Here is a 48,164-nt window from a genome sequence, read left to right as displayed (position 1 = left end):
GGCGGAGGTTCGTGGTCACCGCGCCAGTTGCGGTCGCCGGCTCGGCGGCCCCCTCGAGGCAGTGACCATTCTGGCTGCGCGGGCGGTGAGCAGCGGTCAAGACGGGGTGAACGTCACCGGTACGGCCTTTGGGCCGCGCAGGCCGGCGACGTGCCACCGACAATCCGCGGCGGTGCCGCCGGACTCGCGCCTGTGAGGGTCCCCCTCACCACGCCAGGCCCAGGTGAGGGTGCCCCCCACACCAACTGAGGGCTCGCCGACACGGCGGAGATTAGCCCCGGTCGCGGGCTCGGCTCCCCCTCTCTCGGCGGTGACCGATCTGGCCGCTCGGGCGGTGGGCAGCGGTCAAGACAGGGTGAACGTCACCGGTACGGCCTTTGGGCCGCGCAGGCCGGCGACGTGCCACCGACAATCCGCGGCGGTGCCGCCTGACCCGCGCCTGTGAGGGTCCCCCTCACCACGCCAGGCCCAGGTGAGGGTGCCCCCCACACGAACTGAGGGCTCGCCGGACACGGCGGAGATTCGTGGTCACCGCGCTGGCTCCGGGCGCCGGCTCGGCTGCCCCTCCCTCGGCGGTGAGCGCGCTGGCCGCTCGGGGCGGTGGGTGCCGGTCAGGACGGGGTGAACGTCACCGGTACGGCCTTTGGGCCGCGCAGGCTGGCGACGTGCCAGCGGAGTTCGTCGAACGGGACCGCCAGGGTCAGGTCGGGCAGGCGCCGCAGGATCGTGCCGATGGCGATCTCGCCCTCCAGGCGGGCGAGCGGTGCGCCGAGGCAGTAGTGGGCGCCGTGTCCGAACGCCAGGTGCGTGTTCTCCGTGCGGGTGACGTCGAGCCGGTCCGGGTCGGTGAAGTGCTCCGGGTCGCGGTCGGCGATGGCCGTGGCGATCAGAACCGTGTCGCCCCTCGGGATCCGTACGCCGCCGATCTCGACGTCCTCCGTCGGGAATCGGATCACCCCCGGATTGACGGGCCCGTCGTAGCGCAGGAGCTCCTCCACCGCCCCGGGCAGCAGCCCCGGGTCGTCGCGCACGAGCTTGAGCTGCTGCGGATGGGCCAGCAGTGTCGCCGTGCCGCCGGCGATGAGGTTGACCGTGGTGATGTATCCGGCGACCAGCAAGAGGAAGGCCATGGCGACCAGTTCGTCCTCCTCCAGGCGCCCCTCGTCGTCGCGTGCGGTGATCAGCGCGCTCAGCAGGTCGTCGCCGGGGTGACCGCGCTTGTCCGCGATCAGCCCTTCGAGGTACGCCCACATCTTCCGCCACGCGTCGTCCACCGCGTCCCGGTCGAAGCGTTCCTGCGTGAGGATGGCGTCGGTCCACTCCTGGAAGCCCTCGCGGTCGGTGACCGGCACGCCGAGCAGTTCGCAGATGACGGTGACCGGCAGGGGCAGGGCCACGTCGGCGACCAGGTCGGCGCGGCCCGCGGGCAGGACGGCGTCGATCAGGCCGTCGGTGATCTCCTGGACGCGCGGCCGCAATGCGGCGACGCGGCGGGCGGTGAACGCCTTGGAGACGAGCCGGCGCAGCCGGGTGTGGTCGGGCGGCCCGACTCTGATCATGCTCCGCAGGAACGACTCGCGCTCGGCCGAGGGCAGCAGGTCCAGCATGCGGCCGTCGGTCGCGTCCCGCAGGTCGCTGCTGAAGCGCGGGTCCGACAGCGCGGCCGTCCCGTCGTCGTACCGGGTGACCAGCCACGCCTCGATGCCGCGTACGGTCGCCACGCGGCGTACGGGCCCCTCTCGGCGCAGCCGCTTGTAGAAGGGGAACGGATCCGCGACGAACGCCTGGTCGTCGTACGGGAAGACCTCCGGCTCACGCACCGGGCACCTCCTCCTCCCGCCCCATCGCCACTACCGACTGTGCCCGCCCGGACACGCGCCCAAGCACGCGAAAGGGCGGCCCCGGCACATGCCGGGACCGCCCTCGTGGCCGGAGGAAGCCCTCGCCCGTCGCGGGCGATCAGAGGCCGGCGGCCTCGCGCAGCGCGTCGGCGCGGTGCGTGGTCTCCCACGCGAAGTCCGGCTCCTCGCGGCCGAAGTGGCCGTACGCCGCCGTCTGGGAGTAGATCGGGCGGAGCAGGTCGAGGTCGCGGATGATCGCGGCCGGGCGCAGGTCGAAGACCGCGAGCACGGCCTCCTGGATCTTCTCGACCGGGAGCTTCTCGGTGCCGAAGGTCTCGACGAACAGGCCGACCGGGTGCGCCTTGCCGATGGCGTACGCGACCTGGGCCTCGCAGCGGTCCGCCAGACCCGAGGCGACGACGTTCTTGGCCACCCAGCGCATGGCGTACGCGGCGGAGCGGTCCACCTTGGAGGGGTCCTTGCCGGAGAAGGCGCCGCCGCCGTGGCGGGCCATGCCGCCGTAGGTGTCGATGATGATCTTGCGGCCGGTGAGGCCGGCGTCGCCCATCGGGCCGCCGATCTCGAAGCGGCCGGTCGGGTTGACCAGCAGGCGGTAGCCCTCGGTGTCCAGGTCGAGGTCGGCGACGACCGGGTCGACCACGTGCTCCTTGACGTCCGGCGTCAGCAGGTCGCTCAGGCTGATGTCCGGGGCGTGCTGGGAGGAGACGACGACGGTGTCGAGGCGGACCGGGCGGTCGCCGTCGTACTCGATGGTGACCTGAGTCTTACCGTCGGGACGCAGATATGGCACCACGCCGTTGTTACGCACCGCGGACAGCCGCGCGGCGAGCCGGTGGGCGAGGGTGATCGGCAGCGGCATCAGCTCGGGGGTCTCCCGGCAGGCGTAGCCGAACATCAGGCCCTGGTCGCCGGCGCCCTGGCGGTCGAGGTCGTCCGTGCCCTCGCCCTCGCGGGTCTCGTACGCGTCGTCGACGCCCTGGGCGATGTCGGGCGACTGGGCGCCGATCGACACGGACACGCCGCACGAACGCCCGTCAAAGCCCTTGCTGGAGGAGTCGTACCCGATGTCCAGGATCTTCTCCCGGATGACACCGGGGATGTCCACGTACGTCTCGGTGGTGACCTCACCCGCGACGTGAACCTGGCCGGTAGTGATCATGGTCTCGACGGCGACGCGGCTCTTGGCATCGTCCTTCAGCATCGCGTCGAGAATCGCATCGCTGATCTGGTCCGCGATCTTGTCCGGGTGACCCTCGGTCACGGATTCTGAGGTGAACAGGCGACGGGACACGTGCGTGTACTCCTTGCAGCGGCTGCTGACTGACGTAAGCAGAAATGGACTTGCGTTTGTCGGTGGCGAAGTCTACCGAGACCGGCTTGAGTCTCGGTGGGGCGTCTCGGCCTCCTCAGATCATGCGTGCGGCGACCAGGTCCCAAACCACGTCGGCCAATGTCTCCTTCGATCCGCGCGGCACGTCGACGGCCTCACCGTCGGCGGAGAGGATGACCGCGGCGTTGTCCGGACGGCCGAACGCCAGGTGCTCTCCCACCTGGTTGACCACCAGCAGGTCACAGCCCTTGCGGGCGAGCTTGCGGCGTCCGTTCTCCAGGACGTCGTGGGTCTCGGCGGCGAACCCGACGATCACCTGGTCGCCGTCGCGCGCCTCGCGTACGAGCTCGGCCAGGATGTCGGGGTTCTCCACGAGACGGATCGGCGCCGGCTCGGCACCCGGCGTCTTCTTGATCTTCACGTCCTCGTAGTCGGCCGGACGGAAGTCGGCCACCGCCGCCGCCATGACCACCGCGTCGGCGTCGGCCGCGGCCTTCAGGACCGCGTCGCGCATCTCCCGCGTGGACCCGGTGCGGACGACCTCGGCGCCGGCCGGGTCGGGCAGGGCGACGTTGGCGGCGACGAGGGTGACCCGCGCGCCGCGCGCCAGGGCCGTACGGGCCAGGGCGTACCCCTGCATGCCCGACGAGCGGTTGCCGATGAACCGCACCGGGTCGATGGGCTCGCGGGTGCCGCCCGCGGAGACGACGACGTGGCGGCCGGCGAGGTCGCGTGCGGTGTCCAGGCCGCCGCGGGCCAGCACCCGGCGCGCGGCGTCGAAGAGCGCGTCGGGGTCGGGCAGGCGGCCCTTGCCCGAGTCGGCGCCGGTGAGCCGGCCGGCCGCGGGCTCGATCACGATGTTGCCCCGGTGGCGCAGCGTCGCGACGTTGGCCCGGGTGGCCGGGTGCTCCCACATCTCGGTGTGCATCGCCGGAGCGAACACGACCGGGCAACGCGCCGTGAGGAGCGTGTTGGTCAGCAGGTCGTCGGCGATGCCGTGCGCCGCCTTGGCCAGCAGGTCGGCCGTTGCCGGCGCGACGAACACGAGGTCGGCGCCCTGCCCGAGGCGTACGTGCGGAACCTCTTCGACGCCGGACCAGACCTCGGTGGTGACCGGTTCGCCGGACAGCGCCGCCCACGTCGGCTCGCCGACGAAGCGCAGCGCGTCACGCGTCGGGATCACCCGGACCCGGTGCCCCGACTCGGTCAGCCTCCGCAGAAGTTCGCAGACCTTGTACGCGGCGATGCCGCCGCCGACGCCGAGCAGAACGCGCGGCCCCTCAACCGCGGACGTCATCGCCATGTCCCGCGGTGCGGCCGGTCACGATCACTTACGGGCCTTCGATGGCCTCGGAGTTGAGCAGGCCCTCGCGGACCTCGCGCAGCGCGATGGACAGCGGCTTTTCCTGGACCTGGGTCTCCACGAGGGGACCGACGTACTCGAGCAGGCCCTCGCCGAGCTGCGCGTAGTAGGCGTTGATCTGGCGGGCACGCTTGGCGCCCATGATCACAAGGCTGTATTTGCTGTCAACGATCTTCAGCAGATCGTCGATGGGCGGATTGGTGATGCCGTCGGCACCGCCGGGGGCGTTAGAAGCCACTCCCGCGCCTCTCAGTCGTCAGATGGGTGGACAGCCAGCAAGGATATCAGCTCAGCGCAGACGTCCTTGACCGAAGTGTTCACCAGGGTGACGTCGAACTCGGGCTCGGCGGCGAGCTCCTCGCGGGCGGCGGCCAGCCGGCGCTCGATCACCTCGGGCGCCTCGGTGCCACGGCCGACGAGGCGGCGCACGAGCTCCTCCCAGGACGGGGGCGCCAGGAAGACGAGCCGCGCCTCCCGCATGGACGCGCGCACCTGGCGGGCGCCCTGCAGGTCGATCTCGAGCAGTGCCGGCACGCCGGCGGCGAGGTGCTCCAGCACCGCACGCCGCGGCGTACCGTAACGATTCCCCGCGAACTCGGCCCACTCGAGCAGTTCTCCTTCGTCGACGAGCCGATCGAACTCGGCGTCGTCGGCGAAGAAGTAATGCACGCCGTGGATTTCACCGGGCCGCGGCGCACGGGTGGTCACCGAGACCGACAGCCACACCTCGGGGTGGGCACGCCGGATCTCGGCGACGACCGTGCTCTTGCCGACGCCGGACGGCCCGGAAAGGACCGTCAGGCGCCTGGACGGGATGGAGCCGCCCGCCGCGGGCGCAGCGGAATCGGCCGCGGCGGCCGAGCCGCCGCGCCCGTCCGGCGCAAGTCGATCAGCGATTTCCACCGCCGCCGAACTCACGCTCCAGAGCGGCGCGCTGGTTGGCGCCAAGACCCCGCACGCGGCGGGACTCGGCGATACCGAGCCGCTCCATGATCTGCTTAGCGCGGACCTTTCCGACGCCAGGCAGGGATTCCAGTAGTGCCGACACCTTCATCTTTCCGATTACGTCGTCGGCCTGACCATCTTTCAGAACCTCAGCGAGGGAGGTTCCGCCGTGCTTCAGGCGGTCTTTGACCTCGGCACGCTCTTTGCGGGCCTTGGCAGCCTTCTCCAGGGCTGCGGCGCGCTGTTCAGGGGTTAGGGGCGGAAGCGCCACGCCGGGTCACCTCGTGTTTCCACTCGATTGAGTCGGACGGCTTGGGAACCTAGCGAGTTCAGGGCCCATAAAGCAACGTGAAAGCCCGTTTAGCCCGTCATTAAATTGCAGATGTCACTCTATGAGCTGTCCTGAACACGCAGAGTACCCAATCGGGGGGGTTGCTTCACCCCGAACCGTACGACGGCCTGGCGTTTCTTGCGAGGGGCAAACGGCTCAGTCAAGACGAAACGGCGGCGGATGACACTCTGCGGGACACGTTTCGCCGCCGAACACCTCCTTCGGGACGGTCACCCTCCGCCATCTAACCCCCGAACCCCCGCAAGCCGCCCTCCGGGGTCCCCTGACGGCCCTCGCGTGGCGGCTCACACCGCTCCGCGACACGCCGCGACATGCCGCCGGTGCGGCGGCCCGCCACCGGGCTCGCGGCGGCCGATCGCGCCACGCCCGCCGCCCTCGCTGTCATAACGGGTTGACGCCTTCTGTCACCCGACGACAACTCTCGGTGGGCACCGCCGAGCCGCGGCGCGTTCGCACGGCCGAACCCGTCGAGCGGACCGCCGAGCCCTCGCCGCCCGACGCCGTACCGAGGCAAGGACGATTCCGGGGTTTTCCCGGCGAATTGGCACGTTCCAGCAGGCCGTTCCCCGTTTTGGCAGGTCCCTCAAGCCCGGCGAGGGCCGCGTTTTCGCGCCTGAGAGCCCCCCAGCCTCGCGAACCCCCGTCGCCCCACAGAGTTCCTCAGGTGCCGCCGTCTCCGGCGGTCAGACGGCCTGTACGCGTTCCGGCACGACGCGCGGCAGGCCACCGACGCCCTTAACGACACGGTCCTCGCCCGGCGACGGTGTGGTCCCCGCCCGCGACCGACGTGGTCCCCGCCCGCGACCGACGTGGTCCCCGCCCGCGACCGACGTGGTCCCCGCCCGCGACCGACGTGGTCCCCGCCCGCGACCGACGTGGTCCCCGCCCGCCCAGGGGGCGCCAGCCCACTTCCATTGTCCAGCGGCGGAACACGCTGCGGAAGCGGTCGTGCAGGTCTGTGGATGACTCGGGCACCCGAGGCCGTACTCGCCCGGCCGGGCGGGGGATCGACGAGACGGGTGACGGCGCCGGGCGCGGCGGCGTTCGCGTGCCGTCGCGGGTGTGAAAGGGGCTCTCAGACGCTGCCGCTCGTACGGCGGAGGGCGGCGGCGATGCCCGCGGCGGCGGCCCCCGGGTCCGGGGCCGCGGTGATGGGGCGGCCGATCACGAGCAGGTCCGCGCCCGAGGCGAGGGCCTCTTCCGGCGTCGCCACGCGGGCCTGGTCCTGGGTCGCGGCTCCGCGCGGACGGACGCCCGGCGTGATCAACGTCACCTCCGGGCCCACCTCCGCGCGTACCGCGGCCGCCTCCATCGGGGAGCACACGAGCGCCTGCGCGCCCGCCTCGACCGCGAGCGCCGACAGGCGGCGGACGGCGTCCAGCGCCGGTCCGGCGAGACCGATGCTCGTCAGATCGTCCTCCGCCAGGGATGTGAGAACGGTCACAGCGGCGATCTTGGTGTTCGGCGCGGCCTCGGCGGCCGCACGGATCATCGAGGCGCCGCCGACCGCGTGGACGGTGAGGTACGCCGGCTTGAGACGTGACACCGCGCGCGCCGCCCCGGCCACCGTGGCGGGGATGTCGTGCAGCTTCAGGTCGAGGAAGACCTGGACGCCGGTGGCGCCGCGGACGCTGGCCACCACGTCCGGCCCGTACCGCAGGTACAGCTCCAGCCCGACCTTGACCGTGCTGACGTGAGGTGTCACCAGCGTCGCCCAGCGGGCGGCCGTCTCGAGGTCCGGCGCGTCCAGGGCGACGGCGATGGGGGCGAGGTTCACTGCAGACTCTCCTGTTCCGTCGGCTCACCGACGCCGACGTTGGGGTCGATGCGCCGGATCAGCGTGCCCGCCGGCTTGTGGGCCAGCCCCACCGCGTCGGTCAGTTCGGTGATGCCGCGTTCCCGCAGCGCGGTGTCCAGTTCGCGAAGGATCCGTACGCATGCGGACGGATCATGAAGGTTCGCCGTGCCGACCGCGACCGCCGACGCTCCCGCCAGGATGAGCTCCAGCACGTCGGTTCCGGTACGCACGCCGCCGATGCCGATGATCGGGACCTCGGGCAGCGCCGCGTGCACCTGGTAGACGCAGCGGACCGCGACGGGCCGGATGGCCGGGCCGGACAGCCCGCCGGTGATCCCGGCCAGGCGCGGGCGGAAGGACCACGTGTCCACGGCCATGCCGTGCAGCGTGTTGATCATCGACAGGCCGTCGGCGCCGGCGTCCGCGCAGGCCATCGCGACGCCGACCATGTCGGTGACGTCCGCCGACAGCTTGGCGAAGACGGGCACGCCCCGGCGTGTGTTGGCGCGCACGGCGCGCACGACCTCGGCGGCGGCCGTCGGGTGGGCGGCGAACATCAGGCCGCGGTCCTCGACGTTCGGGCACGAGGTGTTGATCTCGACCGCGGTCACGCCCGGCGCGGTGGTGAGACGCCCGGCGACCTCGGCGTACTCCTCGACGCTGTTGCCGGCGATCGAGACGATCGTGCGGGCGCCCTGCTCGTCGAGCCACGGCAGATCGCGTGCCAGGAAGGCGTCGATCCCCGGCCCCTGCAACCCGGTGGAGTTCAGCACGCCGCTCGGCGTCTCGGCGAGCCGGGGCGCGGGGCGCCCGGCGCGCGGCTCGGGCGTGATCGACGGTGTGACGATCGCGCCGAGCTTGGCGACGTCGAAGAAGCGGCCCAGCTCACGCCCGGTGCCGCCGCAGCCGGACGCGGTCATGATCGGGTTCGGCAGCGAGACCGGACCGAGCCCGGTCCGCAGATCAACGCTCAAGAGCCCTCCTTCGCCGGAGGAGAGACCAGACGCACCGTGTTGGCGATGCGCGCACTCCGTACGCTCAAGGGCCCTCCTTCGCCGGCGGAGACACCCGACGCGCCGATGCGCTCACTCTGTTCGCTCATGACCACTCCCCCGGCTTGCGGCTCATGGGCGTTCTCCCAGCCGTAGGGCGCGCGGGGCGCCCAGTGCGTCGAACGGGATGGTGCCGACGTCGTCCCAGCGCACCCGTTCGCCGCGGAACACCGGGCCCTCGACGCAGGTACGGACCATGTGGGTGGCGCCGTCGTCGCCGATCACCGGCAGCACGCAGGCCATGCAGACCCCGGTGCCGCACGCCATCGGCTCCTCGACCGCGACCTGGGCCGGGATGCCGTATCCCGCGCAGGTGCGGCTGACCGACCGCAGCGTGTCCAGCGGCGCGCAGGCGTACACGACCTCCGCCTGGGCGCCCTCGATGGCGCTGGCCAGCAGGTCCTCGACCGTGCCCACCGAGCCGAGCGAACCGTCGCCCGTGGCCACCGCGACGGAGTCGCCGGCGCGGCGGGCGCCGCGCGCGCCGTGCACGTCGTCCGCGGTGCCTCCGCCGAGGAGGAAGTGCAGCGGGCAGTCGCGCTGGCGCAGCACGGCGGCGAGCGGGAACAGCGCCGCGCTGGCGTGCGCGACGCCCAGGAGCACGCAGGTCACCGGGTCGCGCGGCAGCGGGAACGGCCGGCCGAGCGGCCCGGCGACATCCACGATGTCGCGCGGGCGCAGCCCGGCGAGCCACTGCGTGCCCTTGCCGCGGACCGAGAAGACGATCTCGACGGTGCCGCCGAAGTCCGGTTTGACCTCGCGGACGGCGAAGCAGCGCCGCAGCAGCATGCTGGACTGTTCACCGCCGACCGCGAGGGCGACGAACTGGCCGGGCCGGAAGCGCTCGGCGACGCCCGGGGCGACGAGGGTCATCGTCTGGTACGCCCCGATCCGCCGCGTGGTGAGCACGGTTCCCGGCACCTGCACCGGCGACGAGTCCGTCACTCGCCTCCTCCGCTCAACGGCTCCCCCTGAGATGCTCCGCGTGCTCCTGCAGCGACCGCACGCCGACGCTGCCGGCCGTGATCGCCTCGATGCCCTGGACCGCCGCGCCGAGCGCCTGCACCGTGGTGAGGCACGGGACGCGGCGAAGCACCGCCGCGGTGCGGATCTCGTATCCGTCGAGCCGCGGACCGGACTGCCCCGGGCTGCCGAACGGGGTGTTGACGATGAGGTCGACCTCGCCGTCGAGGACGCGCCGTACGATCGTCGGCTCGCCGTCGGGCCCGGGTCCGGCACTGTGCTTGCGAACGATCTTGGCATGGACGCCGTTGCGCCGCAGGACTTCGGCGGTGCCCTCGGTTGCGAGAATCTCAAAACCTAGGTCAGCGAGGCGTTTGACCGGGAAGATCATGGCTCGTTTGTCCCGGTTGGCCACGGAGACGAAGGCGCGTCCCTTGGTCGGCAGCGAGCCGTACGCCGCCGCCTGCGACTTGGCGAACGCCGCGCCGAAGTCGGCGTCGATCCCCATGACCTCTCCCGTCGAACGCATCTCCGGGCCGAGGATCGTATCGACGCCGCGCCCCTCAGGGGTGCGGAACCGGTCGAAGGGCAGCACCGCCTCCTTGACCGCGATGGGCGCGTCGAGGGGCAGGTCTCCCCCGTCGCCGGTCGCGGGCAGCAGCCCCTCGGCGCGCAGCCGGGCGATCGGCGTGCCCAGCATGACGCGCGCGGCGGCCTTGGCGAGCGGCACCGCGGTCGCCTTGGAGACGAACGGCACCGTACGGGAGGCGCGGGGGTTGGCCTCCAGGACGTAGAGGACGCCGGCGGCGAGGGCGTACTGCACGTTCATCAGGCCGCGGACGCCGATCTCCCGGGCGAGGGCCTCGGTGGAGGACCGGATGCGGGAGATGTCCTCGTGGCCGAGCGTGATCGGCGGCAGCGCGCAGGCGGAGTCGCCGGAGTGGATGCCGGCCTCCTCGATGTGCTCCATGACGCCGCCGAGGTACAGCTCGGTGCCGTCGTAGAGCGCGTCGACGTCGATCTCGATCGCGTCGTCGAGGAACCGGTCCACCAGCACGGGGTGCTCGGGGCTCCACTGCCCGCCGCCGCCCGTGGCCCGGTCGATGTAGGACCGCAGCGTGTCCTCGTCATAGACGATCTCCATGCCGCGTCCGCCGAGGACGTAGGAGGGCCGTACGAGGACCGGGTAGCCGATCTCGCCGGCGATCTCCACGGCCTCCTCGTACGTCGTGGCGGTGCCGTGCTTGGGCGCGGGCAGCCCGGCGCGTTCGAGGACCCGGCCGAACGCGCCGCGCTCCTCGGCGAGGTGGATGCTCTCGGGCGAGGTGCCGACGACGGGCACGCCGGCGTCCTTGAGGCTCTGCGCGAGGCCGAGCGGCGTCTGCCCGCCGAGCTGCACGATCACCCCGGCGACCTCGCCGGTCTCCTGCTCGGCGTGCACGACCTCCAGGACGTCCTCCAGGGTGAGCGGCTCGAAGTAGAGCCGGTCGGAGGTGTCGTAGTCGGTCGAGACGGTCTCGGGGTTGCAGTTGACCATGACGGTCTCGTAGCCCGCCTCGGCGAGCGTGAACGACGCGTGCACGCAGCTGTAGTCGAACTCGATGCCCTGGCCGATGCGGTTCGGCCCGCTGCCGAGGATGATCACCTTGGGCTTCTCGCCCGGCGGGACCTCGGTCTCCTCGTCGTAGGTGGAGTACAGGTACGGCGTCTCGGCGGCGAACTCCGCGGCGCACGTGTCGACGGTCAGGTAGACCGGCCGGACGCCGAGGGCGTGCCGCAGCCCGCGGATCAGCTCGGCGGACACGCCGCGGATCTCGGCGATCTGCGCGTCGGAGAACCCGTGCCGCTTCGCCTCGCGGAGCGCCTCGGGGTCGAGCTGCTCGCCGGTGAGCGCGGCGGCGATCTCCTCCAGCGCGGCGATCTGGTCGAGGAACCACGGGTCGATCGCGGTCGCCTCGTGCACCTCCTCGATGGTGGCGCCGGCCCGCATCGCCTGCTGCGCGGCGCGCAGGCGGCCGTCGTGGGGCCGGGAGGCGCGGTCGAGCAGGTCGGCCTTGAGCGCGGCGCGCTCGTCCGCCGGCAGCGTCTCCGGCCCCGGGGCCCAGGAGAACGACGCACCGGAGCGTTCGAGGGACCGCAGGGCCTTCTGCAGCGCCTCGGGGAAGGACCGGCCGATCGCCATGGCCTCCCCGACCGACTTCATGTGGGTCGTCAGGGTCTCGTCCGCGCCGGGGAACTTCTCGAACGCGAACCGCGGCGCCTTCACCACGACGTAGTCGAGGCTGGGCTCGAAGCTCGCCGGGGTCTCGCGGGTGATGTCGTTGCGGATCTCGTCCAGGGTGTACCCCACCGCGAGCCGGGCGGCGATCTTGGCGATCGGGAAGCCCGTGGCCTTGGAGGCGAGCGCGCTGGACCGCGAGACGCGCGGGTTCATCTCGATGACGATCATGCGGCCGGTGCGCGGGTCGATCGCGAACTGGATGTTGCAGCCGCCGGTGTCGACGCCGACGGCGCGGATCACGGCGATGCCGACGTCACGCATGTGCTGGTACTCGCGGTCGGTGAGCGTCATGGCCGGCGCGACGGTGATCGAGTCGCCGGTGTGCACGCCCATCGGGTCGACGTTCTCGATGGAGCACACGACCACGACGTTGTCGTGCTTGTCGCGCATCAGCTCCAGTTCGTACTCCTTCCAGCCGAGGATGGACTCCTCCAGGAGCACCTCGGTGGTCGGGCTGGCGGCCAGGCCCGCGCCGGCGATGCGGCGCAGGTCCTCTTCGTCGTAGGCCATGCCGGACCCGGCGCCGCCCATGGTGAACGAGGGCCGCACCACCATCGGGTAGCCGAGCGTCTCGGCGGCGCCGAGGCAGTCGTCCATGCTGTGGCAGATCACGCTGCGCGCGGACTCGGCGCCGATGTCGGCGACGATCTGCTTGAACCGCTCGCGGTTCTCCCCCGCCTGGATGGCGTCGACGTTCGCGCCGATCAGCTCGACGCCGTACTTGTCCAGGGCGCCGGACTCGTGCAGGGCGATCGCGGTGTTGAGCGCGGTCTGGCCGCCCAGCGTGGGCAGCAGCGCGTCGGGGCGCTCCTTGGCGATGACCTGCTCGACCGTCGCGGGCGTGATCGGCTCGACGTACGTCGCGTCGGCGATCTCCGGGTCGGTCATGATCGTCGCGGGGTTGCTGTTGACCAGGGCGACGCGGAGCCCCTCGGCCTTCAGGACCCGGCACGCCTGGGTGCCGGAGTAGTCGAACTCGGCGGCCTGGCCGATCACGATCGGGCCGGAGCCGATGACGAGAACGGACTTGATGTCGGTACGGCGCGGCATCAGACCCCCTGCGCGGACGCGATCGCGGCGGCGGCCAGAACGGCCACGGTCAGCAGTGCCGCGACGGCGGCGGCGAGGAGTGCGCGCGGGCTGGGCGCCTTAGCGCGCAGCACCGCGTCGTTGGGATCGACCGGGATGTGGCCGTGCGACCCGGCGTCGGCCGCGTGGTCGGCCTCGTGGCTGGAAACGTCGCTCATTTCTTCATCAGCTCGCAGAAGGTCTCAAAAAGGCCGGTGGCGTCGTGCGGGCCGGGGGCGGCCTCGGGGTGGTACTGGACGCTGAACGCGGGACGGTCGAGCAGCCGCAGCCCCTCGACCACGCCGTCGTTCAGGTCGACGTGGGTGACCTCGGCGCGGCCGAACGCGGTCTCGAACGGCCCGTCGAGGGGCGCCTCGACGGCGAACCCGTGGTTGTGGCTGGTGATGTGGACGCGGCCGGTGGCGCGATTCTGCACGGGCTGGTTGACCCCGCGGTGGCCGAACCGCAGCTTGTAGGTGTCCAGGCCGAGGGCGCGTCCGAGCATCTGGTTGCCCAGGCAGATGCCGAACACCGGCCGGCCCTCCTCCAGCACGCCCTTCATCGAGTCGACCGCGTAGCCGCACGCGGCCGGGTCGCCGGGCCCGTTGCTGTAGAAGACGCCGTCCGGCTCCAGCGCGAGGATCTCGTCGGCGGTCGCCGTGGCGGGCAGCACGTGCACCTCGCAGCCGCGTTCGGCCATGCGGCGCGGGGTCATCGTCTTGATCCCCAGGTCCACGGCGGCGACCCGGTGGCGTACCTCGCCGTCGGGCCGTACGACGTAGGGCTCGGGGGTGGAGACGACGCGGGCCAGGTCGGCGCCGATCATGTCGGGGCTGGCCAGGACCCGCTCCAGGAGCGCGTCGGGGTCGGTCTCCGCGGTACTGATGCCGGCCCGCATGGCGCCGCGTTCCCGCAGGTGACGCGTTAGCGCCCGGGTGCCCTGCACCGCGATGCCGACCACGCCGTACGCGCGCAGCTCGTCCTCCAGGGACCGCTGCGCCCGCCAGCTCGAGGTGATGCGCGAGGGCTCGCGCACGACGTACCCGGCGACCTGGATCCGGCCCGACTCGGGGTCCTCGTCGTTGACGCCGGTGTTGCCGATGTGCGGGGCGGTCATGGCGACGATCTGCTGGGCGTAGGAGGGGTCGGTGAGGGTCTCCTGGTAGCCGGTCATGCCGGTGTTGAAGACCACCTCGCCGAACGCCTCGCCCTCGGCGCCGTACGCGGTGCCGCGGAACGTGCGTCCGTCCTCAAGGACGAGCAGCGCTTGGTTCATGCGCCCTCCTTCGTCGGGGAAGTGACCAGAGCCACGCGCTTTCCGATTCGCTGGCTACGCTCGCTCATACAACTTTCCCCTCGAGAACGGTCGGGCGCCCGCGCAGGAACGTCGCGTGGACGCGGCCGGGCAGCTCGAGCCCGGCGAACGGCGTGTTGCGGCTCTTGGACACCGAGGCCGCCGGGTCGACCACCCGGCGTACGTCCGGGTCGTACAGCGTGAGGTTGGCCGGCGCTCCCGGAACGGGCAGGTGTCCCTGCCCGGCGAGGCGGCCGATGCGCGCCGGGCGTACGGACATGCGGTCGGCCAGGCCGGCCCAGTCGAGCAGGCCCGTGTCGACCATGGCCGCCTGCGCGACGGACAGGGCCGTCTCGAGCCCGATCATGCCCATCGCGGCCGGCGCCCACTCGGTCTCCTTGGCCTCGACCGGGTGCGGAGCGTGGTCGGTCGCGACGCAGTCGATCGTGCCGTCGGCCAGCGCCTCGCGCAGCGCCTCGACGTCGGCCTTCGTACGGAGCGGCGGGTTGACCTTGTAGATCGGGTCGTAGGTCTCGGCGAGCTCGTCGGTGAGCAGCAGGTGGTGCGGCGTCACCTCGGCGGTGACCTGCCAGCCCTTGCTCTTCGCCCACCGGATGATCTCCACCGAACCGGCCGTGGAGACGTGGCAGACGTGCAGGCGGGAGCCGACGTGGGCGGCGAGCAGGCAGTCGCGGGAGATGATCGCCTCTTCGGCCACGGCCGGCCAGCCGGCCAGGCCGAGGCGCCCGGAGACCTCCCCCTCGTTCATCTGCGCGTGCTCGGTCAGGCGCGGCTCCTGCGCGTGCTGGGCGACGACGCCGTCGAACGCCTTGACGTACTCCAGCGCGCGGCGCATCAGGACCGCGTCGTCCACGCAGTGGCCGTCGTCGGAGAAGACCCGTACGTGCGCGGCGGAGTCGGCCATGGCGCCGAGCTCGGCGAGCTGACGGCCCTCGATGCCGCGGGTGACCGCGCCGACCGGGTGGACGTCACAGTGACCGGCCTCGCGGCCGAGGCGCCAGACCTGTTCGACCACGCCGGCCGTGTCGGCGACGGGCTCGGTGTTGGCCATGGCGTGCACGGCGGTGAACCCGCCCGCCGCCGCGGCCCGCGTGCCCGACTCGACGGTCTCGGCGTCCTCACGGCCGGGCTCGCGCAGATGGGTGTGCAGGTCGACGAGGCCGGGCAGGGCGATGAGGCCGTCCGCGTCGATCGTCTCGGCGTTCTCGGGGTCCAGCCCCGTGCCGATCTCGGCGATGACGCCGTCTTCCACGCGGATGTCCCGCGCCTCGCCGCCGAGAATGCGGGCGCCCTTGATCAGGTACGTCATTCGCCTTCCGTTCTGGTGTTGCCGATCGCGGGCTCGGAGCCGCCGAGGAGGAGGTAGAGGACGGCCATGCGCACGGTCACGCCGTTGGCGACCTGCTCGACGATGGTCGAGCGCGTGGAGTCGGCCACCTCCGCGGCGATCTCGACCCCGCGGTTCATCGGGCCGGGGTGCATGACGAGCGCGTGCTCCGGCAGCGCGGCCATGCGCCGGGCGTCCAGCCCGTACCTTCTGCTGTACTCCCGCACGGTCGGGAAGTAGGCGGCGTTCATCCGCTCCTGCTGGACCCGGAGCATCATGACGACGTCGCTCTTGGGCAGGACCGCGTCGAAGTCGTAGGCGATCTCACACGGCCAGGTGCCGACCGCGACCGGGAACAGCGTGGGCGGTGCGACCAGGGTGACCTCGGCGCCGAGGGTGTTCAGCAGGAGGACGTTGGAGCGCGCCACGCGGCTGTGGAGGATGTCGCCGACGATCGTGATCCGCCGGCCGTCGAGGTCGCCGAGCCTGCGCCTCATCGTGTACGCGTCGAGCAGGGCCTGGGTGGGGTGCTCGTGCGTGCCGTCGCCGGCGTTGACGACGCTGCCGCGGACCCAGGTGGCGAGGCGGTGCGGCGCTCCGGAGGCGCCGTGCCGGATCACGACGCCGTCGGCGCCCATCGCCTCGAGCGTCAGCGCGGTGTCCTTCAGGCTCTCGCCCTTGGACACGCTCGACCCCTTCGCGGAGAAGTTGATCACATCCGCGGACAGGCGCTTGGCCGCCGCCTCGAAGGAGATCCGGGTCCTCGTGGAGTCCTCGAAGAAGAGGTTGACGACCGTACGGCCGCGCAGCGTGGGGAGTTTCTTGATGGGCCGGTCGGCGACGCTCGCGAGCTCCTCGGCGGTGTCGAGGATCAGCAGGGCGTCGTCCTTCGTCAGGTCGGCCGCGGAGATCAGGTGTTGTTTCACTTGCCGGCCTCCAACAGGACGGCGTCGCGGCCGTCCACCTCCTCGACCAGCACCCGCACGGTCTCCTTCGCGCTCGTCGGCAGGTTCTTGCCGACGTAGTCGGCGCGGATGGGGAGCTCACGGTGGCCACGGTCGACCAGCGTGGCGAGCTGGACCGCGCGCGGGCGGCCGAGGTCGTTCAGGGCGTCGAGGGCCGCACGCACGGTGCGGCCGGAGTACAGAACGTCGTCGATGAGCACCACGACGCGGTCGTCCACGCCTTCGGGCGGCAGCTCGGTGCGTCCGAGGGCGCGGGCCGGCCGAAGGCGGAGATCGTCGCGGTACATGGTCACGTCGAGGGAGCCCTGCGGGACCGGGCGTCCCTCGACCTCCTCGATGCGCCGGGCGAGACGCTCGGCGAGGGTCACGCCTCGTGTCGGAATTCCGAGGAGAACGATGTCCTCGCCGCCTTTGGTGCGTTCGAGGATCTCGTGGGCGATTCGGGTGAGAGCGCGGCGGATGTCCGGCGCTTCCAGTACAGATTTGTGACTCATGTCACCATTGGGAGAGGGCCTGTGCGGGGGCACAGAGGCAGCACTCACCGTCTAACCTCCTTTCCCGCCTCACTGGACGGGCCTTAAAGGATCGGCCTTTTCACGGTAGCAGCCCGTTGCCGACGCACCGCCACCCGGTGGCATGGCGTTTGCCCAGGCAGAGACGGTACGGTGGCGACCCCGACAGTCACGGAAAGCCTTGACCGGCAAGGGTTTTCGCCGCTTCGCCGGCCGAGGTTCGCGCACCGCGCGCGATGACGGATTCGACCGCTTTTTTCCAATCGGCTTGACCTGGAGGCGTACCCGTTTTACCGTCACTGTCCGTAACCATCCCAGGAGATGGACCCCTCGGGCAGCCGGCCCCGGCCGGCTGACAGTGCGCCCCATGACGCACGCGTTCTCGTGGAGGCAGGGGCATACGCCCCTTGGTCCCCTCCCGGGTCACGTCGACGACGAGAAAGTGAGCCTGGGGGCCGCAACGATGCCGTCTGAATACGCAAAGGCTCTCGGCGCGAGGCTTCGCGCCATCCGCACCCAGCAGGGCCTGTCCCTGCACGGTGTGGAGGAGAAATCACGTGGCCGCTGGAAGGCCGTCGTCGTGGGTTCGTACGAGCGGGGCGACCGCGCCGTCACCGTTCAGAAGCTGTCCGAGCTCGCCGAGTTCTACGGCGTGCCCGTCTCTGAGTTGCTCCCCGGCGGAGCCGCGCCGAGTCCGCTCGGCCCGACCCCGAAACTTGTGATCGACCTTGAGCGACTCCAGCAGCTTCCGAAGGACAAGGCCGGTCCACTCGCCCGCTACGCCGCGACGATCCAAAGCCAGCGAGGCGACTACAACGGAAAGGTCCTGTCCATCCGGCAGGAGGATCTGCGATCTCTGGCGGTGATTTACGACAAGTCACCGACCGAACTGACTGAGGAACTCATCGGCTGGGGCGTCCTCGACCCTGAGGCACGCCGCGCCGTGGAAGCTTTCTGAGCCGTATCCCCCCGAAGTGGTGCGGTGATCCCACCCGATCACCGCACCGCGTCGGAGGGCCGTATCACGCTGCCCCCACGCCCCTGCCCGGTCCGCCTGCCCACGCCCGCCAGAACGACGTCCCCAGGGCCACGCCGCCACGACCGCGCCCCCAGAACCAGGTCCCACGACCACGTCGTCTCACGGCACGACCCATCGGCGACTCGGACCGCGCCCTACGGCCACGGCCACAGAGCACCTCATCGACAGCCCTGGCCCCACCTGCCGATGCCACGCGTAGCTCATAACGCTCCCGCTCCCACTGGCACCTCGGCCCACATTCTTGCCGCCCCATCTCCGCGCCCCTGACCATCGGTCACGCTGACGGCGCCTGCGTGGAGCCGACCGGCGGGCTTGCGCGCTCCTGACCGCGAATCCGCCGTACGCCGCCCTCCGCTGCGCACCGTGACGTCGCGCCCCACGCGCTCACAAGGTCCGAGGCATCGCCTGCCTCGCCGGGCCGATCAGGTAGTAGTGGCCGACGGGTCCCGCCGATTCGGGGGGAGGAACTCGGCGGGACCCGCGGCCGGCCGGCTGCTCCGGTGAGGGCCGGCCCGACCGGGACGCACCGGACATCCCGCAATGTCGCCACGTGCGCCCCGGCGGCCACCGTCATCCCGGCCGGCGCGCCCGGCAGGACGACGATGCTTCATCGATCACTCAATGCGGATAGCCGGAAAACGGGTCAAGGAGGCGAAGTCCGGATGGGCCCGACCGCGACGAACCGGCCGAAGGATGCGAGCGCCCGCGGCCTGACTCCCATCTTCCGGACGCCGGGCACCGCACGGCCCTGCTGCAAGCTCCGCGGTCCCGAGCTCCGGACCACTTCCGGGCTCCGCGCTGCTGGGCCCTGGGCCGCTTCCCGACGCCAGGCACCGCGCTTCCGGGCTCCGGTCTCTGGACCGCTCCCGACGCCGGGCACCGCGCGGCCGACCTCCGGACACCGCACGACCCTGCTGCAAGCTCCGCGGTCCCGAGCTCCGGGCCACGTCCGGGCTCCGGGCGCCCAGCAGCCGACCCCCGAGCTCCGCGCTGCTGGGCCCTGGGCCGCTTCCCGACGCCAGGCACCGCGCGACCGGCCTCCGGGCACCGCACGGCCCTGCTCCAGGGTTTCCGGTTCCGGGCACCGGGCCACGTCCGGGCTCCGGACACCTCGCAGCCGGGCTCCAAGTTTCCCGGGCGTCGAGCTTCCGAGCTGTGCGTGGCCGGGGCCCGACCTCCGGGCACCGACCGCTGAGCAGGCTCGCCGGTGAGCGACGGTCGGCAGGTCGCGCGGGTCGTCTCTCACCGTCGCTCCCCTCTCGGTCGGCCCGGCCGGGGTCGTCAGGGTCAGCCGGCCACCGGGAGCATCGGCTGGCTGTCGATGCCCAACGTCGTCTCGACCAGGGCGACGAAGACCTCCGCGTCGTGGAGCAGGTCGTTCGCCTCGTGGACGGTCACGGCGCGCGGGAGGCCCGCCTCGGCCGCGGCTCGTTTGCCCGCGCCCGCCGCGAAGAAGGCGGCCCACTCGCGCAGGGCCGGTTCGGCCTCCGGGAGCAGCACCCAGACGCTCTGGGGCCGGCCACGACGCTTCTGCGCCGGGTCGCCCCGCGCCGCGAGGACCGCGGCCGCGGCGCGCAGTGCGGCCAGGTGGGCCGCGACGTAACGTGAGGCGGGGACGGCGGCCTCGGCCGCCTCGGCCAGGCCGTGCCGGGCCGTCTGCAACAGTGTGATCGCCGGCGGTGCCGGCCTGCGCCGCGGAACGGGGCGCAGAGGGACGGCCGTGGACCTTGCGGACATGGCGTGCCTCCTTCCGCTCGATGGGTTCGGGGACGGCGCGGGCGAAACGCTTCCCCTCGTCCCGCCCGGCCGCCACGTCTCGCACGGCATGCGCTGCCCGGCGAGCCGAACCCCTCCGGCGCGGACCCGCGAGAATCCGCACCGAATACTCGAACACAAGTTCGAGATGACTCCAGTAAACCCGCGCCGTCGCCATTCGTCAACATGTTCGAATGACGCCGTGTCGTCGCAGGTCAGACCGGTCGAACATGATCCCTGTCAGTGCGCCCGACACCCGTCCGGCGGCGACGCCAACGACGATACGGAGCCAGACCGACAAAACGAGCCTCTAGAGTGCTGCGCATGCATCCCAACACCGCGAACGTCGCCGCTCGCCTGCGCGAACTCGGCGCCACCGGCGAGGTGCGCGAGCTCCCGGAGGCCGCGCCGACCGCCGTGGCCGCCGCCGCGCAACTCGGCTGCGAGGTCGGCGCGATCGCGAACAGCCTGATCTTCGCCGCCGACGGCGAACCCCTGCTCGTCCTCACCAGCGGCGCCCACCGCGTCGACACGGCCAAGGTGGCCGCGCTGATCGGCGCCACGAAGGTCAAGCGCGCCGACCCCGAGTTCGTACGCGCGGCCACCGGCCATCCGATCGGCGGGGTCGCCCCGGTCGGGCACCCCCGCCCGGTCCGCACGCTCGTGGACAAGTGGCTGGCCGAGCACGAGGTCGTCTGGGCGGCGGCCGGGCACCCGCACACCATCTTCCCGACCTCCTACGACGAGCTCGTGCGCATCACCGGCGGCACCCCGGCAGAGGTCGAGTAGGCCCCGGGGGACGCGTCAGCCGCGGTACGGCCGGAACGCCTCGCGGACGTGCCGCACGAAGTGCTCCGGGGACTCCAGGGCCAGGAAGTGGCCGCCCTCGTCCACCGTGGTCAGGCGTGTCATCCGCGGGTACGCGCGCCGCAGCCAGGACTCCGGCGGTACGGGGATCTCCGGCTCACGCGTCAGCAGCACCGACGACGGCACCGAGACCGTGTCGGCCGGCGGGGCCGAGTCGACCGCGTACAGGCGTGACGAGGCGCCGATCGAGCCCGTCACCCAGTAGGTCATCACGTTGGTGAGCAGGTCGTCGTCGGTGAGCCGGCCGCGCGTCGCCGGGTCGCTCCACGTCAGCCACTTCTCCAGCACCCAGGCGGCCAGGCCCGAGGGCGAGTCGTTCAGCCCGTACGCCAGGATCTGCGGCCGGGTCGCCTGGACGTGCGCGTACGCGCCGCGGGTGCGCTCCCAGCGGTCCTCTCCCGCGACATACGCCTCCTCCTCGGGCGTACGCGGGGCCGGGTCCACCGGCCGGGTCCAGTTGGTGGTCTGGATGGCCCGTACGGTGCCGGCGTGGTACATGCCCAGGCGGTTCACCACGCCGCCGCCGATGTCGTCGCCGTGCGCGACGTAGCTCGCGTACCCCAGGCCCTCGACCATGAGCCGGTCGAACAGCCCGGCGATCGTGACCCGGTCGAGCGGCCCCGGATAGGGGGCCGAGAAGCCGTACCCCGGCAGCGCGGGCACCACGACCGAGAAGGCGTCGGCGGGATCGCCACCGTACGCCGCGGGATCGGCCAGCCGGTCGAGCACCCCGAGGTACTCCACGAAGGAGCTGGGCCAGCCGTTGCAGAGCAGCAGCGGCAGCGGGTCCGGACCCGAGCCCGGCACGTGTACGAAGTGGATGCGCGCGTCGCCGACCGCGGCGCGGAAGTGCGGCACCGCGTTCAGCCGGGCCTCCTGCGCCCGCCAGTCGTACCCCGAACGCCAGTACGCGATGAGGTCCTCGATGCGCTCGACGGTCTCGGGGCTCTCTCCCCCTTCGAGGACCGGCGGTGAGGGCAGGCGCGCGCGTTCGAGACGGGCGGCCAGGTCCTGCAGAACCTCTTCCGCGACGGCGATGTGGAACGGCTCGATCACAGTGACCTCCCGATCGTGGTGACGAGCAACGACATTACGTACGTAACGCGTTATGTGTCAAAGGCATACGGCTGTAACATCGGGGCATGGCATCACGACCGTCGGCTCCCGGCCCGCTCGCGCCGGTGGAGGCGTTCCTGCGGACGCGCAACGAGGTCGACGCCGCCGGTCTGGAGCGCTGGCGCGCCGCGCACGGGCTGCCGGGGGAGGTGACCGCGGAGACGTACGCGCGGGCCGTGCGGCTGCGCGAGGCGCTCCGCTCGCTGATGCTCGCCAACAACGCCGGCCCCGCCGCCCCAGCGGCCTTCGACCTGGTCAACGAGGAGATCGTCCGCTGCGACCTGCGCCCGCTGGTCACCGCCGGCGGCGTACGGTGGCCGGTCGGCGAGCGCGAGGCGCACCCGGGCGACCTGATGCTCGGCGCCGTCCTGGCGGGCGTCCTCACGGCGATGAGCGACGGCACCTGGCCGCGGATGAAGGCGTGCGCCGCGGACGACTGTCAGTACGCGTTCTACGACCACACGCGCAACCGCTCGGGCCGCTGGTGCGACGTCGCGGGCTGTGGCGCCAACGCCCGCATGCGCGCCTACCGCCGCCGCCGCGCCTGACCGCCGTCACGTCCGGAGGGCCATTAGCGGCAGACCCCTTCTGACATGCGGAAGGACCGTAACCAACCGCCCGTCACGGACCGCAGACAGGGGAGAACCACAGTGGTACAACGGTCTTCTGAGGCTCGAGCGCACTCTCCGGAGCGGCCCCATGGCTGGACACGAAGATCTGCGCGCCGCCGCCGCGCGTGACAAGGACTTCGTCGGCGTGGACGTCGACGCGATGGCGCGGCTCATCCACCAGATGAACGGCGCCTCGCAGGCCATCGCCACCTGGTTGCGCACCAACGCCACCCTGCCGCCCAGCGTCCCCCGCACCGGGCTGCGCCAGGCGCAGGCGGTCCACACCTGGACCGGGAGCCAGCAGGGCATGCTCACCCGGCGCCGCAACTACGCCATCACCCACCTGAGCCAGGGCGGGCCCACGATGCCGAAGGTCAGCGCGGGCCGGCTCGGCGGCGGCGCGCGCCGCCGTACGACATCCGCCGGGGCCGGGCACGACCTCGGCGGCTTCCCCGACGTACGCGCCGCGACGAGGGCCGGGTCCGCCGACGCCGCGGCCGTCCGCACGGCGCACGAGGCGCACCGCCCGGTGCCGGAGGAGGTCTGGAGGCGCCTGCGCGCGAGCGCCGACGACCCCGACTACGCCCACGGCCTGTACGGCCGGCTCGGCCCGGCCGGCACCGCCTGGCTGATCGAGGCGGCGGGCCGCGACCACCTCGACGACGTCCGCGCCTCGCTCGGCGTGGCCAGCCACCACCTGACGATGGACGAGAAGTGGCTGCGCGCGATGCTCGACGAGGCGCTCCGCCGGGGCGTACGCGACGACGCGGTCGCGCTGCTGTCCCAGGCCGCGCTCGCCCACCGCACCCGCGTCGCGTTCGGCCACCTGGGCCTGATGGAGATGGTGGAAACCGGAGGGGCAGAGACCGGGGGCTCGGAAACCGGAGGCTCAGAGACCGGGCAACCGGCCCCGCCGCACGAGGCGAGGCTGACGCTCACGGCCGACGATCCGCAGGGTGAGGGTCCGTGACCACCTATCCGCCCTCCCCCGCCACGCTGCACTCGCCCTCCGACCCGCCCCCACCGGGCGGCACTCAGCGACCCAACCCGGCGTACGCTGAGCTCTACAACGCCTACCAGCGGGCCTTCGACAGCGCCGCGACCCTGGAGACCGCCCTCGACCCGCCCGTACGCACCGTCGGCGACGCGTGGGTCGGGCCCGCCGCCCGCTCGTGGCAGAGTGAGCTGGAGGCCCGGCGCGGGCAGTTGAAGAAGGCGGCGGCGCAGATTCTGTGGGACATTTACGGCGCACTCTCGAAGGTTCCGCCGTACATCCCCGAGTGAGGCACGTGAGACCAGCATTCAGGGCCCGCCGCGAGGCATCCCCGCAGATCCGTGAGATCGACCGCCGTGGTTTCCTGCGGCGCCTCGACGCGCTGCTCGCCACGTACGAGGCGGCGATGCTGCCGCCACCTGGGCAGATGCCCGGTCGGCACATGATCATGGAGCGGCACACCGGTTATCCGGCGTTCCGCGCCTTCGTCGCCGAACGCTCACGAAGCGTGATCGGTTTCAGCTACGGGTTCCACGGCGAGTCCGGGCAGTGGTGGCACGACGTCGTACGCGCCGAGCTCGTCAAGATCGGTGGCGAGGAGCACGCCCGGCACTGGCTGGACGACACGTGGGAGGTCGCCGAGCTGCACGTGCATCCGGCGGCGCAGGGGCTGGGCCTGGGCCGCGGGCTGATCACCTCGCTGTGCGCGGGCCGGCCCGAGCGCACCATGGTGCTGTCCACGCTGGACGCGCAGACGCCGGCCCGCAACCTGTACCGCTCGCTCGGCCTGGTCGACCTGCTGACCGGCTTCCGGTTTCCCGGAGGCGGCCCGGTCTACGCGGTGATGGGTGCGGACTTCCCGCTGAGCTCCAGGCGGGAGTAGACCTCGCGCGTCGCGGTGGACTTGTTGAACGTGATGAAGTGGATGCCGGGCACCCCTTCGGCGAGCAGCCGCCGGCACAGGTCGGCCGCCTGGTCGATGCCGAGCCGCCGCACCGCCTCCAGGTCGTCGCCGACCGCCGCGAACTGGGCGGCCAGCTCCGGCGGGAACGGCGCCCCGGACAGCTGCTCGGAGCGCTCGATCGTGCTGAGCTGGGTGACCGGCATGATGCCCGGGATGATCGGCACGTCGCACCCGGCCGCCGCCACGCGGTCGCGCAGCCGCAGGTAGTCATCGGCCCGGAAGAACATCTGCGTGATCGCGTAGTCCGCTCCGGCCTGACATTTACGGACAAAGTGATGAGTATCACTCTCGATGTCGGGCGACCGCGGATGCTTGTACGGGAACGCGGCCACGCCGACGCTGAAGTCGCCCGATGACTTGATCAGCCGGACGACGTCCTCGGCGTACTCCACGCCGTCGGGGTGGCGCACCCACTCCCCCATCGGGTCGCCGGGCGGGTCGCCGCGCAGGGCCAGCAGGTCGGTGACGCCCACCGCCGCGAACCTGCCGATGAGCTGCCGCAACTCCGCGACGGAATGGTCGACCGCGGTGAAGTGCGCCACCGGGGTGAGCGTCGTGTCGGTGGCGATCCGCTCGACGATCTCCACCGTACGGTCGCGGGTGCCACCGCCGGCGCCGTACGTCACGGAGACGAAGGTCGGCTGGAGCACCTCGAGCCGGCGGATCGCCTGCCAGAGGTTTCGCGCCCCCTGCTCGGTCTTTGGGGGAAAGAACTCGAACGAGAACGTCGTCTCTCCGGCGGCGAGGACTTCCCGGATGGTGCGGCGGCGCGCGGTCGTCATGCCCACAGGGTAACGGGACCATCCTTGAGGGCCACTAGTCTCGATCACGTGGACGCTCGTGAAATTCGCAAAAGGGTCGACGAGGCGCTGTACGGGTTCGTGGACCACCAGCGTCCCCTCCTCGGCGCCGTCTCCGCCGAGCTGATGCCCCTCATGGCCGCTCTCGACGCGCTGCTGTCCGGCGGCAAGCGGTTGCGCCCGGCGTTCTGCTACTGGGGCTGGCAGGGCTCGGGCGGCGGTGACCTCCCGGAGTTCTTCACCGCGGCGGCCTCGCTCGAGCTGCTGCAGGCCGGTGCGCTGATCCACGACGACGTGATGGACGGCAGCGACACCCGGCGCGGGATGCCCGCCGTGCACCGGCGGTTCGAGGCGCTGCACGCCGAGTCGGGCTGGCGCGGCTCGGCGCAGGGGTTCGGCGCCGGCGCGGCGATCTTGTTGGGCAACGTGTGCCTGACCTGGTGCGACGAGATGTACCAGGGCAGCGGCCTACCCGACGAGGCGCTGACGCGCGGGCGTCCGCTGTTCAACCGGATGCGCACCGAGGTGATGTGCGGGCAGTACCTCGACCTGCTCGGTCAGGCCCGCGGCCCGCTGCCGGACGGCCACGCGATGGTCGAGGCGGCACTGCGGGTCATCCGGTTCAAGAGCGCCAAGTACACCGTCGAGCGCCCGCTCCAGCTCGGTGCCGCGCTGGCCGATTCGCCGTCGGTGGAGGCCCTCTCGGCGTACGGCATGCCGGTGGGCATCGCCTTCCAGCTGCGCGACGACGTCCTCGGGGTGTACGGCGACCCGGCGGAGACCGGCAAGCCGGCCGGTGACGACCTGCGCGAGGGCAAGCGCACGGTGCTGGTCGCGCTGGCCCTGGAGCGCGCCTCGGCCGCGCAGGCCGCGACCGTGGAACGTCTCCTGGGCGACCCGGAGCTGGACACCGCGGGCGTCGAGACGCTCCGCGAGATCATCGTGTCGACCGGTGCGCTGGACGCCTGCGAGAAGATGATCGACCGGTACGCCGCAGAGGCGTCCGCGGCGCTGGTCGCCGCCCCGCTGACCTCCGATGCGCGTGACGCGCTGTCGGAACTCACCGTGGCCGCGACCGCACGTACCGTCTGAGCGCCCGCCCGGACGGGCCCCGACGGCCTCCGCCGGAAACGTTCGGAAAGCCCGTGATCGAGCGTTCGCCGGACAAGGCGATCATGCCCGGTGAAGAATTGGGGCATGACCGACCGAGCGTCCGCATGAGCCGGATGTCAGCACCATGAAACTGGACACCGCAGAGCACAGCCGCGTCGCGGCGCGTACGCCCGCACGGGTGCGTCCCCGCCCGGCGTCACGGCCTCCGCGGCGCCGCAACCGTCAGCTCGTCGCCGTGCTGGCCCTCGTCATCGTCGCCGGGTTCCTCTTGGGCCTGGGCCTGCCGATTCACCCGTAGCGTCCCTACCAGTGCGGAGGACGCTCCTCCAGGAGACGGGCGTCCTCATCCGGCGCGCGCCACTCGCCCCAGCCGGTGTCGGTGTCGTCACTCGTCTGATCGGGCAGCACGTCCAGTTCGTCGTCGTCGGAGAACTCGACGGGGCGTTCGTCGTCAGGAATGCCGATCATGGCTCCCATTGTCGCTCAGGCCGAGGTGTGCGCTGGGTGAACCACGGGTGAAATTCACTCATGGCGCAGCCGCCGTGCCAGGGCCGCCGCCGCGGCCCGCGGGTCGTCGGCCTCGGTGATCGCCCGTACGACGACGACGCGGGTCGCCCCGGCGGCCAGCACCTGGTCGAGGTTGCCGGCGTCGATGCCGCCGATCGCGAACCAGGGGCGCGCGAACCGGCGTTCCGCCGTGTAGGACAGCAGACCGAGACCCGGGGCCGGCCGGCCCGGTTTGGTCGGCGTCGGCCACGTCGGGCCCGTGCAGAAGTAGTCGACGCCCGGCTCGGTCGCCGCGGCGGCCGCCTGCTCCTCCGAGTGCGTGGACCGCCCGATGAGCATGTCCTCACCGACGATCGCGCGCGCCCGGGGCACCGGCAGGTCGTCCTGGCCGAGGTGCAGCACGTCGGCGCGGACGGCGTGCGCGATGTCGGCGCGGTCGTTGACCGCCAGCAGGGCGCCGTGCCGGTCGCAGGCCGCGCGGAACACCGCGAGGTGCTCCAGCTCCTGGCGAGCCTCCAGCCCCTTCTGGCGGAGCTGGACGATGTCGACCCCGCCGGCCAGCGCCGCGTCGAGGAACTCGGGCAGGTCGCCCTGGGCCTCGCGCGCGTCGGTGCACAGGTAGAGGCGCGCGCGGCCCAGGCGGGACCGCAGGCTCACCGCCCGGTCAGTGGGAAGACGTGCGGGCAAACCGCCACCCTCCGTCTCGCCGGGCGGTATCGCCCGGACTCAAAGCGCGAGCGCCTGCGCGCGCCGGTTGATCTCTTTGACCCGGTGCTCGGTCAGCGCCTGAACGGGCGTGCCCGGTAGCGAGTCGTCGGCGGTGAACAGCCATCGCAGGGCCTCGACGCGATCGAACCCGGCGTCCGCGAGCACGGTGAGCGTGCCGTGGAGGCCCTTGAGCGGCTGGCCGTTCTGGATGAACGCGGCGGGCACGCTCAGCCCGCCCTCGCGCTGCACCCCCAGCAGCTTGTGGTCGCGGAGGAGTTGCTTGACCCGTTTGAGATCGAGGCCGAGGCGCTCGGCCGTCTCGGGAAGGGTGAGCCACTCACCCACCAGTGCGTCGGTCTGTCGATCGATCTCGATTTCGGCAACGGTGTGCGTCACGCATGCCTGCTTACCATCTTCCGCACCATCTGAAACCTCGATTCCGGTCGCGAAATCACAGGGTGAGGTATCAGCCGCGTACGGTGGCCCTGACGGGAACCTCGGGGTCGGCGAGCCGCCCGGTGTCGACCGCGGCGCCCGAGGCGATCAGCCGCCGTCCCTGCACCAGATCGCGCGGCCGGTCGACGGTCAGGATGGCGACGAGCCGTTCGCCCGCCAGCCAGCACAGCGACCAGCGGTCGGCGTCCGGATCTCCGCGCCAGACCGTCGTGTCGGCGGCCGGGTGATGGCCGGCGTACTGCACCATCCGGCCGAACTGCTCGGACCAGAAGTACGGGACGGCGTCGTAGACCCGCTCGCCGCCGAGGAGGTTCGCGGCGACGGCGTCGGGGGCGTTCAGCGCCACGTCCCAGTGCTCGACGCGCAGCCGGCGGCCGAACCGGGCCGACCACCACGCGGCGCAGTCGCCGACCGCGAACACACCCGGCCGGCTCGCGCGCAGCCCCTCGTCGACGACGACGCCGTTCTCCAGTGCCAGCCCGGAACCCTCCAGCCAGCCCGTCTCGGGCCGTACGCCGATGCCCGTGACGACGAGGTCGGCCTCGATCGAGCCGCCTCCGGCCAGTTCGAGGCCGCCGGGCTCCACCGAGGCGGCCTTGACCCCGTGGCGCAGCTCGACGCCGGCCTCGGCGTACCAGCGCGCGGTCCGCGACCCGGCCTCGGCGCCGATGGCGCCCGCGAGCGGCGCGTCCGCCGCCTCCGCGACCGTGACCCGGCAGCCGGCCGCTGCCGCCGCCGTCGCGACCTCGGCGCCGATCCAGCCCGCGCCGACGATGACCAGCCGGGCGCCGGGACGCAGCGCGGCGCGGAGCGCACGGGCGTCGTCGATGGTGCGCAGCACGTGCTGCGGGCCGTCGCCGGGCAGCCGGATCGGCGTCGCGCCGGTCGCGATCACGAGCGCGTCGAACGCGAGCGGCCCCTCGGTCGTCTCCAGGTCCTCGCCCAGGCCCGTCGCACGCCGCCCCAGGAGCGTCGTACAGCCGAGCCCGTCGAGGTCGGGGGCGACGGTCGTGTCGTCGGTCTCGCCCCGCAGCACGGCCTTCGACAGCGGCGGGCGGTCGTACGGGGCGTGCGGCTCGGCCCCCACGAGCGTGAGATCGCCCCTGTACCCCTGGGCCCGCAGCGTCTCGGCCGTCCGCAGCCCCGCCAGTCCGCCACCCACCACGATCACGCGCTCCATACGACGTAGGCTAGGGGGTGCTTCACGAGCCCCGTGTGCCCGACCAGCGGCAGCGGGGCCGTGGGACGCCCCGAGAAAGATCCCCAGCGCGGGAGCCCGGCGGACCGGGCTGAGAGGGCGGCAGATGGCCGCCGACCGCTGAACCTGATCCGGGTCATGCCGGCGAAGGGAGCGCCAGAGTGGACGACGTGGTCATCATCGGCGGCGGTGTGATCGGCCTGGCGACGGCGTGGCGTTCGCTCGGGCGCGGGCTGCGCGTCACGGTCGCCGACCCCGAACCGGCCGCCAAGGCCTCCTACGTCGCGGCCGGAATGCTCACCCCCGTCAGCGAGCTCACCTACGGCGAGGAGGCGCTCCTGCACCTCGGCCTCGCCTCGCGCGACCGCTATCCGGCGTTCGTGGCGGAGCTGGAGGAGGTGTCCGGGCGTGACACGGGCTTCCGTGGCGACGGCACACTCCAGGTCGCCCTCGACTCCGACGACCTCGCCGTCCTGGGCGAGCTGCGGCGCTACCAGGAGTCGCTCGGGATCCCGGCCGAGACGCTCACCGGCCGCGAGTGCCGGCGGATGGAACCCATGCTCGCGCCCTCCGTACGCGGCGGCCTGCTCGCCCCCGCGGACGGCTCCATCGACCCGCGGCGCCTGACCGCCGCGCTGCTGACCGCCGTCGAGCGGCTCGGCGGCACGGTCGTACGCGAGCGGGTCGCGGAGGTGCTGACCGAGGACGGCCGGGCCGCGGGCGTCCGTCTCGACGGTGGCGACGTGGTCCGCGCGCACCAGGTCGTGCTCGCCGCCGGGCCGTGGAGCCAGGACGTCAAGGGAGTGCCGGACGGCGTGCTGCCGCCGGTGCGCCCGGTCAAGGGCCAGGTGGTACGCCTGCGGAGCGCGACGCCGTTCCTGGGCCGGTGCGTGCGCGGCCTCGTACGCGGCTCGTCGGTCTACCTCGTGCCGCGGGCCGACGGGGAGATCGTGGTCGGCGCCACCCAGGAGGAGATGGGCTTCGACACGACGGTCACCGCGGGCGGCGTCTGGGAGCTGCTGCGCGACGCCCGCGAGCTGCTGCCCGGCGTCACCGAGCTGGAGTTCGCCGAGGTACGCGCCGGTCTGCGGCCCGGCTCGCCGGACAACGCCCCGGTGCTCGGCGCGAGCGCGCTGCCGGGCCTGCTGCTGGCCACCGGCCACTTCCGCGGCGGCGTGCTGCTCGCGCCGGTCACCGGTGACGTCATGGCCGAGCTGCTGGCGACCGGTTCGATGCCCGAGGTCGCCCGGCCGTTCTCACCCGCCCGGTTTTCGGAGTGAGCCCGCAGGAGCGAGCGGAGGCGGCGGCCGAGGGACGAGGTCGCCGGTGGAGCGAGCGAGAAGGGCGAACGACCGGTGAACACGAGTGAGCCCGCAGGAGCGAGCGGAGGCGGCGGCCGAGGGACGAGGTCGCCGGTGGAGCGAGCGAGAAGGGCGAACGACCAGCGAACACGAGGGAACATGAGGATCGCATGAGGATCACTGTGAACGGCGCGGAGCGCGAGACAGAGGAGGGCGCGTCCGTGGCGGGCGTCGTCGCCTCCGTGACGCGGGCGTCGGCCGGCGTGGCCGTCGCCCTCAACGACCAGGTCGTCCCGCGCGGCGACTGGCCGACCACGATCGTTCGCGAGGCGGACCGCATCGAGGTGCTGACCGCCGTACAGGGAGGTTGACGATGGACGACCCGCTCGTCATCGCGGGAGAGACGTTCGGATCCCGGCTCATCATGGGCACCGGCGGCGCGCCGAGCATGAGCGTCCTGGAGGAGGCGCTGACCGCGTCCGGCACCGAGCTGACCACGGTCGCGATGCGACGCGTCGATCCCGGTTCCCGCGGCTCGGTGCTCGACGTGCTCGGCCGCTGCGGCATCCGCGTGCTGCCGAACACCGCCGGCTGCTTCACCGCGGGCGAGGCCGTGCTCACCGCCAAGCTGGCCCGTGACGCACTGGCGACCAACTGGGTGAAGCTGGAGGTCATCGCCGACGAGCGCACGCTGCTGCCGGACCCGATCGAGCTGCTGGACGCGGCCGAGCAGCTCGTCGACGACGGGTTCGTCGTGCTGCCGTACACCAATGACGACCCGGTGCTCGCCCACCGGCTCGAGCAGGCCGGCTGCGCGGCCGTGATGCCGCTCGGCTCGCCCATCGGCTCGGGCCTGGGCATCCGCAACCCGCACAACATCGAGCTCATCGTCGAGCAGGCGCAGGTGCCGGTCGTGCTGGACGCGGGGCTGGGCACGGCCAGCGACGCGGCGCTCGCCATGGAGCTGGGCTGTGACGCGGTGCTGCTCGCGACCGCGGTCACCCGGGCGCAGTCACCCGCCCTGATGGCGTCGGCGATGCGGCACGCCGTGACCGCGGGCCGGACGGCCCGGCTCGCCGGCCGGATCCCCAAGCGGCGGTACGCCCAGGCGTCGTCGCCGTGGCAGGGGCTGAGCTCGAGCGGTTGATCTCGATCCGGTCAAGGATCGATGCCTTCCTTCGCACCTGCGGCGAGTATCAGGTTTAAACACGAATACACTCCCCCTGATGGATACGTCGGTTGCGGACCCGCTCGTCGGGCAGGTGCTCGATGGGCGCTACCGCGTCCAGTCGCGGGTCGCCCAGGGCGGCATGGCCACGGTGTACGTCGGCCATGACACGAAGCTCGATCGCACGGTGGCCCTCAAGGTCATGCACGCGAACCTCGTCGGCGACGAGGAGTTCGTGCGGCGCTTCATCGCCGAGGCCAAGCACGCCGCGGCGCTGTCGCACCCGAGCGTGGTCGCCGTGTACGACCAGGGCACCAGCAAGGGCCACGTCTTCCTGGCGATGGAGTACGTCCCGGGGCGCACGCTCCGCGCGCTGCTGACCGAACGCGGCCGGCTCGGACCGCGCGAGGCGCTGGAGATCATGCAGCCGGTGCTCGCGGCGCTGGGCGCCGCGCACCGCGCCGGCGTGATCCACCGTGACGTCAAGCCGGAGAACGTCCTGCTCAACGCCGACGGACGCATCAAGGTGGCCGACTTCGGCCTCGCCCGCGCGGAGTCGGCGAGCAAGCAGACCAAGACCGGCATGCTCATCGGCACCGTCGGCTACCTCGCCCCCGAGCAGGTCATCTCCGGCGACGCCGACACCCGCACCGACGTCTACGCCGCCGGCATCATGCTGTTCGAGCTGCTGACCGGCCGTCAGCCGCACCAGGGCGGCACGCCGCTGTCCGTGGCGTACAAGCACGTCAACGAGGCGGTGCCGCTGCCGTCGAGCGTCGTCCCGGGCCTGCCGCCGCAGATCGACGCCCTCGTGGCCAGCGCGACCAACCGCGATCCGGCGCGGCGGCCCTCCGACGCGGTCCACTTCCACTCCGCGGCCGGCGAGGTCTACCGCACCCTGCCCCGCGACATCGACGAGACCCTCGCGGGCGTGAGCCCGGTCACCGCGCCCATGCCCGACCCGTCGGCGGTCTCCTCCTCCCCGGAGGGTTCGACGCAGGCGCTCCCGGCGCCGGCCGGTGCCGGGACGCAGATGCTCGGCGCCGGCACCCAGATGCTGGGGCCGCACACGATGGCGATCCCCCGCGACGAGCACACGCAGCCGGACCCCGGACCGCCGCCGCCCGCGGGGCTGCGGGGCCGCCTCCTGCGCCCGCCCGGCCTGTACGGGGTCATCGCCGCCGTCGTCGTGGTGGTGGTGCTCCTCGGCGGCGTGGTGTGGAGCGTGACGCTCGGCAACACCGAACGGGTGCCCAAGCTCGTCGGCCTCTCCGAGGAGCAGGCGCGCGTCGAGGCCGCCAAGCTCGGCCTGAAGGTCAAGCGCGGCGACTCCCGCTACGACCAGAAGATCCCCAAGGACAGGGTCGTCGACGTCCAGCCGAAGGTCGGCACCGAGGTCAAGAAGGGCACCCTGCTCACGCTGGTGTTCTCCAAGGGCAAGAAGCCCGTGGACATCCCGGACGTGCACAACATGCCGCTCGACCAGGCCAAACAGCGGCTGCAGAGCGTCGGCCTGCAGCCCGGTGACCAGGTGCAGCAGGACAGCACCACGATCCCGCGCGGCTATGTCATCAAGACCAGGCCGGCCGCGGGCACGTCACAGAACCCGGACGACCCGGTCACGCTGGTGGTCAGCAGCGGCATCAAGATGCCCAACCTCGTCAACATGCGCCGCGACCAGGCCAACGCCGCCCTGAGCAAGCTGGGCCTGAACGTCCAGTGGCAGGAGCAGGACCCGGCCCCGAACCAGCCGGAGAACATCGTCGTCGGCCAGAACCCTCCGCCGGGCCAGCAGGTCAACCGCGGCGACTCGGTGCAGGTGACGGTGACCAAGGGCCAGTGCCAGTGGTGGAACCCGTTCTGCAAGGACAACGACGGCGGCCAGGGCACGGTGCCCCCGGTGACGGGCCAGACGATCGCGGTAGCGCGGCAGCTCCTGCGCCAGAACGGCTTCCAGGTGAAGGTCAGCAAGGGCAACGGCCGTGACATCGTCACCGGCCAGAACCCTCCGGCCGGCACCCCGCAGCCCCACGGCGCCACCATCACCATCTGGCACTGAGGGCCCGTCCCGAGCGATTCCGGCGCGGCCCGCCGTGAGCGGGCCCGCCGCACCCACTAGGCTGGCGCGGCTATGACTGCCCAGCTGACCAGCCCCATCGGGGCACACGTGCCGGTGGCCGGCGGCCTGGCCACCGGCGGGCTGCGTTACGCAGCGCAGATCGGCGCCGAGACCATCCAGGTCTTCGTCAGCAACCCGCGCGGATGGGCGCTGGCGGCCGGCAAGGAGGCCGAGGACCGCAAACTCCGGGAGCACGGCGAGCGGACCGGCATGCCGGTGTTCGTGCACTCCCCGTACCTGATCAACGTCGGGTCGCCGAACCCGCAGACGGTCGCCAGTTCGGTGGCCTCGATCCGGCACTCGCTCGTGCGGGGTGCCGCGATCGGCGCCCGCGGCGTCGTCGTGCACACCGGGTCGGCGGTCTCCCAGCCGCGTGAGGCCGCCGTGCGCCAGCTGCGCGAGCACCTGCTGCCGCTCCTCGACGAGATCCCGCCGGACGGCCCCGACCTGCTGTTCGAGCCGATGGCCGGGCAGGGCGCGATGCTGTGCGCGACCGTCCAGGACCTTGGTCCGTACCTGGACACCGTGGACCGCCACCCGCGTGCCGGGGTGTGCCTGGACACCTGCCACGCGTTCGCGGCGGGCCACGACCTGGCCGCCCCGGGCGGCGTCGCCGCGACGCTGGACGCGCTCGCCATGACGGTCGGCGCCGACCGGCTCAAGCTCATCCACGCGAACGACTCCAAGGACGGCTGCGGCTCGGCCAAGGACCGACACGAGAACATCGGCAAGGGCCGCATCGGGGCCGAGCCGTTCGCCGAGCTGTTCCGCCACCCGGTGAGCCGGGGCGTGCCGCTGGTGATCGAGACGCCGGGCCGCAGCCCCGAACCCCACCGCGCGGACGTGGAGACCCTGAAGGCCCTGCGCGACCGCTGAACTCTCCCGCAACGAAAAAGGCCTGGGTGCCGCTGAACAACCCCCCGACCGTTCAGCAGCACCCAGGCGCCGCCGCCTGGCCTCCACCCCCCCGAGTCGGAGCCTGGCGGCCGTCCCGAGAACGTTGCTGTGCCGAAACACTAGGGTCCGCGGGTGCCGCGGCGAAACCCATAAAGCCCTTGCCTCGGTAAACGGTCCGTAGTCATCGGTATGCGTTCCGTAACGACGGTCCGAGCGGTCGCTCACGCGCGACGAACGGCGGGGTTTCACCGGTGGTCCTCCGGGACGTGCATGCGGACCATCGCCCGGTCCGTGTGGACCGGAACGGTCGCGCGCGTCAGCAGGGAGACGCCGATCATGGCGGCGAAGCCGAGCGGCACCGTGACGAGCGCCGGCTGCTCGATGAGCATGCCGAGCCAGCCGGCGCGCTGGCCGCCGAGGATCCGCGTGAGGCCGGCCGCGGTGGCCGGTCCGCCGCCCGCGACCACGCCCGCGACCGCGCCCGCCGGGGTGAGCCGCGACCACCAGACGCCCAGGACCAGCAGCGGGCACAGCGACGACGCCGCGACGGCGAAGGCGAGGGTGATCAGCGCCATCGACTGCGGCACGCACGTCAGCGTCACGAGGAGGAGCGGGACCGCCATGGTGATCAACGCGGACCGCCGGAAGCCGCTCGCGCCGCCGCCGAGGTTGCCGGCGATGCTGCCGGAGACCGCGACGACGACCCCGCAGGAGGTGGAGGCGAACGCCGCGAACGCCCCGGTGGCGACGAGGATGGTCAGCAGGTCTCCCGAAAGGCCCGGCAGCATCCGGTGGGGCAGCATCAGGAGCGTCGCGTCGGTCTCGCCGGTCATCAGCAACTCGGGCGTGTAGAGCCGGCCGAGGGTGCCGAACAGCGCCGGGAACAGGTAGAAGGCGGCCAGCATCAGCACCACGAGCTTCGCCGTACGGCGCGCGGACCGCCCGCCGGCGTTGGAGTAGAACCGCACGACCAGGTGCGGCAGGCCCATGGTGCCGAGCAGGACGCTGAGCAGCACGGAGTACGTCGCGGCCAGCGGGTGGTTGCGCCCGCCCGAGAACGGTGTCGCCCACCGGTCACCGCGCAGGAGCGCCAGCCGGTCGGTGCGCGGCACCGCGGCGCCGGCCGGGAAGCGCAGCCGCGCTCCGGCCCGTACACGGTGCGGCCCGGTGTCCAGCCGGACGGGCTCACCGTCGTAGCGCCGCCCGTCGAGGACGCCGCGGACGGTGACGACGGCGGGCGCGGTGATCCGCATCCCCGCGCTCGTCCCGGCCGTGACCGTCGTCGGCCGGTGGAAGTACGGCGCGCGCGCCGCGTCGGCGTCGTTCTGCAGCCGCCAGACGGCCAGGAAGATCAGGCCCGGCACGACCACCGCGATGAGCTTGAGCCAGAACTGGACGGCCTGCATGCCGGTGATGCTGCGCATGCCGCCGGGCAGGACCACCGCTCCCACCGCGAGGACGACGGCCATCCAGCCGGTCCACACGGGCAGCCCGCTTATTACCGACAGTGTTACGCCGGCCCCCTGAAACTGCGGAAGGAGGTAGAACCAGCCGATGACGACGACGCAGGTGCTGACGGCGTGCCGGACCGTACGCGATCCGAGCCGCCAGGCCGCGAAGTCCGACAGGGTGTACGCGCCCGAGCGGCGGAGGGGGGCCGTGACGAGTGTGAGCAGCACCACGTGGCCGGCGGCGGCGCCGATCGGCAGCCACAGCATGTCCGCGCCGTACGCGAGCACGAGACCGGCCATGCCCAGGAAGGCCGCGGCGGAGATGTACTCCCCGCTGATCGCCGAGGCGTTCCACCAGGGCGAGACCTCGCGCGAGGCGGAGTACAGGTCGGAGGCGTGGGCGGGCCGCGTACGCGCGGAGACGCCCAGGAGAGAGGCGATGAGCAGCGCGAGCGCCACCACCGTGATCATGAATGCTCCTCACCCGCTTCCGGCACCGAGGTGGTGGTCACTCGGGCCGTGCCGGTTCGGTGAAGGCGCGCTCGGCGCGCTCGGCGAGACGTACGTGGCGATGCGCGGCGACCACCCAGACGGGCTGGACGCCACCGCAGAGGATCAGCCAGGGCAGCCGGACGCCCAGCAGCCGAACGTGGGACAGGCCCGGGGCGCAGGCGAACAACATCGGCAGGCCGGCGAGGAGAAGAAAGATGATCGTGAGGGTTGCGAGGGCGAGCCGGGCCTGCGCGCGGATCAGGGATCTGACCCGTGCCGCGCCCGGCTCCGCGTGTTCGTCGGGGGGTCTTCGGCGGGGGCCACGTCTGCGGGCCCCGGGAACGGTGACGGTGACGCGTTCGGTCATCTCGGGCCGCGCGCCTCCTGCCGGAATCTGCGAACGAGCAGGTCACGGACCTCGCGGGTGTGTCGCCGGCTGACGAGCAGCGGGCGCTCGCCGACCTGCAGGACCGCGCGGCCGTCGTCGAATCGCAGCTCGCTGATGTGTGCCGTGGAGACGAGCGTCTTGCGGTGGATGCGGATGAATCCGACCGGCCTCCATCGCTCGGCGAGCGCGGCGAGCGGAACGCGGATGAGGTAGCTGCCGTCGAAGGTGTGCAGCCGTACGTAGTCGCCGTGCGCCTCGGCGTGGGTGACGGCGGCGAGCGGGATCATCCGCGTGCGGCCGGCGAGCTCGACCGGGATCATCTCGTCGGCCTCGGGCTCCTCGACGGCGGCGTCGCGGCGAACGGTCTGTTCGACGCGGCGAACGGCCTCGCTGAGGCGGCCGGGATCGACCGGCTTGAGGAGATAGTCGACCGCGCCGAGCTCGAACGCGGTCACCGCGAACTCCTCGTGGGCGGTGACGAAGACGACGGCGGGCGGATCGGCGAAGCCGGTGACGAGCCGGGTGAAGTCGAGCCCGTCGAGGCCCGGCATGCGGATGTCGAGGAACACCGCGTCGAGCCGGTCGCCCTCGGACACCATGCGGCCGAGGTCGCGCAGCGCCTCCGCGGCGTCGGCCGCCGGCTGGACGGCCTGGACGCGCGGATGCCGGCGGAGGAGGTAGGTGAGCTCCTCGAGGGCCGGAGCCTCGTCGTCTGCGGCGAGCACGCGCAACATGGCAGGAGACTGCCCCCTTTACTCTCCGTGTGCAATAGATTTCATGGAGTAAGACGCGACTCTTACCGTGCGGACAGATCTGTGTGACATTTGGGCACGCGGAGGCTGACCTTCATGCCCGCACCGATCGCGGTCTCGATGACCAGGCCGTACTCCTCGCCGTAGACCTGGCGCAGCCGGTCGTCCACGTTGAGCAGGCCGATGCCGCGCGCCGTGCCACCGTCGTCGCCCGACTCGAGCAGGGCCCGCAGCTTGTCGGGGTCCATGCCGACCCCGTCGTCCTCGATGCTGATCGCGGCCTCGGCCCCGGCGTCGCGGGCCACGATGCGCACGTGGAACCGCTGCATGCCGCACTCCATGCCGTGGCGGATGGCGTTCTCGACCAGCGGCTGCAGCGACAGGAACGGCACGGCGACGGGCAGCACCTCGGGCGCGATCTCGACGCTGAACCGCAGGCGCTCCTCGCCGAACCGCGCGCGCTCGAGCAGCAGGTAACGGTCGATCGAGCGGAGCTCCTCGGCCAGGGTGGTGAAGTCACGCGGGTTGCGGAACGAGTAGCGGGCGAAGTCGGCGAAGTCGAGCACCAGCTCGCGGGCGCGCTCGGGGTCGGTGCGCACGAACGAGGCGATCGTGGTCAGCGAGTTGTAGACGAAGTGCGGGGAGATCTGCGCGCGCAGCGCGCGCATCTCGGCCTCCATCAGCCGCGCCTTGGAGGAGTCGAGCTCGGCGAGCTCGAGCTGCCCGGACATCCAGCGGGCCACCTCACCGAGGATGCGCAGCCGGTGGAACCGCGCGCGCTCGGCGTACGCCGCGAGGGCGCCCGCGACCCGGCCGTCGATGGTCAGCGGCGCGATCATGGCGACCCGGACCTGGCAGTGCGGGTCGCCGCAGGGGTCGAGCTCCCGGACGATCACCCGTGACCGGCCGGAGGTCAGGACGGGCTCGGCGAGGCGGAGCGTGGAGTCGGAGTGGGCGATGCCGCCCTCCCAGACGAGGAGCCGTTCGGTGTCGGTCACCGCGACGACCGGGACGCCGAGCAGGTCCCGCAGATGGCGTACGGCCTTGCGGGCGGAGTCCTCGGTCAGCCCGGCCCGCAGCGACGTGGAGGCGACCGAGACGGTGTGCAGCGCGGCGAAGGTCGCCTCGTCGGCCAAGGCGCCCCTGCCCGTGCGCTGCCGCATCGCGCACAGCGACCAGCCGGCGGCGCCCACGGTGAGGGCGGCCGCCACGGCGATCAGCGCGTCGGCGGAACTCAGCAGCATGACAGCAGACGGTAATACGGCGGTCACGAAACGCGTGGGGCTTTGCCCGTAAGCGGTCTGACTCCGCCCGCTCGGCCGCCCGCGCGGAGGGCGGGGGTTCCGGGTCGCGTGTCAGGCCGGCGGGGTCTCCTCCTGGTAGGAGTAGCGCTGCTCGAGCCAGGGGTCGGCGAGGTTGTGGTAGCCGCGCTCTTCCCAGAACCCGCGCCGGTCCGCGACCAGGTACTCGATCGCGCGGAGCCACTTGACGCTCTTCCAGCCGTACAGGTGCGGGACGACCATGCGGAGCGGCGCGCCGTGCTCGGGGGTGAGGGGCTCACCGTCGCGGTGGGTGGCCAGCAGGGACGTGTCGGCGAGGAAGTCCGACATCCGCAGGTTCGCGCTGTAGCCGTACTCGGCCCAGACCATCACGTGGGTGGCGTCGTCCGCGGGCGGGGCGAGCGCGGCCAGCGTCGTCGCGCGGATGCCCTCCCAGACGACACCCGGGATGGAGAACTTCGTGACGCAGTGGAAGTCGGCCGTGACCCGCTCCCGTGCCATCGCCGCCACCTCGGGCCAGGTCCAGCGGCTCTCCTGCCCGGAGGCGGTCGCGCCCTGCACCCGCAGGTCCCAGCGCTCAGGGCGGAACTTCGGCACCGGCCCGTAGTGCAGGACCGGCCAGTCACGCGGAACGTGCTGCCCCGGCGGGAGCGGCGTGTCAGCCGCCATCGTGTGTCTTCCGCCCGCACTTCCTCATCGCCCGCCATCCTGCCATTCGCCCCGAGACGCGCTACGTGGACCCCTCCCGCACGGGCATGCCCCCCGATGGGCTACTGTTCCGGTGTGAGCAACGTCTTCTTTGGCTATGGCGGGCCCGGGTCACGGGCGGCTGCCAGGAAGACGCTGCGCTAAAGGCAACCGCTGACGAATGCCCCGGGCCATCAGGCCCGGGGCATTCGTCGTTTCTGGGAAGAGGGAACAGCATGGTCGTCGTCATGGCCGCCGAGGCCGGGGAGGCCGATGTCCAGGCCGTCGTCGAACGCGTCGAGTCGGCGGGCGCCGAGGCGTTCGTCAGCCGGGGCGTGAACCGCACGATCGTCGGGCTGGTCGGCGACGTGGAGCAGCTCGGCACGTTGAACCTGCGCGGGATGCGCGGGGTCGCCGACGTCGTGCGGATCTCGGTGCCGTACAAGCTGGTCAGCCGGGAGAACCACCCGGACCGCTCGGTCGTACGGGTCGGGGGCGTGCCGATCGGGCCGGGGACCATGACGCTGATCGCCGGGCCGTGCGCGGTGGAGACGCCGGAGCAGACCCTCGCCGCGGCGCAGATGGCGCAGGCCGCCGGCGCGACGTTGCTGCGGGGCGGGGCGTTCAAGCCGCGGACGTCGCCGTACGCGTTCCAGGGCCTGGGCGAGAAGGGCCTGCGGATCCTGGCCGAGGTGCGGAAAGAGACGGGCATGCCGATCGTCACGGAGGTGGTGGACGCCCACGACGTCGAGCTGGTCTCCTCCTACGCGGACATGTTGCAGGTCGGCACGCGTAACATGCAGAACTTCGCGTTGCTGCAGGCGGTCGGCGGCGCGGGCAAGCCGGTGATGCTCAAGCGCGGCTTCAACGCGACGATCGAAGAGTGGCTGATGGCGGCGGAGTACGTCGCGCAGCGGGGCAACCTGGACATCGTCCTGTGCGAGCGCGGCATCCGGACGTTCGAGAAGGCCACGCGGAACACGCTGGACATCTCCGCGGTCCCGGTCGCCCAGCGGCTGTCGCACCTGCCCGTCATCATCGACCCGTCGCACTCGGGCGGGCGGCGGGACCTGGTCCTGCCGCTGACCCGCGCGGCGATCGCCGTGGGCGCCGACGGCGTGATCATCGACGTGCACCCGCACCCGGAACAGGCGCTGTGCGACGGCCCGCAGGCGCTCGTCAACGGCGACCTGCGCGAGCTGGCCAAGACCGTCCGCGATCTGCCTCCGCTGGTGGGCCGTACCCTCGCCACCGCGTGAACCGGGCCGGGGAGGCGGCCCCGCCGGTCACGGGGCCGCCTCCCCGGCCGCCGGACGACGTCGGGCAGGCGGTGCACCCGCGGAGATGCCGGGCGCCCGCCCGCGCGGACGTCGCCGGGCACGGACGTGCCGGCGGAGGAGCGGCGCGTCCGGCGGACCCTCTCCGGCGACGGCCCCGCTTCGACCGGCGTGTCATGGGCGGGCTAGGCTCTCCGGTCATGGCGTACTTCACCGCTCAGCTCGGACCGCCCCGGCTCTGACCGGGGTCGCCCCTTCCCCACGCCCGGCGCACCGCCCGGCGTGGTCGTGAACGTGTTCAGGCGCGTCCCCGGATCCGGTGTTCATCATCCGGTTCGAGCCTGGAGTCTCTCTCGTGACCAGTACGTCCCTCAGTACCACCACGCCCGTACGCCGGTTCGGCGGCGCGGCCGACATCGTCCTCGCCGCCGCTCTCTGGGGCACCACCGGCACCGTTCGCAGTTTCACGCACGCGGGTCCGGTCGTCGTGGGCGCCGCCCGGCTGCTCATCGGCGGGGCCTTCCTCTTCGTCCTCGCCGTGCGTTCCGGCGGCCTGCGGCCGCTGATCGCCGCCGGCCGCCGCACCTGGCTGATCCTCTTCCTCGGCGCCAACCTCGCCGCGATCTACCAGGTGGCGTTCTTCAGTTCCGTCGCCCGTACGGGTGTCGCCACCGGCACGGTCGTCACGATCGGCAGCGGGCCGGTGTTCGCGGGGCTGCTCACCCTGGCCCTGCGGATGGGCACGCCGAGCCGCCGCTGGCTGCTGTCCACCGTCGGCGCGGTGGCCGGATGCACCGCGCTGACCGTCGGCGGCCGGTCCGCCGGGGTCGAGCCGGTCGGCATCGCCCTCGCCCTGCTGTCGGGCTTCGGGTACGCCGCCTACGCCACCGCGGCGTCCGTGCTGATCACGCGTGGGGAGGAGGACCGGGCGGTGACCGGTGTCCTGTTCGCCGGCGCCGGCGTCCTGCTGCTGCCCGTGCTCCTGTTCGAGGGTGCCGGCTGGCTCTTCACCGCACGCGGCGGCCCGGCCGCGCTCTACCTCGGCCTGGTCACCACGGGGGTCGGCTACGTCCTGTACGGCCGCGGGCTGCGCACCACACCGGTCGCCACGGCGACGACGCTCACCCTGGCCGAACCCGCCGTCGCGGCGGTGCTCGGCCTGTTCGTGCTGGGTGAGCATCTGGCCGGGGTCGCCCTGGCCGGTCTGGCCCTGCTGGTGGTCAGCCTGCTGATCCTCGCGCTGCCGGAGGGGCGGCCGAGGCGATGACCGTCGGCGGGCGGGGGCGTCCGGCCTCCGCCCGCCGGTTCGGCCCGCTCGTGCGCGTGCTCTCCGGACGCCGGCGCCCGTCGAGGGCAGGGGCGTCGGCGGGTCAGGCGCCGGTGTCGCCGTACGCCGGACGGTGCTCCTGCAGGGTCGTGGCGAGCTGCTCGGCCATCTCGCCGGCGTCGAGACGCTTCTCGATCTGGCGAAGATCCTCGATCTTGGCGCGGGTCTCGGCGCGACGCGGGGTCAGGACCGTGCAGCAGTCCTCGTCCGGCAGCTCGGAGATCGCCAGCGTGTGGATGCGGCGAGCCTCATCCATGATCTCGATCTTGTCCATGCCGATGAGCGGACGCAGGATCGGGAGTTCGACCGCGTCGTCGAGCGCGGTGATGTTCTGGAGCGTCTGGCTGCTCACCTGGCCGAGGGAGTCGCCGGTCACGAGCGCCGCCCCGCCGAGGTTGTGCGCGACGATCTCACCGGTCTTCAGCATCAGCCGTCGCTGCGCCACGATCTGCAGCCGGTCGGCGCCGGAGGTCTTGATCTGCTGCTGCGCCTTGCCGAACGGCACGACGAACAGCCGCGAGCCGCCCTGGAACTTGTCCAGCTCGCGGACCAGGGCGTACGCCTTGTAGATCGACTCGGGGCCGGTGAAGGGCATGCCGGAGAAGTGGAGGAAGTCCACGCGCAGGCCGCGGCGCATCATGCGGTAGGCGGCCACGGGCGAGTCGATGCCGCCCGACATGAGGACGAGCGCCCGGCCGCTCATGCCGACCGGCAGGCCGCCCGCGCCCGGCGTGCCGTCGGTGAAGACGAACACCTCGCGCTGGTCGACCTCGACGAACACCGCGATGTCGGGGTTCTTCAGGTCGACCGGCAGGTCGTAGCGCTCCTGGACCTTCGAGCCGAGCAGGATGTTCAGCTCCGAGGAGGTCATCGGGAAGCGCTTGTCGCGACGCCGCGAACGGATCGCGAACGGGCCCTTGCGCACGAGCGCCGGGTGCTGGCCGACGAGGTCGAGCGCCGCGCGCACGGCCGCGTCGGGGTCCTTGTCCACCCGCCAGGCGCGGTGCACCCACACGATGCCCATCACGTCGGTCATGCGCCGGGCGACCGCGTCGACGTCGGCGAGCTCGCCGCTCTCGGTGCGGACGACGATGACGCCCTCGCGCTGCCAGATGTGGATCTTGATGCCCAGGCCCTTGACCGCGGCGCGGATGTTGTTCTGGAGCCGCCGCTCGAACAGGTCACGGTTTCTGCCCTTGAGAACGAGCTCACCCAGCTTGAGCAGCACACAGGGCTCACCGTTCACAGGGGTGGGCCGGCTCGTGCTCTCGGCCGCCGCGTCGAGCATCGGCATGGATGACCTCCTGCAAGGGGAACCGGGAAAGGGGCGACCCGCCTGGGGTCCGTCTCAAGGCTCCGCTGCCTGCCGTGCGGCGACTTCGAGACAGACCTAGTGTCGCGCAAGAAGTGCAACACCGCGACTCGGGCACGGTGTTCCCCGCGTCGTCACCGTTTCACGCAGGTGTACGCGCCGTAGATCCGCGCCCGGAAGTCGGCCCGTACGATCTCGAATCCGGTGGCCTCCAGCATCGGCTCCAGCAGCCAGCGGAAGGTGCTGTGCTCCGTCCGGAGGTGCTCGGCGAAGTCCTCGCGGGTGTAGCCCCGGGCGGGATCGGCCGCCGCGCCGTCGAACCAGCGCTCGATGACCTCGTCGGCCTCCTCCGGGCGGAAGTCATAGACCAGGTCGCGCAGCCGCAGCACGCCGCCGGGCCGCATGATCCGCGCGACGCGCTCCAGGGCGAGCGCCTTCCAGAAGTCCGGCAGCTGGTGCAGCGCGTTGCGGGTGCACACGGCGTCCGCGGGCGCGCCGGTGTGCTCGTAGGACAGGAAGCCCGCGCGCACGCACTCGACGTTGGAGAGCCCGGCCGCACGCTCGCGCAGGACCTCCTGCATCGCGGGCGAGACGTCGACCGCGACCACGCGGCGGAACCGCGGCGCGGCGGCGAACGCCAGCCGTCCGGTGCCGGCGCCGAGGTCGACCAGAGTGCCGTCGAGCCCGGCGAGCTCGGCGAGGTCCTCCTCGACGTCCGTCAGCCCGCCCCGGTCGTATCCGGCCTTCGTCTCGTAGCCGGCGACGAAGCCCGGGTCGAGGTGCTCGAGACCGGCGTGCGCGAGTTCGTCGAGGGCCCAAGATGCGTCCATTCCACGATCCTCACATCGGGGGCCCGGCGGCCGCATCCGGTTTTGTCACCGCGCCGAGCCGGCGGGCTCCGGCACGCGCTCCACCGTCCGCAGGCCGGGCCCGAGGGCCAGCGTGACCGCCACCGACGCCGCCGCCATCACGGCCATGGCCGTCGCCGGCGAGGTGTGCTGCGCGACGGCCCCGGCGAGGGCGGCGGCGACTCCCTGCATGGCGAGCATCCCGGAGGTGTGCAGGCCCAGCGCGTGCCCGTGCATGGCGACCGGGGTGATGGCCATCAGCCGCTCCTGGAGCAACAGCGTCGCGGAGTAGCCGATCGAGGCGAGGACGACGGCGGGGACCGCGACGGGCGCCGGGGGGTTCACCGCGAAGATCAGGTACGGGACGGCGAGCAGCAGGCGCAGCGGCGCGCCGAGCCTCCGCCGCCACCGGGCCGCCACGAACCGGCCGGTCAGCGTGTCCCCGACCAGCATGCCGAACGCCGCGACGGCGAACAGCAGGCCCGCGTGCCCGGGCGCGTACGGGACGAAGAGCGACTCACAGCCGACGATCAACCCGTTGGGCACCCAGAGCGCGAGGTAGACGCAGCGGCGGGACCCGTCGGACCACAGGCGCGCGTTGCTCCGCCAGGTCTCAATCACCGAGGGGCGGCCCGCGGCGCGCGGCGGGCGCGCGGCCAGGCCCGTACGGGCGACGGCCGCCGCGGCGAGGTAGAGGGCGGCGCCCGCGAGCAGCGTGCCCCGTGGGGACAGTGTGGCGACCAGTACGCCTCCGGCCGCGAACCCGCAGACCTGTGACGTCCCGGCGGACATGTTCAGCACCGAACGGCCCAGGAGGTAGCCGTCGGCCGGAAGGATCTCGCTGAGCAGCCCGTACCGGACTCCCCCGCCCACCGACGCGACCAGGCCCTGGCCGAGGACGATCGCGAAGAGCGCGCCGATCGGCAGGCCGGGCACGACCAGCGCCACCGTGCTCAGCGCGAACACCAGCCCGATCGCGGTCATCGCCGCCCGGGGCGGCAGCCGGTCCGCCGCCGACAGCAGCGCCATGGCGCCGGCCAGCTGGGCGAAGGAGGCGCCGAACATGCTGAGCGCGGACAGCAGCGGCGACCGGGTGGCGGTGTACACGAGGGTGCCGAGCGCGAGCCCGCTCACCGTCGAGGCGGCGATCTGGAGGGAACTCGCGGCGAACAGCGGCGTGAACTCATCGGTCCGGAAAAGCTCCCTGTAGGTGCGCATGGCGGGAAATATGACTGCGCCGGCGCGATGGCCGTTATGGTTTCGCGGGGAGGCGAAACTTCGGTGGGGTTGTGGCAGGTCAACGCGGACACTGTGGCCGGGAGCCGATTCGTGATCTCGGCGCTGAACGAGACGATCGCCTCCCTGGTCGCCCTGCAGCGCGCGACCGCCGCCCACCCCGGCGAACACGCCTGGCTCTCCGCTCACCTGCCGGCGTACCGCGAACGGCTCCCCGACGATCCGGTCACCGCCCTGCTCGTACGGGTGGGGCTCATGGGCAGCTGGAACGCCGACTTCCTCACGCCCACGCCGTTCGCCGAGGGCGGGCCGTCGTTCGCCGACGAGGTGATCCGGATCCGGGAGACACCGCCGGACGCGGCCCGCGCGGACCTGACGGTGTCGCTGAACGGCCCGTTGCCGTCCGTGCTGGACCGGCCCGACCTGCCCTCGCGCGCCGCGGACCTGCTGGAGTGGGTGTGGACGGAGGCGGTACGCCCGTACTGGCCGCGCCGGCGGCGGCTGCTGGAGGCCGACATCCTCGCCCGTACGCGACAGCTCGGCGAGGGCGGCTGGGCGGCGGCCCTGGACGACATGCGCCCGGGGATGCGCTGGCTCGGCGACGGGCGCCTGCGGATCAACATGTACGACCACCCGCCGCGGGTGATCTCGGGCGCGCAACTGCTGTTCGTCCCCGTCACGCCCGGCCGGGGGTGGGTGTCGTGGGAGGAGCCGCACCGGTACGCGGTGGTGTACCCGTGCGCGGGCGTCCTGGCGGACGGGGACGGACCCGGCGCGCCGCAGGCGCTGGGCCGTCTGCTCGGCCCGGCGCGGGCGGGTGTCCTGACGCTGCTCGCGTCACCGAAGAGCACCACGCAGCTGGTCGCCCTGACGGGCCAGGGGCTGGGCTCGGTGGGCCGCCACCTGAGGATCCTCCTCGACGCGGGCCTGATGACCCGCCGCCGCACGGGCCGCTCGGTGCTCTACTACCGCACGCCCGCGGGCGACACCCTGGTGACCGCGTCCCGGGGACGGCGGCCCGATGGACCCGCCTCGGACGGCGAAAGGCCCCCGCCGTGAGGCGAGGGCCCAGGTGTCCGGCCGGGATCAGCCGAAGAAGACCTCCGACTCGCTGTACCGCTCGGCCGGGACCGTCTTGAGCTCGTCCGTCGCCGCGCTCAGGTCGGCGCGGACGATGTCCGTGCCCTTGAGGCCGACCATCTTGCCCCAGTCGCCGTCGTGCACCGCGTCGATCGCGTGCAGGCCGAACCGGGTCGCCAGGACCCGGTCGAACGCGGTCGGGGTGCCGCCGCGCTGGATGTGGCCGAGGACCGTCGTGCGGGCCTCCTTGCCGGTGCGCTTCTCGATCTCCGCGGCCAGGCGCTCGCCGATGCCGCCCAGGCGCACGTGGCCGAAGGCGTCGAGCTCCTGGGTCTGCACGTCCATCTGGCCGTCGGCCGGGTGCGCGCCCTCGGCGACGACGATGATCGGCGCGTACTTGGTCTTGAACCGGCTCTCGACGTAGCCGCAGACCTTCTCGATGTCGAACGGCCGCTCGGGGATCAGGATGACGTTGGCGCCGGACGCCATGCCGGCGTGCAGCGCGATCCAGCCCGCGTGGCGGCCCATGACCTCGCAGATCAGCGCGCGGTGGTGGGACTCGGCCGTGGTGTGCAGCCGGTCGATGGCCTCCATCGCGATGTTGACCGCGGTGTCGAAACCGAAGGTGTAGTCGGTCGCGTTGAGGTCGTTGTCGATCGTCTTGGGCACGCCGACGACCTTGACGCCGCGGTCGTGCAGCTGCCGCGCGACACCCAGGGTGTCCTCGCCGCCGATGGCGATGAGCGCGTCGACGCCCAGCCCGGCGAGGTTGTCCTTGATCCGCTCGACGCCGCCCTCGATCTTGATCGGGTTGGTGCGGGACGATCCGAGGATGGTGCCGCCGCGGGGCAGAATGCCGCGTACGGCCTGGACGTCCAGCGGAATGGTGTCACCCTCGAGGGGACCGCGCCAGCCGTCGCGGAAGCCGACGAACTCGTACCCGTACTCCTGGACGCCCTTGCGGACCACTGCGCGGATGACGGCGTTCAGGCCGGGGCAGTCACCGCCGCCGGTCAGCACTCCGACACGCATGCCTACTCCTCTTCGAACCATGGACTGACCCGACCAGACTAGTGGGCCGGGAACGGTGGATGCGGCATCACGCGCGAGGCACGGTGCACCGCGATTGGTCTAGACCATAGCGGATCGCCAGCCCTCCCATCAGCCCCGTACGGGGAGAACATCCTGACTTTTCGCGACCGCAGGGTAAAGCCGGGAAGGGTTCGGCGGGCGGTCGCGTTCCGGTCACCGTGCCGTCACCCCGTGCCCACCGGCCCTCCGGGTGGAC

General features: G+C 72.3%; 47 protein-coding genes. 16 read left to right on the top strand and 31 right to left on the bottom strand.

What is annotated here, in order from left to right; translation table 11 throughout:
* Positions 1–611: 611 nt before the first annotated feature.
* From ABEA10_RS24120 to pyrR, 15 genes are all read right to left on the bottom strand, one after another.
* Positions 612–1,820 (bottom strand): cytochrome P450 family protein, encoded by a 1,209-nt coding sequence (locus tag ABEA10_RS24120; protein ID WP_345467629.1) that lies wholly within the window; start codon positions 1,818–1,820, stop codon positions 612–614.
* A 139-nt stretch (positions 1,821–1,959) separates the two neighbouring features.
* A complete protein-coding gene (gene metK / locus ABEA10_RS24115; RefSeq protein WP_329258002.1) occupies positions 1,960–3,153 on the bottom strand; it encodes a methionine adenosyltransferase in 1,194 nt (397 codons plus the stop codon).
* 115 nt (positions 3,154–3,268) lie between these two features.
* A complete protein-coding gene (coaBC, locus tag ABEA10_RS24110) occupies positions 3,269–4,489 on the bottom strand; it encodes a bifunctional phosphopantothenoylcysteine decarboxylase/phosphopantothenate--cysteine ligase CoaBC (RefSeq protein WP_345467627.1) in 1,221 nt (406 codons plus the stop codon).
* Positions 4,490–4,523: 34 nt separating this feature from the next.
* The gene (gene rpoZ, locus ABEA10_RS24105; protein ID WP_285566731.1) at positions 4,524–4,793 is read right to left on the bottom strand and encodes a DNA-directed RNA polymerase subunit omega; all 270 of its coding nucleotides are present in this window, start codon (positions 4,791–4,793) and stop codon (positions 4,524–4,526) included.
* Between the two features lie 11 nt (positions 4,794–4,804).
* Positions 4,805–5,371 carry a guanylate kinase gene (gene gmk, locus ABEA10_RS24100; RefSeq protein ID WP_329262402.1) on the bottom strand — a complete coding sequence of 189 codons (567 nt, stop codon included), beginning with the start codon at positions 5,369–5,371 and terminating at the stop codon, positions 4,805–4,807.
* A gap of 73 nt (positions 5,372–5,444) precedes the next feature.
* Positions 5,445–5,771: an integration host factor, actinobacterial type gene (gene mihF, locus ABEA10_RS24095; RefSeq protein WP_252782942.1), complete on the bottom strand. Its 327-nt coding sequence runs from the start codon at positions 5,769–5,771 to the stop codon at positions 5,445–5,447.
* Between the two features lie 1,156 nt (positions 5,772–6,927).
* Positions 6,928–7,629, bottom strand: coding sequence for an orotidine-5'-phosphate decarboxylase (gene pyrF / locus ABEA10_RS24090; protein WP_329257995.1), 702 nt, complete (start codon positions 7,627–7,629; stop codon positions 6,928–6,930).
* Positions 7,626–8,624, bottom strand: a complete 999-nt coding sequence (locus ABEA10_RS24085; protein WP_345467622.1) for a dihydroorotate dehydrogenase — start codon at positions 8,622–8,624, stop codon at positions 7,626–7,628. The genes pyrF and ABEA10_RS24085 overlap by 4 nt, the downstream gene beginning before the upstream one ends.
* Before the next feature lie 150 nt (positions 8,625–8,774).
* Positions 8,775–9,647: a dihydroorotate dehydrogenase electron transfer subunit gene (locus ABEA10_RS24080; RefSeq protein ID WP_345467620.1), complete on the bottom strand. Its 873-nt coding sequence runs from the start codon at positions 9,645–9,647 to the stop codon at positions 8,775–8,777.
* A gap of 13 nt (positions 9,648–9,660) precedes the next feature.
* Positions 9,661–12,996 (bottom strand): carbamoyl-phosphate synthase large subunit, encoded by a 3,336-nt coding sequence (carB, locus tag ABEA10_RS24075; RefSeq protein ID WP_345467618.1) that lies wholly within the window; start codon positions 12,994–12,996, stop codon positions 9,661–9,663.
* Positions 12,996–13,193 carry a hypothetical protein gene (locus tag ABEA10_RS24070; RefSeq protein WP_329257983.1) on the bottom strand — a complete coding sequence of 66 codons (198 nt, stop codon included), beginning with the start codon at positions 13,191–13,193 and terminating at the stop codon, positions 12,996–12,998. The genes carB and ABEA10_RS24070 overlap by 1 nt, the downstream gene beginning before the upstream one ends.
* On the bottom strand, positions 13,190–14,290 hold the full coding sequence (gene carA / locus ABEA10_RS24065) for a glutamine-hydrolyzing carbamoyl-phosphate synthase small subunit (protein ID WP_345467614.1): 1,101 nt from the start codon (positions 14,288–14,290) through the stop codon (positions 13,190–13,192). Before carA ends, ABEA10_RS24070 begins: the two co-directional genes overlap by 4 nt.
* A gap of 64 nt (positions 14,291–14,354) precedes the next feature.
* The gene (locus ABEA10_RS24060; protein ID WP_345467612.1) at positions 14,355–15,638 is read right to left on the bottom strand and encodes a dihydroorotase; all 1,284 of its coding nucleotides are present in this window, start codon (positions 15,636–15,638) and stop codon (positions 14,355–14,357) included.
* On the bottom strand, positions 15,635–16,582 hold the full coding sequence (locus ABEA10_RS24055) for an aspartate carbamoyltransferase catalytic subunit (RefSeq protein WP_329257976.1): 948 nt from the start codon (positions 16,580–16,582) through the stop codon (positions 15,635–15,637). Before ABEA10_RS24055 ends, ABEA10_RS24060 begins: the two co-directional genes overlap by 4 nt.
* Positions 16,579–17,115 carry a bifunctional pyr operon transcriptional regulator/uracil phosphoribosyltransferase PyrR gene (pyrR, locus tag ABEA10_RS24050; RefSeq protein WP_285566747.1) on the bottom strand — a complete coding sequence of 179 codons (537 nt, stop codon included), beginning with the start codon at positions 17,113–17,115 and terminating at the stop codon, positions 16,579–16,581. Before pyrR ends, ABEA10_RS24055 begins: the two co-directional genes overlap by 4 nt.
* A gap of 481 nt (positions 17,116–17,596) precedes the next feature.
* Here pyrR and bldD point away from each other — a divergent pair, with 481 nt between their 5' ends.
* Entirely contained in the window at positions 17,597–18,091 is a 495-nt protein-coding gene (gene bldD / locus ABEA10_RS24045) for a transcriptional regulator BldD (RefSeq protein WP_141961424.1), read from the top strand.
* A 1,368-nt stretch (positions 18,092–19,459) separates the two neighbouring features.
* Here bldD and ABEA10_RS24040 read toward each other — a convergent pair.
* Complete coding sequence (locus ABEA10_RS24040) at positions 19,460–19,909, bottom strand: SAV_6107 family HEPN domain-containing protein (RefSeq protein WP_345467602.1); 450 nt, start codon at positions 19,907–19,909, stop codon at positions 19,460–19,462.
* 342 nt (positions 19,910–20,251) lie between these two features.
* Here ABEA10_RS24040 and ABEA10_RS24035 point away from each other — a divergent pair, with 342 nt between their 5' ends.
* A complete protein-coding gene (locus ABEA10_RS24035) occupies positions 20,252–20,716 on the top strand; it encodes a YbaK/EbsC family protein (protein ID WP_329257970.1) in 465 nt (154 codons plus the stop codon).
* Positions 20,717–20,731: 15 nt separating this feature from the next.
* Here the strand turns inward: ABEA10_RS24035 and ABEA10_RS24030 are convergent, their stop codons facing one another.
* Positions 20,732–21,850, bottom strand: coding sequence for an epoxide hydrolase family protein (locus ABEA10_RS24030; RefSeq protein WP_345467600.1), 1,119 nt, complete (start codon positions 21,848–21,850; stop codon positions 20,732–20,734).
* Positions 21,851–21,936: 86 nt separating this feature from the next.
* Here ABEA10_RS24030 and ABEA10_RS24025 point away from each other — a divergent pair, with 86 nt between their 5' ends.
* From ABEA10_RS24025 to ABEA10_RS24010, 4 genes are all read left to right on the top strand, one after another.
* A complete protein-coding gene (locus ABEA10_RS24025; protein WP_345467598.1) occupies positions 21,937–22,458 on the top strand; it encodes a CGNR zinc finger domain-containing protein in 522 nt (173 codons plus the stop codon).
* 151 nt (positions 22,459–22,609) lie between these two features.
* The gene (locus tag ABEA10_RS24020) at positions 22,610–23,491 is read left to right on the top strand and encodes a hypothetical protein (protein WP_345467596.1); all 882 of its coding nucleotides are present in this window, start codon (positions 22,610–22,612) and stop codon (positions 23,489–23,491) included.
* Positions 23,488–23,805, top strand: a complete 318-nt coding sequence (locus ABEA10_RS24015; RefSeq protein ID WP_329257961.1) for a hypothetical protein — start codon at positions 23,488–23,490, stop codon at positions 23,803–23,805. The genes ABEA10_RS24020 and ABEA10_RS24015 overlap by 4 nt, the downstream gene beginning before the upstream one ends.
* 5 nt (positions 23,806–23,810) lie before the next feature.
* Positions 23,811–24,398 (top strand): GNAT family N-acetyltransferase, encoded by a 588-nt coding sequence (locus ABEA10_RS24010; protein WP_345467593.1) that lies wholly within the window; start codon positions 23,811–23,813, stop codon positions 24,396–24,398.
* Here the strand turns inward: ABEA10_RS24010 and metF are convergent.
* A complete protein-coding gene (metF, locus tag ABEA10_RS24005) occupies positions 24,350–25,261 on the bottom strand; it encodes a methylenetetrahydrofolate reductase [NAD(P)H] (protein ID WP_345467590.1) in 912 nt (303 codons plus the stop codon). The two genes, ABEA10_RS24010 and metF, sit on opposite strands and share 49 nt — an antisense overlap.
* A 48-nt stretch (positions 25,262–25,309) precedes the next feature.
* Here metF and ABEA10_RS24000 point away from each other — a divergent pair, with 48 nt between their 5' ends.
* Together ABEA10_RS24000 and ABEA10_RS23995 are read left to right on the top strand one after the other, a co-directional pair.
* Complete coding sequence (locus ABEA10_RS24000) at positions 25,310–26,371, top strand: polyprenyl synthetase family protein (protein ID WP_345467588.1); 1,062 nt, start codon at positions 25,310–25,312, stop codon at positions 26,369–26,371.
* Between the two features lie 145 nt (positions 26,372–26,516).
* On the top strand, positions 26,517–26,690 hold the full coding sequence (locus ABEA10_RS23995) for a hypothetical protein (RefSeq protein ID WP_329257953.1): 174 nt from the start codon (positions 26,517–26,519) through the stop codon (positions 26,688–26,690).
* Positions 26,691–26,695: 5 nt separating this feature from the next.
* Here ABEA10_RS23995 and ABEA10_RS23990 read toward each other — a convergent pair whose 3' ends face one another.
* From ABEA10_RS23990 to ABEA10_RS23975, 4 genes are all read right to left on the bottom strand, one after another.
* The gene (locus ABEA10_RS23990; protein WP_329257949.1) at positions 26,696–26,860 is read right to left on the bottom strand and encodes a hypothetical protein; all 165 of its coding nucleotides are present in this window, start codon (positions 26,858–26,860) and stop codon (positions 26,696–26,698) included.
* A gap of 54 nt (positions 26,861–26,914) precedes the next feature.
* Positions 26,915–27,550 (bottom strand): thiamine phosphate synthase, encoded by a 636-nt coding sequence (gene thiE, locus ABEA10_RS23985; protein WP_345468188.1) that lies wholly within the window; start codon positions 27,548–27,550, stop codon positions 26,915–26,917.
* A gap of 75 nt (positions 27,551–27,625) precedes the next feature.
* Complete coding sequence (locus ABEA10_RS23980; RefSeq protein WP_345467584.1) at positions 27,626–28,003, bottom strand: Rv2175c family DNA-binding protein; 378 nt, start codon at positions 28,001–28,003, stop codon at positions 27,626–27,628.
* 70 nt (positions 28,004–28,073) lie between these two features.
* On the bottom strand, positions 28,074–29,243 hold the full coding sequence (locus ABEA10_RS23975; protein WP_345467582.1) for an NAD(P)/FAD-dependent oxidoreductase: 1,170 nt from the start codon (positions 29,241–29,243) through the stop codon (positions 28,074–28,076).
* A 179-nt stretch (positions 29,244–29,422) separates the two neighbouring features.
* On the opposite strand from ABEA10_RS23975, the gene thiO reads away from it, so the two are divergent.
* The 5 genes from thiO to ABEA10_RS23950 all read left to right on the top strand — a co-directional run bounded on the left by thiO (position 29,423) and on the right by ABEA10_RS23950 (position 34,725).
* Complete coding sequence (gene thiO, locus ABEA10_RS23970) at positions 29,423–30,541, top strand: glycine oxidase ThiO (protein ID WP_345467580.1); 1,119 nt, start codon at positions 29,423–29,425, stop codon at positions 30,539–30,541.
* 191 nt (positions 30,542–30,732) lie between these two features.
* Positions 30,733–30,933 carry a sulfur carrier protein ThiS gene (thiS, locus tag ABEA10_RS23965; RefSeq protein WP_345467578.1) on the top strand — a complete coding sequence of 67 codons (201 nt, stop codon included), beginning with the start codon at positions 30,733–30,735 and terminating at the stop codon, positions 30,931–30,933.
* Between the two features lie 2 nt (positions 30,934–30,935).
* Complete coding sequence (locus tag ABEA10_RS23960; RefSeq protein WP_345467574.1) at positions 30,936–31,709, top strand: thiazole synthase; 774 nt, start codon at positions 30,936–30,938, stop codon at positions 31,707–31,709.
* A gap of 79 nt (positions 31,710–31,788) precedes the next feature.
* Positions 31,789–33,789, top strand: coding sequence for a Stk1 family PASTA domain-containing Ser/Thr kinase (gene pknB, locus ABEA10_RS23955; protein ID WP_345467572.1), 2,001 nt, complete (start codon positions 31,789–31,791; stop codon positions 33,787–33,789).
* Positions 33,790–33,861: 72 nt separating this feature from the next.
* Positions 33,862–34,725, top strand: a complete 864-nt coding sequence (locus ABEA10_RS23950) for a deoxyribonuclease IV (protein ID WP_345467570.1) — start codon at positions 33,862–33,864, stop codon at positions 34,723–34,725.
* Between the two features lie 266 nt (positions 34,726–34,991).
* Here the strand turns inward: ABEA10_RS23950 and ABEA10_RS23945 are convergent, their stop codons facing one another.
* The 5 genes from ABEA10_RS23945 to ABEA10_RS23925 form a co-directional block, all read right to left on the bottom strand.
* The gene (locus tag ABEA10_RS23945) at positions 34,992–36,668 is read right to left on the bottom strand and encodes a sodium/solute symporter (RefSeq protein WP_345467568.1); all 1,677 of its coding nucleotides are present in this window, start codon (positions 36,666–36,668) and stop codon (positions 34,992–34,994) included.
* A gap of 37 nt (positions 36,669–36,705) precedes the next feature.
* Positions 36,706–37,056 (bottom strand): hypothetical protein, encoded by a 351-nt coding sequence (locus ABEA10_RS23940; protein WP_329257921.1) that lies wholly within the window; start codon positions 37,054–37,056, stop codon positions 36,706–36,708.
* Positions 37,053–37,811, bottom strand: a complete 759-nt coding sequence (locus tag ABEA10_RS23935; RefSeq protein WP_329257918.1) for a LytR/AlgR family response regulator transcription factor — start codon at positions 37,809–37,811, stop codon at positions 37,053–37,055. The genes ABEA10_RS23940 and ABEA10_RS23935 overlap by 4 nt, the downstream gene beginning before the upstream one ends.
* Positions 37,812–37,873: 62 nt before the next feature.
* Positions 37,874–39,073 (bottom strand): histidine kinase, encoded by a 1,200-nt coding sequence (locus tag ABEA10_RS23930; RefSeq protein WP_345467564.1) that lies wholly within the window; start codon positions 39,071–39,073, stop codon positions 37,874–37,876.
* A 111-nt stretch (positions 39,074–39,184) separates the two neighbouring features.
* Entirely contained in the window at positions 39,185–39,778 is a 594-nt protein-coding gene (locus ABEA10_RS23925) for a molybdopterin-dependent oxidoreductase (RefSeq protein ID WP_329257911.1), read from the bottom strand.
* Positions 39,779–40,032: 254 nt separating this feature from the next.
* Here ABEA10_RS23925 and aroF point away from each other — a divergent pair, with 254 nt between their 5' ends.
* Both aroF and ABEA10_RS23915 read left to right on the top strand, forming a co-directional pair.
* Positions 40,033–41,055: a 3-deoxy-7-phosphoheptulonate synthase gene (aroF, locus tag ABEA10_RS23920; protein WP_345467560.1), complete on the top strand. Its 1,023-nt coding sequence runs from the start codon at positions 40,033–40,035 to the stop codon at positions 41,053–41,055.
* A 373-nt stretch (positions 41,056–41,428) separates the two neighbouring features.
* Complete coding sequence (locus tag ABEA10_RS23915; RefSeq protein WP_345467557.1) at positions 41,429–42,340, top strand: EamA family transporter; 912 nt, start codon at positions 41,429–41,431, stop codon at positions 42,338–42,340.
* Between the two features lie 103 nt (positions 42,341–42,443).
* On the opposite strand, the gene thiI is transcribed toward ABEA10_RS23915, so the two are convergent.
* The 3 genes from thiI to ABEA10_RS23900 form a co-directional block, all read right to left on the bottom strand.
* Positions 42,444–43,694 (bottom strand): tRNA uracil 4-sulfurtransferase ThiI, encoded by a 1,251-nt coding sequence (thiI, locus tag ABEA10_RS23910; protein ID WP_345467555.1) that lies wholly within the window; start codon positions 43,692–43,694, stop codon positions 42,444–42,446.
* Positions 43,695–43,846: 152 nt separating this feature from the next.
* The gene (locus ABEA10_RS23905) at positions 43,847–44,542 is read right to left on the bottom strand and encodes a class I SAM-dependent methyltransferase (RefSeq protein WP_345467552.1); all 696 of its coding nucleotides are present in this window, start codon (positions 44,540–44,542) and stop codon (positions 43,847–43,849) included.
* 45 nt (positions 44,543–44,587) lie between these two features.
* Complete coding sequence (locus ABEA10_RS23900; RefSeq protein WP_345467550.1) at positions 44,588–45,778, bottom strand: MFS transporter; 1,191 nt, start codon at positions 45,776–45,778, stop codon at positions 44,588–44,590.
* A 111-nt stretch (positions 45,779–45,889) separates the two neighbouring features.
* Between ABEA10_RS23900 and ABEA10_RS23895 the strand changes: the two genes are divergently transcribed.
* Positions 45,890–46,855: an ArsR/SmtB family transcription factor gene (locus ABEA10_RS23895; RefSeq protein ID WP_345467548.1), complete on the top strand. Its 966-nt coding sequence runs from the start codon at positions 45,890–45,892 to the stop codon at positions 46,853–46,855.
* Positions 46,856–46,882: 27 nt separating this feature from the next.
* Here ABEA10_RS23895 and ABEA10_RS23890 read toward each other — a convergent pair whose 3' ends face one another.
* The gene (locus ABEA10_RS23890) at positions 46,883–47,908 is read right to left on the bottom strand and encodes a 6-phosphofructokinase (protein WP_345467546.1); all 1,026 of its coding nucleotides are present in this window, start codon (positions 47,906–47,908) and stop codon (positions 46,883–46,885) included.
* Positions 47,909–48,164: the final 256 nt, after the last annotated feature.

The organism is Actinoallomurus oryzae (assembly GCF_039541955.1).
In the GTDB taxonomy this organism is placed as follows: Bacteria; Actinomycetota; Actinomycetes; order Streptosporangiales; family Streptosporangiaceae; genus Actinoallomurus; species Actinoallomurus oryzae.
The sequence above is the reverse complement of the archived record's forward strand: the minus strand, read 5'-3'. Positions and strand labels throughout refer to the sequence as shown.

Coding starts and splice junctions, on each gene's coding strand:
- coaBC (WP_345467627.1), bottom strand. CDS start 4,489: ATGACGTCCGCGGTTGAGGGGCCGCGCGTTCTGCTCGGCGTCGGCGGC.
- carB (WP_345467618.1), bottom strand. CDS start 12,996: ATGCCGCGCCGTACCGACATCAAGTCCGTTCTCGTCATCGGCTCCGGC.
- ABEA10_RS24070 (WP_329257983.1), bottom strand. CDS start 13,193: ATGAGCGACGTTTCCAGCCACGAGGCCGACCACGCGGCCGACGCCGGG.
- carA (WP_345467614.1), bottom strand. CDS start 14,290: ATGAACCAAGCGCTGCTCGTCCTTGAGGACGGACGCACGTTCCGCGGC.
- ABEA10_RS24060 (WP_345467612.1), bottom strand. CDS start 15,638: ATGACGTACCTGATCAAGGGCGCCCGCATTCTCGGCGGCGAGGCGCGG.
- pyrR (WP_285566747.1), bottom strand. CDS start 17,115: ATGAGTCACAAATCTGTACTGGAAGCGCCGGACATCCGCCGCGCTCTC.
- bldD (WP_141961424.1), top strand. CDS start 17,597: ATGCCGTCTGAATACGCAAAGGCTCTCGGCGCGAGGCTTCGCGCCATC.
- ABEA10_RS24040 (WP_345467602.1), bottom strand. CDS start 19,909: ATGTCCGCAAGGTCCACGGCCGTCCCTCTGCGCCCCGTTCCGCGGCGC.
- ABEA10_RS24035 (WP_329257970.1), top strand. CDS start 20,252: ATGCATCCCAACACCGCGAACGTCGCCGCTCGCCTGCGCGAACTCGGC.
- ABEA10_RS24025 (WP_345467598.1), top strand. CDS start 21,937: ATGGCATCACGACCGTCGGCTCCCGGCCCGCTCGCGCCGGTGGAGGCG.
- ABEA10_RS24020 (WP_345467596.1), top strand. CDS start 22,610: ATGGCTGGACACGAAGATCTGCGCGCCGCCGCCGCGCGTGACAAGGAC.
- metF (WP_345467590.1), bottom strand. CDS start 25,261: ATGACGACCGCGCGCCGCCGCACCATCCGGGAAGTCCTCGCCGCCGGA.
- ABEA10_RS23995 (WP_329257953.1), top strand. CDS start 26,517: ATGAAACTGGACACCGCAGAGCACAGCCGCGTCGCGGCGCGTACGCCC.
- ABEA10_RS23990 (WP_329257949.1), bottom strand. CDS start 26,860: ATGATCGGCATTCCTGACGACGAACGCCCCGTCGAGTTCTCCGACGAC.
- ABEA10_RS23975 (WP_345467582.1), bottom strand. CDS start 29,243: ATGGAGCGCGTGATCGTGGTGGGTGGCGGACTGGCGGGGCTGCGGACG.
- thiS (WP_345467578.1), top strand. CDS start 30,733: ATGAGGATCACTGTGAACGGCGCGGAGCGCGAGACAGAGGAGGGCGCG.
- ABEA10_RS23960 (WP_345467574.1), top strand. CDS start 30,936: ATGGACGACCCGCTCGTCATCGCGGGAGAGACGTTCGGATCCCGGCTC.
- pknB (WP_345467572.1), top strand. CDS start 31,789: ATGGATACGTCGGTTGCGGACCCGCTCGTCGGGCAGGTGCTCGATGGG.
- ABEA10_RS23950 (WP_345467570.1), top strand. CDS start 33,862: ATGACTGCCCAGCTGACCAGCCCCATCGGGGCACACGTGCCGGTGGCC.
- ABEA10_RS23945 (WP_345467568.1), bottom strand. CDS start 36,668: ATGATCACGGTGGTGGCGCTCGCGCTGCTCATCGCCTCTCTCCTGGGC.
- ABEA10_RS23940 (WP_329257921.1), bottom strand. CDS start 37,056: ATGACCGAACGCGTCACCGTCACCGTTCCCGGGGCCCGCAGACGTGGC.
- ABEA10_RS23935 (WP_329257918.1), bottom strand. CDS start 37,811: ATGTTGCGCGTGCTCGCCGCAGACGACGAGGCTCCGGCCCTCGAGGAG.
- ABEA10_RS23930 (WP_345467564.1), bottom strand. CDS start 39,073: ATGCTGCTGAGTTCCGCCGACGCGCTGATCGCCGTGGCGGCCGCCCTC.
- ABEA10_RS23925 (WP_329257911.1), bottom strand. CDS start 39,778: ATGGCGGCTGACACGCCGCTCCCGCCGGGGCAGCACGTTCCGCGTGAC.
- aroF (WP_345467560.1), top strand. CDS start 40,033: ATGGTCGTCGTCATGGCCGCCGAGGCCGGGGAGGCCGATGTCCAGGCC.
- thiI (WP_345467555.1), bottom strand. CDS start 43,694: ATGCCGATGCTCGACGCGGCGGCCGAGAGCACGAGCCGGCCCACCCCT.
- ABEA10_RS23905 (WP_345467552.1), bottom strand. CDS start 44,542: ATGGACGCATCTTGGGCCCTCGACGAACTCGCGCACGCCGGTCTCGAG.
- ABEA10_RS23900 (WP_345467550.1), bottom strand. CDS start 45,778: ATGCGCACCTACAGGGAGCTTTTCCGGACCGATGAGTTCACGCCGCTG.
- ABEA10_RS23890 (WP_345467546.1), bottom strand. CDS start 47,908: ATGCGTGTCGGAGTGCTGACCGGCGGCGGTGACTGCCCCGGCCTGAAC.